General features: G+C 39.2%; 39 protein-coding genes, 20 tRNA genes and 1 riboswitch. Of the genes, 14 read left to right on the forward strand and 45 right to left on the reverse strand.

The window, feature by feature from the left end:
- Positions 1-128 precede the first annotated feature (128 nt).
- Complete coding sequence (locus V7122_RS05800) at positions 129-932, reverse strand: alpha/beta hydrolase (protein WP_335486688.1); 804 nt, start codon at positions 930-932, stop codon at positions 129-131.
- Between the two features lie 162 nt (positions 933-1,094).
- Here V7122_RS05800 and V7122_RS05805 point away from each other — a divergent pair, with 162 nt between their 5' ends.
- On the forward strand, positions 1,095-1,607 hold the full coding sequence (locus V7122_RS05805) for a gamma carbonic anhydrase (RefSeq protein WP_335526023.1): 513 nt from the start codon (positions 1,095-1,097) through the stop codon (positions 1,605-1,607).
- A gap of 54 nt (positions 1,608-1,661) precedes the next feature.
- Here the strand turns inward: V7122_RS05805 and asnB (V7122_RS05810) are convergent, their stop codons facing one another.
- From asnB (V7122_RS05810) to V7122_RS05820, 3 genes are all read right to left on the reverse strand, one after another.
- A complete protein-coding gene (asnB, locus tag V7122_RS05810; protein ID WP_335526024.1) occupies positions 1,662-3,467 on the reverse strand; it encodes an asparagine synthase (glutamine-hydrolyzing) in 1,806 nt (601 codons plus the stop codon).
- Positions 3,468-3,657: 190 nt separating this feature from the next.
- Positions 3,658-4,857 carry a methionine adenosyltransferase gene (gene metK, locus V7122_RS05815; protein WP_335526025.1) on the reverse strand — a complete coding sequence of 400 codons (1,200 nt, stop codon included), beginning with the start codon at positions 4,855-4,857 and terminating at the stop codon, positions 3,658-3,660.
- A 179-nt stretch (positions 4,858-5,036) separates the two neighbouring features.
- Positions 5,037-5,263: riboswitch (SAM riboswitch) on the reverse strand.
- 94 nt (positions 5,264-5,357) lie between these two features.
- On the reverse strand, positions 5,358-5,732 hold the full coding sequence (locus V7122_RS05820) for a thiol-disulfide oxidoreductase DCC family protein (RefSeq protein ID WP_335344398.1): 375 nt from the start codon (positions 5,730-5,732) through the stop codon (positions 5,358-5,360).
- Positions 5,733-5,969: 237 nt separating this feature from the next.
- On the opposite strand from V7122_RS05820, the gene pckA reads away from it, so the two are divergent.
- Positions 5,970-7,556, forward strand: a complete 1,587-nt coding sequence (gene pckA / locus V7122_RS05825) for a phosphoenolpyruvate carboxykinase (ATP) (RefSeq protein WP_335526026.1) — start codon at positions 5,970-5,972, stop codon at positions 7,554-7,556.
- Between the two features lie 44 nt (positions 7,557-7,600).
- Here pckA and V7122_RS05830 read toward each other — a convergent pair whose 3' ends face one another.
- Complete coding sequence (locus V7122_RS05830) at positions 7,601-8,374, reverse strand: alpha/beta hydrolase family protein (protein ID WP_335486704.1); 774 nt, start codon at positions 8,372-8,374, stop codon at positions 7,601-7,603.
- Between the two features lie 325 nt (positions 8,375-8,699).
- Here V7122_RS05830 and V7122_RS05835 point away from each other — a divergent pair, with 325 nt between their 5' ends.
- From V7122_RS05835 to V7122_RS05845, 3 genes are read left to right on the forward strand one after another with little or no spacing between them, the layout of a single operon-like run.
- Positions 8,700-9,698: an ABC transporter substrate-binding protein gene (locus V7122_RS05835; protein ID WP_335526027.1), complete on the forward strand. Its 999-nt coding sequence runs from the start codon at positions 8,700-8,702 to the stop codon at positions 9,696-9,698.
- A 27-nt stretch (positions 9,699-9,725) separates the two neighbouring features.
- On the forward strand, positions 9,726-10,505 hold the full coding sequence (locus V7122_RS05840; protein WP_335526028.1) for an ABC transporter ATP-binding protein: 780 nt from the start codon (positions 9,726-9,728) through the stop codon (positions 10,503-10,505).
- Positions 10,483-11,292 (forward strand): ABC transporter permease, encoded by an 810-nt coding sequence (locus V7122_RS05845; protein WP_335526029.1) that lies wholly within the window; start codon positions 10,483-10,485, stop codon positions 11,290-11,292. Before V7122_RS05840 ends, V7122_RS05845 begins: the two co-directional genes overlap by 23 nt.
- Before the next feature lie 78 nt (positions 11,293-11,370).
- Here V7122_RS05845 and asnB (V7122_RS05850) read toward each other — a convergent pair whose 3' ends face one another.
- The 6 genes from asnB (V7122_RS05850) to ytkD form a co-directional block, all read right to left on the reverse strand.
- A complete protein-coding gene (gene asnB / locus V7122_RS05850) occupies positions 11,371-13,221 on the reverse strand; it encodes an asparagine synthase (glutamine-hydrolyzing) (RefSeq protein WP_335526030.1) in 1,851 nt (616 codons plus the stop codon).
- Positions 13,222-13,271: 50 nt separating this feature from the next.
- On the reverse strand, positions 13,272-14,609 hold the full coding sequence (gene glnA, locus V7122_RS05855; RefSeq protein WP_335526031.1) for a type I glutamate--ammonia ligase: 1,338 nt from the start codon (positions 14,607-14,609) through the stop codon (positions 13,272-13,274).
- Between the two features lie 46 nt (positions 14,610-14,655).
- Positions 14,656-15,516 carry a diaminopimelate epimerase gene (gene dapF / locus V7122_RS05860; RefSeq protein WP_335526032.1) on the reverse strand — a complete coding sequence of 287 codons (861 nt, stop codon included), beginning with the start codon at positions 15,514-15,516 and terminating at the stop codon, positions 14,656-14,658.
- Entirely contained in the window at positions 15,503-16,768 is a 1,266-nt protein-coding gene (locus V7122_RS05865) for an LL-diaminopimelate aminotransferase (protein WP_438824768.1), read from the reverse strand. The genes dapF and V7122_RS05865 overlap by 14 nt, the downstream gene beginning before the upstream one ends.
- A 181-nt stretch (positions 16,769-16,949) precedes the next feature.
- Positions 16,950-17,738: an AraC family transcriptional regulator gene (locus V7122_RS05870; RefSeq protein WP_335526033.1), complete on the reverse strand. Its 789-nt coding sequence runs from the start codon at positions 17,736-17,738 to the stop codon at positions 16,950-16,952.
- Positions 17,739-17,782: 44 nt separating this feature from the next.
- The gene (gene ytkD / locus V7122_RS05875; protein ID WP_335353310.1) at positions 17,783-18,250 is read right to left on the reverse strand and encodes an RNA deprotection pyrophosphohydrolase; all 468 of its coding nucleotides are present in this window, start codon (positions 18,248-18,250) and stop codon (positions 17,783-17,785) included.
- A gap of 159 nt (positions 18,251-18,409) precedes the next feature.
- Between ytkD and V7122_RS05880 the strand changes: the two genes are divergently transcribed.
- Positions 18,410-19,282: a DUF6612 family protein gene (locus tag V7122_RS05880; RefSeq protein WP_335526034.1), complete on the forward strand. Its 873-nt coding sequence runs from the start codon at positions 18,410-18,412 to the stop codon at positions 19,280-19,282.
- A 73-nt stretch (positions 19,283-19,355) separates the two neighbouring features.
- On the opposite strand, the gene V7122_RS05885 is transcribed toward V7122_RS05880, so the two are convergent.
- Complete coding sequence (locus V7122_RS05885) at positions 19,356-19,670, reverse strand: hydrolase (protein ID WP_335526047.1); 315 nt, start codon at positions 19,668-19,670, stop codon at positions 19,356-19,358.
- 254 nt (positions 19,671-19,924) lie between these two features.
- Here V7122_RS05885 and V7122_RS05890 point away from each other — a divergent pair, with 254 nt between their 5' ends.
- The gene (locus V7122_RS05890) at positions 19,925-20,182 is read left to right on the forward strand and encodes a DUF6154 family protein (RefSeq protein WP_335347458.1); all 258 of its coding nucleotides are present in this window, start codon (positions 19,925-19,927) and stop codon (positions 20,180-20,182) included.
- 233 nt (positions 20,183-20,415) lie between these two features.
- Positions 20,416-20,574 (forward strand): YtzI protein, encoded by a 159-nt coding sequence (gene ytzI / locus V7122_RS05895; protein WP_335347450.1) that lies wholly within the window; start codon positions 20,416-20,418, stop codon positions 20,572-20,574.
- An 85-nt stretch (positions 20,575-20,659) separates the two neighbouring features.
- Here ytzI and V7122_RS05900 read toward each other — a convergent pair whose 3' ends face one another.
- Positions 20,660-21,133 (reverse strand): S-ribosylhomocysteine lyase, encoded by a 474-nt coding sequence (locus V7122_RS05900; RefSeq protein ID WP_335353308.1) that lies wholly within the window; start codon positions 21,131-21,133, stop codon positions 20,660-20,662.
- Between the two features lie 163 nt (positions 21,134-21,296).
- On the opposite strand from V7122_RS05900, the gene yidD reads away from it, so the two are divergent.
- Positions 21,297-21,539: a membrane protein insertion efficiency factor YidD gene (yidD, locus tag V7122_RS05905; protein WP_335526035.1), complete on the forward strand. Its 243-nt coding sequence runs from the start codon at positions 21,297-21,299 to the stop codon at positions 21,537-21,539.
- A gap of 42 nt (positions 21,540-21,581) precedes the next feature.
- On the opposite strand, the gene V7122_RS05910 is transcribed toward yidD, so the two are convergent.
- Positions 21,582-22,157, reverse strand: a complete 576-nt coding sequence (locus tag V7122_RS05910; RefSeq protein ID WP_335347447.1) for a beta-class carbonic anhydrase — start codon at positions 22,155-22,157, stop codon at positions 21,582-21,584.
- Positions 22,158-22,357: 200 nt separating this feature from the next.
- On the opposite strand from V7122_RS05910, the gene V7122_RS05915 reads away from it, so the two are divergent.
- Together V7122_RS05915 and V7122_RS05920 are read left to right on the forward strand one after the other, a co-directional pair.
- Positions 22,358-23,338 (forward strand): metal ABC transporter solute-binding protein, Zn/Mn family, encoded by a 981-nt coding sequence (locus V7122_RS05915; protein ID WP_335526036.1) that lies wholly within the window; start codon positions 22,358-22,360, stop codon positions 23,336-23,338.
- Positions 23,339-23,479: 141 nt separating this feature from the next.
- On the forward strand, positions 23,480-23,638 hold the full coding sequence (locus tag V7122_RS05920; protein WP_335353304.1) for a DUF1540 domain-containing protein: 159 nt from the start codon (positions 23,480-23,482) through the stop codon (positions 23,636-23,638).
- 51 nt (positions 23,639-23,689) lie between these two features.
- On the opposite strand, the gene V7122_RS05925 is transcribed toward V7122_RS05920, so the two are convergent.
- The 5 genes from V7122_RS05925 to V7122_RS05945 all read right to left on the reverse strand — a co-directional run bounded on the left by V7122_RS05925 (position 23,690) and on the right by V7122_RS05945 (position 30,134).
- The gene (locus V7122_RS05925; RefSeq protein ID WP_335526048.1) at positions 23,690-25,150 is read right to left on the reverse strand and encodes an o-succinylbenzoate--CoA ligase; all 1,461 of its coding nucleotides are present in this window, start codon (positions 25,148-25,150) and stop codon (positions 23,690-23,692) included.
- Between the two features lie 92 nt (positions 25,151-25,242).
- On the reverse strand, positions 25,243-26,064 hold the full coding sequence (gene menB / locus V7122_RS05930; protein WP_335345247.1) for a 1,4-dihydroxy-2-naphthoyl-CoA synthase: 822 nt from the start codon (positions 26,062-26,064) through the stop codon (positions 25,243-25,245).
- A gap of 79 nt (positions 26,065-26,143) precedes the next feature.
- Complete coding sequence (menH, locus tag V7122_RS05935) at positions 26,144-26,980, reverse strand: 2-succinyl-6-hydroxy-2,4-cyclohexadiene-1-carboxylate synthase (RefSeq protein ID WP_335526037.1); 837 nt, start codon at positions 26,978-26,980, stop codon at positions 26,144-26,146.
- Positions 26,980-28,731, reverse strand: a complete 1,752-nt coding sequence (gene menD / locus V7122_RS05940; protein WP_335526038.1) for a 2-succinyl-5-enolpyruvyl-6-hydroxy-3-cyclohexene-1-carboxylic-acid synthase — start codon at positions 28,729-28,731, stop codon at positions 26,980-26,982. The genes menH and menD overlap by 1 nt, the downstream gene beginning before the upstream one ends.
- Positions 28,728-30,134, reverse strand: coding sequence for an isochorismate synthase (locus tag V7122_RS05945; RefSeq protein ID WP_335526039.1), 1,407 nt, complete (start codon positions 30,132-30,134; stop codon positions 28,728-28,730). Before V7122_RS05945 ends, menD begins: the two co-directional genes overlap by 4 nt.
- A gap of 302 nt (positions 30,135-30,436) precedes the next feature.
- Here V7122_RS05945 and V7122_RS05950 point away from each other — a divergent pair, with 302 nt between their 5' ends.
- Together V7122_RS05950 and V7122_RS05955 are read left to right on the forward strand one after the other, a co-directional pair.
- On the forward strand, positions 30,437-31,366 hold the full coding sequence (locus V7122_RS05950) for a 1,4-dihydroxy-2-naphthoate polyprenyltransferase (RefSeq protein WP_335526040.1): 930 nt from the start codon (positions 30,437-30,439) through the stop codon (positions 31,364-31,366).
- Between the two features lie 186 nt (positions 31,367-31,552).
- Positions 31,553-32,311, forward strand: coding sequence for a TraR/DksA C4-type zinc finger protein (locus V7122_RS05955; RefSeq protein WP_335345252.1), 759 nt, complete (start codon positions 31,553-31,555; stop codon positions 32,309-32,311).
- A gap of 299 nt (positions 32,312-32,610) precedes the next feature.
- Here the strand turns inward: V7122_RS05955 and V7122_RS05960 are convergent, their stop codons facing one another.
- The 5 genes from V7122_RS05960 to glgB form a co-directional block, all read right to left on the reverse strand.
- Entirely contained in the window at positions 32,611-35,004 is a 2,394-nt protein-coding gene (locus V7122_RS05960) for a glycogen/starch/alpha-glucan phosphorylase (protein ID WP_335526041.1), read from the reverse strand.
- Positions 34,994-36,445 (reverse strand): glycogen synthase GlgA, encoded by a 1,452-nt coding sequence (gene glgA, locus V7122_RS05965; protein ID WP_335526042.1) that lies wholly within the window; start codon positions 36,443-36,445, stop codon positions 34,994-34,996. The genes V7122_RS05960 and glgA overlap by 11 nt, the downstream gene beginning before the upstream one ends.
- On the reverse strand, positions 36,442-37,470 hold the full coding sequence (locus tag V7122_RS05970) for a sugar phosphate nucleotidyltransferase (protein WP_335486756.1): 1,029 nt from the start codon (positions 37,468-37,470) through the stop codon (positions 36,442-36,444). The genes glgA and V7122_RS05970 overlap by 4 nt, the downstream gene beginning before the upstream one ends.
- A gap of 89 nt (positions 37,471-37,559) precedes the next feature.
- Positions 37,560-38,705: a glucose-1-phosphate adenylyltransferase gene (locus V7122_RS05975; protein WP_335345256.1), complete on the reverse strand. Its 1,146-nt coding sequence runs from the start codon at positions 38,703-38,705 to the stop codon at positions 37,560-37,562.
- Positions 38,635-40,587, reverse strand: coding sequence for a 1,4-alpha-glucan branching protein GlgB (gene glgB / locus V7122_RS05980; protein WP_335526043.1), 1,953 nt, complete (start codon positions 40,585-40,587; stop codon positions 38,635-38,637). The genes V7122_RS05975 and glgB overlap by 71 nt, the downstream gene beginning before the upstream one ends.
- Positions 40,588-40,961: 374 nt before the next feature.
- On the opposite strand from glgB, the gene V7122_RS05985 reads away from it, so the two are divergent.
- Complete coding sequence (locus tag V7122_RS05985) at positions 40,962-41,159, forward strand: hypothetical protein (RefSeq protein WP_335345258.1); 198 nt, start codon at positions 40,962-40,964, stop codon at positions 41,157-41,159.
- Positions 41,160-41,256: 97 nt separating this feature from the next.
- Here the strand turns inward: V7122_RS05985 and V7122_RS05990 are convergent, their stop codons facing one another.
- The 21 genes from V7122_RS05990 to V7122_RS06090 form a co-directional block, all read right to left on the reverse strand.
- Positions 41,257-41,874: an HAD-IA family hydrolase gene (locus V7122_RS05990; protein WP_335526044.1), complete on the reverse strand. Its 618-nt coding sequence runs from the start codon at positions 41,872-41,874 to the stop codon at positions 41,257-41,259.
- 180 nt (positions 41,875-42,054) lie between these two features.
- Positions 42,055-42,126, reverse strand: a tRNA-Glu gene (locus V7122_RS05995).
- A gap of 6 nt (positions 42,127-42,132) precedes the next feature.
- Positions 42,133-42,223 (reverse strand) — tRNA-Ser (locus V7122_RS06000).
- A gap of 4 nt (positions 42,224-42,227) precedes the next feature.
- Positions 42,228-42,302, reverse strand: a tRNA-Asn gene (locus V7122_RS06005).
- 18 nt (positions 42,303-42,320) lie between these two features.
- Positions 42,321-42,397, reverse strand: a tRNA-Ile gene (locus tag V7122_RS06010).
- 6 nt (positions 42,398-42,403) lie between these two features.
- Positions 42,404-42,477, reverse strand: a tRNA-Gly gene (locus tag V7122_RS06015).
- 17 nt (positions 42,478-42,494) lie between these two features.
- Positions 42,495-42,570: transfer RNA gene (locus V7122_RS06020), tRNA-Phe, on the reverse strand.
- 6 nt (positions 42,571-42,576) lie between these two features.
- Positions 42,577-42,653, reverse strand: a tRNA-Asp gene (locus V7122_RS06025).
- Between the two features lie 2 nt (positions 42,654-42,655).
- Positions 42,656-42,729 (reverse strand) — tRNA-Met (locus V7122_RS06030).
- Positions 42,730-42,776: 47 nt separating this feature from the next.
- Positions 42,777-42,869, reverse strand: a tRNA-Ser gene (locus tag V7122_RS06035).
- A gap of 14 nt (positions 42,870-42,883) precedes the next feature.
- Positions 42,884-42,960, reverse strand: a tRNA-Ile gene (locus V7122_RS06040).
- A 5-nt stretch (positions 42,961-42,965) separates the two neighbouring features.
- Positions 42,966-43,042, reverse strand: a tRNA-Met gene (locus tag V7122_RS06045).
- A 34-nt stretch (positions 43,043-43,076) separates the two neighbouring features.
- Positions 43,077-43,152: transfer RNA gene (locus tag V7122_RS06050), tRNA-Ala, on the reverse strand.
- A 13-nt stretch (positions 43,153-43,165) separates the two neighbouring features.
- Positions 43,166-43,242 (reverse strand) — tRNA-Pro (locus V7122_RS06055).
- A 23-nt stretch (positions 43,243-43,265) separates the two neighbouring features.
- A tRNA-Arg gene (locus tag V7122_RS06060) sits at positions 43,266-43,342 on the reverse strand.
- A 15-nt stretch (positions 43,343-43,357) separates the two neighbouring features.
- Positions 43,358-43,446 (reverse strand) — tRNA-Leu (locus tag V7122_RS06065).
- 5 nt (positions 43,447-43,451) lie between these two features.
- Positions 43,452-43,526 (reverse strand) — tRNA-Gly (locus V7122_RS06070).
- A 13-nt stretch (positions 43,527-43,539) separates the two neighbouring features.
- Positions 43,540-43,621 (reverse strand) — tRNA-Leu (locus V7122_RS06075).
- 9 nt (positions 43,622-43,630) lie between these two features.
- Positions 43,631-43,706 (reverse strand) — tRNA-Lys (locus V7122_RS06080).
- 65 nt (positions 43,707-43,771) lie between these two features.
- A tRNA-Thr gene (locus tag V7122_RS06085) sits at positions 43,772-43,847 on the reverse strand.
- 7 nt (positions 43,848-43,854) lie between these two features.
- Positions 43,855-43,930, reverse strand: a tRNA-Val gene (locus V7122_RS06090).
- Positions 43,931-43,956: the final 26 nt, after the last annotated feature.

Below are 43,956 nucleotides of genomic sequence, written 5' to 3' on the forward strand. Positions count from 1 at the left end.
AACGCGACGTCCTCCCAAAAGCTTCACTTTTGGTCGTGCGATGTTTACGCTTCCGAAGCGTTCCTTGTCCTGTCGCATTGTCGACACTAGTACGTCCTGTACGTCGGGATAGGCGCTGTAGCTAGGCACTAAACGATATAGCCAACGGCCTTTAACTGGCTAGATACGAAATCCTTCGCATACTCAAATACTTCTTCCCTTTCAGGCTCATTAAAGATTTCATGATAGCATTTAGGCCATTCTTTAAATCGTTTTTCTGAGAAGGGGGCACGGTTGAACCAATCGCTGACTGTCTTCTTATTTACAATTAGGTCCTCGCCACCCTGCATAACAAGCAGCGGGACATCTTGAATTTTATCAAGATTTTCAAAACCTAGCTTTGTCGCATGTATAAGTTCACGATACCATCTAATTGACACTCTTGTCACATATAAAGTATCATTAGCATCGGCATCACGCACATCAATATTCCTTGTCGCCATATCTACAGTCAGCCCTGAATTCAATCGCAGACTTGGAACAATTTTATTTAAAAGATAAGAAGATACATTTAGTATTTTGTTAGGCCTTTTCACTAAGCCCAGACAAGGGGATGACAGGATCACTCCTGTTAATTTCAGCCTCTCTTCCTGCAAAAGGCGAATAGAGATTAAGCCGCCCATGCTATGGCCCAGTAGAAAGACCGGTAATTCGAATCGGTACGCTGCCTGAATCCAATCCTTCACTTCATGTAAATATTCATCAAATGAATCAATGTGACCTCGCCGTGATCTAGTAGTCATACCCTGGCCAGGAAGATCTCCCATAATGACATGAAAGCCTGATAAACGCCACATTTCAATAAGCCAGCCGTAGCGGCGATGATGCTCCATCGCACCATGGACCATCACAATGACTCCTTTAGCCTCTCCCTCAGCTTCCCATTTCCACATTATTAATCCTCCTAAACCTTATGTTGAAAACGAACTCATTATATTTAAATTATAGCCCAGAAACATTATTTCATCATTAATGAAGTCTAATTGATCAATGAAGAAGATTGATGACTTCTATGGTAAAATTAAGATATTAAATCATTTCAAGGAGAATCAAACATGATCTACCCATATAAAGATAAGCAACCAAAAATAGCTGACTCGGTTTTCATTGCAGACTTTGCAACCATTACAGGGGATGTAGAAATCGGGGATGAATCCAGTGTGTGGTTCAATACGGTTATAAGAGGGGATGTCGCCCCAACGATTATTGGGAAAAAGGTTAATATTCAAGATAATTCAGTACTGCACCAGAGCCCTAACAACCCTCTAATTCTTGAAGATGAAGTGACAGTAGGACATCAGGTTGTTTTACATAGCTGCATTATTCGCCGGAAAGCGTTAATTGGCATGGGCTCTATTATTCTTGATCAAGCTGAAATTGGTGAAGGAGCCTTTATCGGTGCTGGCAGTCTAGTTCCTCAAGGTAAAAAAATTCCTCCTAATACACTTGCCTTTGGCCGTCCAGCTAAAGTAATCCGTGAAATAACACCTGATGATATTAAAGAAATGGAAAGAATAAGCAGAGAATACGCTGAAAAAGCGCAGTATTATAAATCACTGCAGAAATAATCAAGATATTTTTTAACATGTCCTTTTATAAATAACTTATTCTTTCTAATCGTTTTATATACCCATTGGCAGGACCGTATTCATTGAACTTAGTTCATTTTCATACTTTTTTTCAACAAATATGGCATGCCATATCATAAACATTAATACCGTCCAAAGCTTTCTGCTGTTATCGGATTGATCTTTATAATGGTCATCAAGCAGCTTATATAAATAATCTTTATGAAATAAATGGTCCGTGTCGCTTTCACGAATTATTTTTCTCGCCCAATCATTCATTTCATTCTTTAGCCAAAACCTAATTGGGACGGGAAAGCCCAGTTTCTTTCGATGTAAGACATGAGCTGGAACAATTCCTTCTACTGCTTTCCGCAAAATATATTTCGTTGTTCCATTGGCGATGTTTAGACTGCTCGGTATTTGGGACGCAATCTCAAATACCTCTTTATCTAGAAAAGGGGCCCGCAAATCCATCAAATGGGCTCCAGTCATTTTATGAGCTTTTAATAGAATATCTCCTCTTAGCCAAGTATGAATATCGATATACTGCATCTGGTTAATTGCATCATATGAAGCACTCTCTTTGTAAAGAGGGGCTGTTATATTCGTATAACTTAGATCTTCCCTATATTCTCGGAAGAGCATACTCTTCTCTATTTCGGAAAAAATTTTGGCATTGCCAATATACCTTTCTTCTAAGGGAGTAATCCCCCGCTCAATAAAGCTTTTACCCTTCACCCCATCTGGAAGAAAAGCAGCAAGTTTCCGCAAGATTTCTTTTATCAAATTAGGCAAATATTGAAAGAGCCTTAAGGACTGTGGTTCGCGATAAATATTATAGCCGCCGAATAATTCATCAGCACCCTCTCCAGATAAAACAACCTTTACATGCTTACTTGCCTCTTTAGCTGCAAAATAAAGCGGAATACAGGCCGGATCTGCAAGCGGGTCTTCCAATGAATAGATAATATACGGCAGCTCCTTAATGAAATCTTCAGGATGAATGATCCTGCTTATATTTTCAACTCCAAGCCTTTTAGCCGTTTCCTCCGCAATGTCAATTTCACTAAAGCCAGCCTGCTCAAATCCAACTGAAAATGTTTTTAAATCTGGATGATATTCCTTTGCAATCGCAGCAATAATAGTGGAATCAATACCCCCAGAGAGGAAGGATCCAATCGGCGCATCGCTTTGAGTATGCAATTGTATTGACTGATAGAGGGCTGATTGTATCTCTCGAATAAATTCAGCTTCTTGTTTTAATACCGGTTGAAAGGCTGCTTTCCAATAGCAAATAATCTCCATAGGGGCATCCATTTTCTTTGTAAAATAATGCCCTGGTTCAAGCTTTTGAATCTTATTTGTGATTGTGTAAGGCTCTGGGACGAACTGAAAGGTTAAATATTGCTGTAATGCATCTATATTCAAAACTTCGCTTTGTAAAATGCTCTTCTTATCAGTGGCAAAATACAACCCTTCGATTACGTCATAATAATAAAAAGGTTTGATTCCAAAAGGATCTCTTGCGCCAAACAAGACCTTATCCTGCTTATCCCAAATAACAAGAGCATACATTCCACGCAGCTTTTCCAATATTTTTTCTTTTAATTGGCTATATAAGATTAATAATATTTCTGAATCACAATATTCACCTTCAGAAAGTTCTTCTTTAAGCTCCTGTATATTGAAAATCTCTCCATCCAATACAATTGAATATCGGTCATGTTGATAGAAAAAAGGCTTCTCATCACATCTTGGATAATGGAAAAGCTCATACTCTTCATCATAAAAACTTGCTTCACATTTCGGGGTATCTGTATTGTCATGATTTCTTTTTACAAATCCACTAAAGCGGCTCATTCATTTATCACCCAATCCAATCTTTAATTAATTTAGATGATAATTGCACTATTTATTTGTTTATTGATTAGTGAAATATTATGGGGGTTGTTTGCAAGGAATGGAAATAGGAGTTTAAAATCATCCTTAACATATGACGAATTAAAAAAGCGGAAGTTACATCAAAAATGTAGCTTCCGCTTTTTCATTATTATTTTAAAGCCTCTGCACGTAATGCCTCAGCTTTATCTGTACGTTCCCATGGAAGATCAATATCGGTGCGTCCAAAATGACCATAAGCAGCAGTTTGCTTATAAATAGGACGGCGCAGGTTTAGCATATTAATAATGCCAGCTGGACGAAGATCGAAGTTTTTACGAACTAAGTCAACTAACACGTCTTCATCTACGTTACCTGTTCCGAAAGTATCAATTGAAATAGATACCGGCTGCGCTACTCCGATTGCATAAGCAAGCTGAACTTCAACTTTATCAGCTAGACTCGCAGCAACGATGTTTTTCGCCACATAACGTGCAGCATAAGCAGCAGAACGGTCAACCTTTGTAGGATCCTTTCCGGAGAATGCACCGCCGCCATGACGAGCGTATCCACCGTAAGTATCAACGATAATTTTGCGGCCAGTTAAGCCAGCATCCCCTTGTGGTCCGCCAATTACGAAACGGCCAGTAGGGTTGATAAAGTATTTTGTATTCTCATCAATTAGTTCTTTTGGAACAACTGGATTGATGACATGCTCTTTAATATTGCGCTGAATTTGCTCTAAGCTAATTTCAGGGTGATGTTGAGTAGAAATAACAATTGTATCAATACGAACAGGCTTGTTATTTTCATCATACTCAACTGTGACTTGTGTTTTTCCATCCGGACGAAGGTACGGAAGGATTTCTTCTTTACGTACTTCAGTCAAACGGCGTGCTAATTTATGAGATAATGAAATTGGTAGCGGCATTAGCTCCTTCGTTTCATTACATGCAAATCCAAACATTAAACCTTGGTCACCAGCACCAATAGCTTCAATTTCTTCATCTGTCATTTGCCCTTCACGAGCTTCTAAAGCTTGGTCAACTCCCATCGCAATATCAGGTGATTGCTCATCGATAGAAGTTAAAACCGCACAAGTTTCGGAATCAAAGCCGTATTTCGCACGAGTGTAGCCGATTTCTTTTACTGTTTCGCGAACGATTTTTGGAATATCTACATAAGAAGATGTAGTGATTTCTCCTGCAATTAAAACTAACCCTGTTGTAACAGATGTTTCTGCTGCTACACGGGCATTTGCATCCTGAGCTAAAATGGCATCTAAAATGGCATCAGAAATTTGGTCACAAATTTTATCCGGATGACCTTCAGTTACTGATTCAGATGTAAACAAACGACGTTTTGTTGACATGCTGATGTTCCTCCTTATATAAAAAATGATACGGAACTCATTCCCTAATTAGTATGAAGTAAAATTGGAGTTTTTATGATTAGCGTATAGGCTTTTCAAGAAGCTAACCCTCAAAATGCAAAATAAAAAACCTTTCCATCCCTGTGAAAAGGTTGAAGCAAATCGATTCGCGCCTTTCACTCTTATCGTTCAAGGAATAATCCTTGCGTCAGGTTTAGCACCTTTGCTAATCAAATTCGCCTTGGCGAATTTGCGCCCAGATTTTTATCGAGCTCGCTCGATAAATTACCTTTAAAAAATCTGAGGCATCCGCCGGAGGCTAACTTTATTCGAATGAATAAAGTTAATCGTTTAGCAGGTTGCTGGGCTTCATTGGGCCTGTCCCTCCGCCAGCTCGGGATAAGAGAGTATCCGTTCAAGGATAAATCATAACGTACTATATAAAAAGAAGTCAATAAAATTATTCAATTATTTTGGTGTTTTTTTTATGTCAATGAATATCATAATGAACAACTGCCATTGTCACATTTTTTCCTGAAAAATTTATGTCTATTCTTGGCTACCCATTTATATAGAGGATTACCTACAAATGACATTCCAGGAAAATATAAACATAACCCTAATAGGTTTAATGGGGGAGTAAGCAAGAGTAAATACCTTATAGCATCATAGCCTTTACGGACTTTTCCACCGGAAGAAATAATATGAAGCTCCCGCCGTAAGCTGATTTTATCGAACGGTATCGAATGACGGGTTTTTTCATATTCTTGCAGTGAAACCCAGCTTACTTTATGAAACCTATCAATTTTTTCAAAAAATTGTTTAGATTCCTTGCATAAACTACATGTTTCATCGTATAATGCAATCGTTTTCACCTAACACCAGCCCTATCTTATATTTATATCGTTAGTTTATCATATTTTATCCTATTCAAATTGGTTTGGTAATAAGCGGGCTTCTTCGTTAGGCGGAATTATAATTGTTCAAAAAGAGGAAAATAATTAATGAAAAAAAAACGGCAATTAGTATAGATTAATCATTCAATTGTGTTATACTATTTGTAAATTGAAATGTCTTTCATAAATTTAATGTAAAAGGAAGGTATTCTTCAGATGAATTCTGTTAGCATTCCGAATAAATTAACTGAATTATTAAAGGGAAATAATATTCAAGTACAATTATCTGTTCCACAGCTTGTGGAAAAGGTACTAAATCGTAAAGAAGGCTCGCTCACTTCAACCGGTGCAGTTTGTGCAACTACCGGAAAATATACAGGTCGTTCTCCAAAAGATAAATATATTGTTGAAGAAGCATCTACGAAGGACAAAGTTGACTGGGGTAAAGTAAATCAACCTATCTCAGAAGAGGCTTTTTCAAACCTTTATGATAAAGTATTAAACTACTTACAAGAAAAAGATGAGGTATTTGTTTTTAATGGATTCGCTGGTGCTGACAAAAAACATCGCCTTCCCATACAAGTTATTAATGAATATGCATGGCATAATTTATTTGCTCATCAGCTTTTCATTCGCCCAACAGCTGAGGATCTATTAGATCATCAAGCAGAATTCACAGTTATTTCTGCTCCGAACTTTAAGGCTGACCCTGCAGTAGATGGTACTGCTTCTGAAACTTTTATCATTGTTTCCTTTGAACGCCGTATAGTTCTAATTGGCGGAACAGAGTATGCTGGAGAAATTAAGAAGTCTATTTTCTCTGTCATGAACTATTTGCTTCCAGAAAACGGAATTTTACCAATGCACTGTTCAGCTAACGTTGGCCTTGAAGGTGATGTAGCGTTATTCTTCGGTCTTTCTGGAACAGGCAAAACAACTTTATCAGCAGATCCAAATCGCCGCTTAATCGGTGATGACGAGCATGGCTGGTCTCCAAACGGGGTATTCAATATCGAAGGCGGATGTTATGCAAAAACCATTGGCTTAACTCGTGAAAAAGAACCGCAAATCTTTGATGCGATCCGTTTTGGTTCTGTTCTTGAAAATGTTGTGATTAACAGCGATTCTCGTGTTGCTGATTATGATGATAATTCCTTAACCGAAAATACTCGTGCTGCTTACCCGCTGCAAGCTATTGATAATATTGTTGACCCAAGCATTGCCGGTCACCCAAATACAATTGTATTCTTAACAGCAGATGCATTTGGCGTATTGCCTCCAATCGCTAAACTATCAAAAGAGCAAGCAATGTACCATTTCCTAAGCGGATACACATCTAAGCTTGCTGGTACTGAGCGCGGAATTACGTCACCACAAGCAACATTTTCTACTTGCTTTGGTTCACCATTCCTTCCGCTTCCTGCTACAGAGTATGCAGAAATGCTAGGGAAGAAGATTGATGAGCATAATGCAAAAGTATTCCTTGTGAATACAGGCTGGACTGGCGGCGAATATGGAGTAGGAAACCGCATGAAGCTCAGCTATACACGTGCGATGGTACAATCTGCATTAGAAGGCGAATTAAATAATGTAGAAACGATTAAAGACGAAATCTTTGGTCTTGAAATTCCTTTACATGTACCAGGCGTACCTGATGAAGTGCTACAGCCTAGCAAAACATGGGCTGATGAAGCAGCTTATGAAGCAAAAGCGAAGGAACTAGCTTCTCAATTCCGTGAAAACTTCAAGAAATTCTCCAACGTCCCTGCTGAAATCGAAAAGCAAGGCGGACCAGTTGCTTAATATTATGTAAAAAAAAGGGTGTCCTGAGTGACGCCCTTTTTATTTTATGATCTTTCCTGCTTGTTTTTCATCCAGTTTGTTAAATCTCTTACAACTCTTCTATTTATGGCTGGTGGAAAAAAATGTGTAAACTCTCGAAAGTACCAACTTTCCACTTTCTTACCTAAGGATCTTAATCTTTTCTCAAGCCGGTATGCATGCTCAACAGAGACATTTTCATCTTTTTCACCATGAATGATTAAGACAGGGGCTTCAAGCTTTTCCAATTGAAAAAGTGGTGTTCGGTATTCATATCTGTCCGGATATTTAGTCGGAGTTCCGCCAATGACCCTTTTCATCATTCTCCGCAAGTCCTTTCTCTCCTCATAGGTTAGGAACATATCACTAACCCCGCCCCAAGTGACAAGCGATTTCACCTTAGGAAATTCGAGAGCCGTGAGTAATGCCATTACTCCTCCTCTTGAAAAGCCAAAAATATGTATACCCTTAACACGTGGATGGGATTGCAATAATTTAAAGGCGGAAAATGCGTCCTCTCGATCTTCACCAGCGAAGTCTTCATTCCCATCCCCTCCTTGATTTCCCCTGTAAAAAGGGGCAAAGACGATAAATCCTTCTGATGCAAACTGAACGATTCGTGCAGGGCGTACCTGGCCAACATTTTTTATACCTCCGCGCAAATAAAGAAACCCGTCATAAATGGCTTCATCCTTCGGTTCTGCAAGCAGCCCTTTTATTTTAAGATCGCCAGATAAATAAGTGACAATGGATAATTCAATATTCGGGTTTGGCGATGGAAATCTCTGTTTACTTATCATGTTGCTCTACTCCTTTTTAATAACTGGCGGATATCCTGCTGAAAGTAGCGGATATCTTGGCCAACTCGCGGATATAACACAAAAGTAGCGGATATCCTGGCCCAACTGGCGGATATAACACAAAAGTAGCGGATATCTTGGCCCAACTGGCGGATATAACTCAAAAGTGGCGGATATCCTCCATATTTTAACTAGGTTCACGTCTTTATGTCCCACTTATCAGAAATTTAAAATTTTTATATAGGCATTCACACATTTTTGTCACACTCATACGATAATGTAGGCTTAAAAGCTTATTATTTTCCTATTTCGGGAGGTCCTATCTATGAAAAAGTGGCTAAAAATTAGTTTTTCACTATTGTTCATTTCCATTCTAATTATACCATTAGCAGCATGTGGAAAGGATGAAGTTCAAAATGTACGGATCGGTGAGGTAACCCGTTCCATTTTCTATGCTCCACAATATGTAGCGATTGAAAAAGGATTTTTTGAAGAAGAAGGGCTGAATGTTACGCTTACAACGACAGCTGGCGGGGACAAAACGATGACCGCGCTTCTATCCGACAGCATCGATGTTGCTCTTGTGGGATCAGAAACTTCAATTTACGTTTCTGCCCAAGGTTCTAATGATCCAGTCATAAACTTCGCACAGCTTACACAAACAGACGGTACATTTCTTGTCTCACGAAACAAAATAGAAAATTTCACATGGGATATGTTAAAGGGAACCACCTTCCTAGGTCAGCGTAAAGGCGGTATGCCGCAAATGGCTGGGGAATTTGTTTTGAAAAAGCATGGAATTGATCCCCATAAGGATTTAGATCTTATCCAGAATGTAGATTTTGCTAATATTGCTCCAGCTTTTGCTTCAGGCACTGGTGAGTTTGTCCAGCTTTTCGAACCAACAGCGAGTGTCTTTGAAAAAGAAGGAAAAGGCTATATTGTCGCCTCATTCGGAACAGAGTCCGGGCACATCCCATATACTACCTTCATGACGAAACAAAGCTACATTAACGATAATAAAGAAACTGTTGAGAAATTTACTAGAGCAGTTTATAAGGCACAGCAATGGGTAGATACACACAGCGCCAAGGAAACAGCTGAGGCCATAAAAGGATTCTTTGATAATACGGAGCTCGATATTATTGAAATGGTTGTCGAGCGCTATAAGAGCCAAGGCTCCTATGCAACCGACCCAATCTTAGATAATGAAGAATGGGATAACTTGCAAAACATTATGGAAGAAGCTGGCGAGCTTCCAAAACGAGTAGATTACAATAATCTGGTCAACACAGACATTGCTGAAGGCGTAATGAAAAAATAGTTAAAGAAAATCAAAAGGAGGGCTTGTATGGATTTCTTAAACGTTCACGGAATTCAACATACGTATTTCACGAAAAACTCTGCCACAACAGCCCTCTCCGATGTTTCGCTTACTGTCGGGGAGGGAGAATTCGTTTCCTTTCTAGGTCCAAGCGGATGCGGAAAAACAACCTTGCTTTCGATTATTGCCGGCTTGCTAAAGCCAACGGAAGGATCTGTCACTCTTGAAGGCAAAAAAGTCGAAACAACGGGTCAGAGCATTGGATATATGCTTCAACAGGATTATCTTTTTCCATGGAAGACAATTGAAGAAAATATTCTGCTTGGTTTAAAGATAAGTAATCAGCTTGATTCCAACAAAAAAGAATACGCTTTATCCTTACTTGAACAGATGGGGCTTAAAGGGGTAGAATCACAATTTCCAAAGCAGCTTTCCGGTGGAATGAGACAAAGGGTTGCGCTTGTCAGAACATTAGCAACTGAACCGAAGCTTCTCATGCTTGATGAACCTTTTTCCGCTTTAGATTATCAAACAAAATTAAAGCTTGAAGACCTTGTCTCCAATACACTTAAATTCTTCGGAAAAACAGCCATTCTTGTCACACATGATATCGGAGAAGCCGTCTCCATGAGTGATCGGATTTTTCTTTTCTCTTCAAGCCCGGGAAGACTACACAAGGTCTTTTCAATGCCTAAAGAACTTCGAGATGAAACCCCATTCAAAGCACGCAGCCATGAGACTTATTCAAGTATATTCCAAACTATTTGGAAGGAGCTGGAATCCCTTGAACCAGCAAACAAACGTTGACCTCCTTCATCAACAGTATCTGAAATCATTGAAACGCGAAAAAAAATGGGTCCGTTTTTACCAGCTTATAATCTTTATTGTCTTTTTCTCTGGGTGGGAGCTTGCCAGTCAAAAGCAGTGGGTGGACCCGTTAATATTTAGTTCTCCCTCAAAAGTATGGGGTTTGCTTCTAACCAAAATTCAGGACGGAACATTATTCATCGACTTAAGCTACACATTATCCGAAACAGTATTCGGCTTCATACTTGGTACCCTGATCGGAACCCTGCTTGCTGCAGCTCTCTGGTGGTCCCCTATGCTATCAAAAATACTGGACCCGTATCTAGTCGTCCTAAATTCCATGCCCAAAGTGGCTCTCGGCCCAATATTAATTGTCGCGTTAGGACCAAGCTTCACATCGATTGTCGCCATGGGTGCGATTATTTCCATCATCATCACGACCATCGTTGTATATACCTCGTTTAAAGAAGTGGATCCTAACTATATAAAGGTTCTGCAAACCTTTGGTGCATCTAGGATTCAAGTGTTTAAAGAGTCCATTCTTCCAGCATCCTTCCCAGTGATTATTTCCACTTTAAAGGTCAATGTCGGCTTATCATGGGTAGGAGTCATTGTAGGTGAATTTCTCGTTTCTTCAAAAGGTCTCGGCTATATGATCATCTACGGATTCCAAGTCTTTAACTTCACTCTTGTCATGTTATCCCTGCTAGTGATCGCAATATTTGCAACGGTAATGTATCAGCTCGTTGAACTGCTAGAGAGAAAATTAATAAAAAATGGCTCATAAGAGAGGCTTATAACCGCTTTTCTTATGAGCCTTTTTTCAACTTTGTAATAAATTAGTTTCAAAAGAGAAATAATGCATTCATTGATCTAGAATATTGATTTGATAGTGCTCAAGCCACATATTGATCTGTACGAGATGTGCGATGAGCTGAGGGCCAGTCATTAATTGGCCAAACCATGGGATTTTGAAAGAAGAGCCGTTTGAATCAATGAGCTCTATTCCTTTTTGCTTGGAGATTAATTCGAGAAGAGGGGAGGTTTTTTTTGTAAGAATATTATTTAACATCGACTTAACAAGCTTCAAATAGCCCGGGCTATGGGTCTTTGGATAAGGACTTTTTTTTCGGTAAAGTACTTCATTAGGAAGAACTCCTTCTAAGGCTTTTCGCAATATTCCTTTTTCATAACCATTGAGCATTTTCATTTGCCAAGGAATATTCCAAGCGTATTCAACAAGACGATGATCTGCGAATGGAACACGCACCTCTAAACTCGCTCCCATGCTCATACGGTCTTTTCTTTCGAGCAACGCGGTCATGAACCAGAGCATATTTAAATAGGACATTTCCCGGCGGCGTTTTGCTAGTAAACTTTCTCCTGCCATTTGAGGTACTTCACTGATTGTTTCTTCATATCGCTCTCTTACATAATTCCTAAGACTTAGCTTATTTTGCCAGTGTAGATGCAATAACTGCGCCCGCTCATTTTCAGAGGTCATCCATGGAAATCCTTGATGATTCAGTAATTCCTGCTTATAAAACCATGGATAGCCACCAAAAATTTCATCCGCACATTCGCCTGACAATGCTACTGTATAGTTTTGTTTAATTTGTTCACAGAACCATAATAAAGAAGAATCAATGTCTGCCATTCCAGGCAGGTCTCTCATCAAGACAGCATCTTTTAAACGGCCGGCGAGCTGCTCATTGTTTATTACAGCATTGTGGTGAATTGATCCTATAAAATGATTTACTTTTTCAATCCAAGGTCCGTCCTGACTAGGTAAAAAAGTGCTTGATTTGAAAAACTCATGGCTTAGGGCGTAATCGATTGAATACGTATGAAGGGTGCTTCTTCCTTCTTTTTTAAAAATGTCAGATGCTATCGCACTAATAGCACTTGAATCAATGCCCCCTGATAAAAAAGTACAAACTGGCACATCAGCAACTAATTGTCGTTTAATAGCATCCTTAACGAGCATTCTTACATGTTCAATGGTTTCTTGCAATGAATGCGGATGCTCTCTGCTTTCAACATTCCAATATCTCCACACCTTTAAGCCATTCAAGCTGTATAAAAGCGCATGTGCCGGTCGGAGCTCCTTAACCCCCCTGAATATTCCATGTCCTGGAGTTCTTGATGGGCCTAGACCAAAAATCTCCTGAAGCCCTTCACGATCGACTTCATTTTTAACACTAGGATGTTCAAGAATCGCCTTAAGCTCTGATCCAAAGATAAATGAGCCATCGACTTCTTTATAGAAAAGGGGCTTTACACCAAGTCGGTCTCTCGCAGTAAATAGCTGATTCTTTTGATCATTCCAAACGGCAAAAGCAAAAATTCCATTTAAAAAATCTACACATCTTTCCCCCCACTCTATATAGGAAGTTAACAATACTTCAGTATCAGAATGGGATTGAAAAATATACCCTCGTTTTACTAATTCGGTCCTTAGTTCATCTGTATTATAAAGTTCTCCATTGTACACGATTGTGTAGGAATGCTCTTTTTTAACGATTGTCATTGGTTGAGCGCCGCCAGAAGGGTCCACTACAACTAAACGTTTATGGCCAAGCAATACATGACTCGAAATCCAAACATTTGTAGCATCTGGGCCTCTTTTTGCCAAAGTGTTTGTCATCTTGTCAATAATGCCTTTTTCCTTTGATAAATCTTGATGGAAATGAACCCATCCTGTTATTCCACACAAATTTACCACACCCTCTATTATGAATTTTTATTTCCAAAGCATGGGGCAATTTAGTATTGTAGGATATAGTTTTCCCTCTCCCATGGATGCACCTGTGTACGGAACATATCCCATTCGATTTCTTTAGCCCTTATAAAATGGGTTAACAAATGATTTCCTAATGCATTTGTGATCACTTCATTCGTCTTTAAGATTTCTAGTGCTTGAGCTAAAGTTTCAGGTAAGTCCGCAATGCCATTTTTCAGTCGATCTTCTTTTGACATATTGTAAATATTACTGTCAACTGGAAGAGGTGGGGTTAATTTATTGGTGATTCCATCTAATCCTGCTGCCAGGAGTACAGCAGCAGCCAAATAAGGATTTGCAGAGGGGTCTACACTTCGTACCTCTACGCGAGTACTTACTCCACGAGATGCCGGGATGCGAATAAGCGGACTTCTGTTTCTAGCTGACCAAGCAACATAACAGGGAGCCTCGTAGCCAGGCACTAGTCTTTTATAAGAATTGACCGTTGGGTTTGTAATAGCGGTAAAGCTAGGAGCATGCAATAAAATGCCGGCAATAAACTGTCTTGCTGTATCACTAAGCCCAAGAACACCATCTGTTTCATAAAAGGTGTTTTCTCCATTTTTGAACAAGGAAAGGTTTGAATGCATCCCGGAGCCGTTAACGCCAAATAATGGCTTTGGCATAAAGGTCGCGTGAAGTCCGTGCTTGCGGGCAATTGTTTTTACTACAATCTTAAAAGTTTGAATATCATCACAAGCCTTTAATGCCCTTTGATATTTAAAATCAATTTCATGCTGCCCAGGTGCCACCTCATGGTGAGAGGCTTCAATTTCAAAGCCCATTTCCTCTAATTCCAATACGATATCCCGCCTGCAGTTTTCTCCCAAATCTGTTGGTGCCAGATCAAAATAACCGCCCTGATCATTTAACTCTAATGTCGGCCTGCCTTTTTCATCTAGCTTGAATAGGAAAAACTCCGGCTCTGGCCCAATATTAAAATCTGAAAAACCAAGCCTCTCCATTTCCTTCAAAACCCGTTTTAAATTATTTCTTGGATCCCCTTCAAACGGCGTTCCGTCTGGATGATAAATATCGCATATCAATCTAGCAACCTTTCCTTTGTCATCTGTCCATGGAAAAATAACAAAAGTGTCTATATCGGGATATAAATACATATCTGATTCTTCAATTCTCACAAAGCCTTCTATTGATGACCCATCAAACATCATTTTATTCTCTAGTGCTTTTAATAGTTGGCTAACCGGAATTTCAACGTTTTTAACTGAACCCAGAATATCTGTAAATTGTAATCGGATATATCGAACATTTTCCTCTTTTATTCTTTTTAAAATTTTTTCTTTTGTGTAGGATACCGTCATTGTAAATCCCCCTAAATGATTAAAGTACTTCCATCGCATTTGCTTGCTAAAATAAGGTAGGAATTTTAATGTCCCCGCTGCAGATGTATTCTGCCGGTCCTTTCTTCCAAACTTGATTTTGATGATCCCATTTTACTGTTAGGTCACCTCCTGGGAGATGAACAGTAATAGGAATATTTTTGTCTAGCCTATTATTTATTGTTGCTGCTACGACTGCAGCACAAGCACCTGTGCCACAGGCCATCGTCAGTCCAGAACCCCTTTCCCAGACTCGGTATTGAATCTCACAATTATTTACCACATGAACGATTCCTACGTTCACTCTATCAGGAAAAAAATATGAATTTTCAATAATAGGACCTATTTGTTCTAATGGAAACTCATGAACATCATCAACAAAAAAGATGGCATGCGGATTGCCCATTGAAACACAGGTTAAATGATAAATTTCATTGCCAATGACAAATTGTTCATTAATTGCCTTATCTAATGGATGGCCAATGAGAGGAATTTCACTTCTCAAAAACTTCGGCTCCCCCATATTTACTGTTACATATTGGACTGTTTGACCTTGATCTATTTCAACCTCCGCCTGAACAACACCACCTAATGTTTCAATCGTAAAGCACTTAGCTTTAGCATGATTGTGATCGAACAAATATTTAGCTGTACACCGCAATCCATTTCCACAATTCTTTGCTTCTGAACCGTCTGAATTAAAGATTCTCATCTGAAAATCAGCTATAGATGATGGGCCAATTAAAATAATGCCATCTGATCCGATGCCAAAATTGACATCCGATATCTTCATTGATAATTGTGAAATGTCTTGGTTATTAAATTGAGATTTTAATAGATCGAAAAGGACATAGTTATTTCCTAGGCCATGCATTTTAGTAAATAACATTTTCACTCTCCTCTTTATAATAAAAATTTACTCGACTCAGCCTCGATTTGATTTCATTCATTACTCTTTGCTCATCTTTCTGATCCTTAGCTTGGAATGTTACCGAAAATCGAATATAATGGCCTGCATCATCCCATGGAACAGTTGATATTAAGTGTTCTTTAAGTAAGTAGTGACTGAACTCCTCTGCTGTTTGAAATTGCGGGCCGCCAACAACCCCTTTTGGTATCTTAGTGTATAAGAAAAATGAACCCTTTGGCTTCTCTGCCCAGATCCCGCATTCATTTAAGACGCTGGCTAATAATTCATGCCGCCTAGAATACTTTTCTGCAGTCCGCTCTGTTATTTCAGGATTTGAAAGTGCATAGGCAGCCGCCTTCTGAATGGCAATGAATTGACCTGAATCCGAGTTATCCTTCACAGCAGCAAAGGCTTTAATGATTTTTGAATTTCCGGCAATAAAACCGATGCGCCAGCCCGTCATACTAAATGATTTTGATAGAGAATGCAGTTCAACCCCAACCTCCTTAGCTCCTTCAATAGATAGAAAGCTTAGCGGTTTTTCTCCGTCAAATACGAGAGCTGCATAGGCTGCATCATGTACTACGATCAGCTTGTTTTTCTTAGCAAATTGAACAACCTCTTCAAAAAACTCTTTTGTTGCCATAGCTCCCGTTGGATTATTTGGGTAATTCAAATAAAGAATTTTTGCTTTATCTACAATACTTTTTTCTAAAGTACTTAGGTCCGGAAGAAATAAATTTTCTGAAGTTAAAGGCAGATACGCAATGTCACCGTCATAGTATTTTGTATGGGCTGATAGAATGGGATAACTAGGTGCAGGCATAATGGTTATATCGCCTTGGTTAATAAAAGCAGCGGGCAGCATGGCTAATGCAGATTTTGTACCAATTACATGATTAATCTCCTGCTCCGGATCAAGCCCGTTCACACCAAATACACTTTTCATATAAGCAGCAGCAGCTTCCTTAAACTCTGAAATTCCATTATCTGCATAATAACGATTTTCTTTCTTGGCAGCCTCCTCAGCCAAAATTTTCACAACTGCAGAATCTGCCATTTCATCAGGCTCTCCTACTCCTAAATCAATCAGCTCCATATAAGGATTTGCATGACTTGCTTCTCTCTTCAATCGCTTAATTTTTTCAAATTTATACATTTCTTCTTTTTTCCCGAAAGTTAAACCTCCAAGACGGTCTGCAATCATTTGCTGAATATAATCCTTACTCAAGTAGATTCCTCCTTCTTCAGCTTTCAAAAACAACTTGACTTCATTGAATTTTCTTTATTTTACCATTATAAAAGAAAGAAATATTTAGATTAAATGGTTAAATGTTTGCACTTTTTAACAAATTTATTAAACAAAAAAAACGTCAAGTTAGAGGACCTGACGTTTTTGAGTGATAGTATTCTTATCTAAGTTGTGAAGGTTTTTTACCTGTATATTTCTTAAATTGTCTGCTAAAAAAATGAAGGTCATTATATCCAAGTGCTTCTGCAACCTCTGTTACTGTCATTCCTGTATAGTGAAGTAAATGCTCTGCCCGTTCAATGCGTGCACGAATAATGTATGAACGCACCGTTTGGCCAATAATTTCTTTAAACTTTTGGGAGAAATATCGCGGTGAAAGATTGGCACGAGTTGACAAGCTTATTACTGAGTGTAAATCCCCTGGATGCTGACGGACATAATTTGCTATTTCTCGAATGGTTTCGAGAATACTGTGGCTTGCTGTTTCATGATAATCTAAATGCTCTATTTCTTCCCTTAGCAATTGAATCATTAATTGCTTTAAAATAAGCTTTGCCTCAATTTCAGCGCCAAATGATTGTACTAATAATAAGCGAACATAGCGAGTTAAAAGTGACTCAAAACAGATAGTATGTTCAACTATACGATAAGTATTCGGAAGCATTTCAGGAAACTCAAGCATGTCAAAGTGAATATAGCTTAATACAAGTGGAAATTGGGGGTTATGCTCTGCAGCTGGCCTGTCTCCCGGCTTAAAAAGAAAACAGCTGCCTTTTTGAACCTGATACTTTTTATCATTAAGAATGACCGTTCCTTCCCCATTCCATATATAAAATAAATCGTAATTAGGAAGGGGAATATCTCTTCTTTTCCAGCGCCAATTGGGCTCGCAATGAATTGTAGCAAATACTGGCTTCAATACAAATTGTTCTGGATTCATATTCAGCATATTACTCCCCTTTCCATTTTCTTTTCTTTAATTAATCGCTCTCCTTACCGCATTTGCATCAGTTTCAATATACTTTGTTCAATCACTTTATCCTTCATGATGAAGCTAAATTGAGGGCCCCATCTTAATGTCAAAAGATCTCCCTCAATCAGTACTGGTCCTTTAGTTTCAAAGTAATGTTCTTTGCCATCCAGTTTATCTATGGATGCGTAAAAAATTGCTTTTACGAACGTACTCTTCGCATCAGAAACTTCATATTCTCCAATAAATTGCAGCTCTTTAATCGTTGCACCTGTTTCCTCAAGCACTTCTCTGCGCGCCGCTTCCTCAAGAGACTCACCTAGTTCCACTTTTCCCCCTGGAAATTCCATGCCCCTTTTTGAATGGTTGGTTAATAGCCATTTATCATTCATTTTACATATAACAAGAACATGCTCTGGCTTTTGATTAAATGAATGATTTTTAAAGGAAAGCTTCACTGTTCCGCCGTTAAAATCTTTAAATGTTTCCATTTTAAACCTCCACATTTTAATTAAATTATATCGCGAAATGGTTTCTGTTACTAATTTCATATTTCCTATGGATTATTATGTGAAAAAAGTATGAATCTTCATTTTATTGAAACCGCTGGCTAATTTTCCCGTATATAATAGGTGAATAACGAAAAGGGAGTGTCTATTTTGAAAAAAACATTATCCATTTTGACGGGCTTTCTATTGACTTTCATGCTTGCTGCATGCAATCAGTCTGCTGAGCCTGTTAATGAATCTGCAAAGAATAGCGAAACACCTGCAGCTGCTGAAAAGCCATCCCAATTGACATTAGAAGAAGTTCTTGAAAAATCAACAGAGGCCTCTAATAATCTAGCAAGCTTCTCAGTAAAAATGAACTTGGATCAAGATATAACTTCCGATCAAGAAGAAATGAACTTGCAAACTCAGTCTGTCATTGAGATGAACGTTGTACAGGACCCAATGGCCTTCTATCAAAAAATGACGATGTCCTTAGGGGATACAGGTGAGGAATTTGAAACAGAGAGCTACTTTACTGAGGAAGGCATGTACTTTTATGAGCCTTCTGGGAAGCAATGGATGAAGTTTCCACAAGAAATGACTGATGCATTCTTGCAAATGTCAGGTAAGCAAACGAATCCTGGAGAAGAGCTTAAGAAATTACAGCAGTTTGTGGAGGATTTCACTTTTGAGCAAGATTCAAAGAATTATATCTTAAATCTGAAAGCTTCTGGTGATAAATTTAATGACTTCATTAAAGAAACAGCTGCAGAGTCACTTCCTCCTGAAATGGCACAAGAGGATCTTATGAACAGCATGAAAATTAATGCCGTGGAATATAAATTTTTAATTGATAGAGAGTCATTTTTACCAGTTGCTCTAGATATGAATATGGAAATGGAGCTAACTGTAGAAGACCAAACCATTATCATGAATCAAAAAATGAACGGACAATATTCAAATCACAATAACATTGATGCCATTACTGTACCTCAGGAAGTAATTGATTCAGCCGTTGAAATGGCGTTGTAATATGATTGTTATGCTAAGTGTCAGACCCAAGCACTCCAAGTGAAGGGTCTGACCTTCTTATGATCTATTAACTTTATTGATCTTCGTCTAAAATCCCCATGCTTGCAATATGGCTTTTTGCTTCCTCATCTCCAAGCTGATAAATCATTCCATATACTTTTCTTAGTGTATCATCATACGCATCATTTTCTTTATCATTATGATATTCCATGAATGGAATATGGGCTCTGTAGAAGTTTTTCCATTCCATCGAATAATTGTTATCAAAAAATTCCCTTAATGAAATAATCTCTTCATCTGTTGCTTCTATTTTAAAATCCCAAGCCGAATCAGTTGCACTTTTTGTAATTTCGCCAGTATTTACCTTTATATAATACGTTTTCTTCATTTCATTCAAAGTAGTCAGCCCCTTATGATAAAATAGCCGCAGGCGGGTGCCTTACGCTAATATTCATTCTTATCTTTTCCATATTCAGTTTAAAAATAATGCCGAAATGCATTATTCTTCTTAAAGTCACATATTATTCTCAAAAAGAAGGAACCTTAATGACAAATGGTGAATATTTTTTATCATCAAGGGGATTCAATAAGTATAAAATATAAGAAATAACAGTAAAAACAATTTAGGTTGGGGGTGTCATGTTGAAAATCGTAGATGAACTGTATGAGCTTTATCGGCATAAGCTTACTGGTGATGAGGAAGATATTGATATGCTGACCTTCGCTTTTCTAGAGGAAATGAGCAGGGAAGATTTATTAAATATTATTCATGAATTAAATAATCAAGAGCTTTATGATCTGATGGGGCTTTATTTAATCGAAAGCTTAAAAGGAAAATTTGCAAGTGAAGACTATAGGCCACAGCGAAGCACCAATATTCAACATCGCAATATACACTGACTTATTTTTAATACATAATTCCACCAGGTAAATGAGAGCGTTTTCATTTATAAAAAGTAAAATGCAGTTGAGCGATTTGTTTATGCTCCCTGCTTTTATTTTTTTGCACAGGCTTTTCCCCATAGCAAATCCTTATTTTCTTGCTATTCGGCTTCTCAGCAAATTTTTCGAATTCCCTTCCTCCTTCTCGTTGAATTTCATGTTAAACTAATTAAGACGAGGGGGGATTTTTCATGATTACTGTTTTAGCCATATCAGTGATTATTGTTGCCATTGTTATTGTTTTGGCAGTTGTCACAACTTCTAAAGCTTATATGTTTAAGCACACTGTTGATTCTATAGATTCCATTCCCGCTGACCAAGAGGAATTGGAAAATAAGTCAGATAATTAATTTTCCTAAAAAATCTATTCTAATATAAAAAAGCTAAGAGTACACATAATCAACAGTGTACACTTAGCTTTTTGTTTATCAATACTTATGCAAAAACCTGCTTCAAGTCTTCCTTCGATTGTTCAAGCCAAAAACGCATTAATCGTTTAGCTCCTTCTAAATCATGCAGCTTTGCTTGGCCGCATTGCTTCTCATTGGCTGCAGGAATTTCAGTAATCTCAACCGCATCCTTCATCGTATCTTCCAGCAAATCGATGATTTCCTCCACTGTCGGCTCGCCGCTTACAACTAAATAATACCCTGTCTGGCAGCCCATAGGGGAAATATCAATAATATCAAAGTGATCATATTTCTCTGAATGTTTGCGAATATTAAAGGCAAGAAGATGTTCCAATGTATGGATAGCATCTGGCTTCATCGCCTGTTTATTCGGCTGGCAAAATCGTATGTCGTATTTATTAACGACACCATCTGAACCGACCTTATGTACTCCACAATGTCTTACAAATGGTGCTTTTACAGCGTTATGATCCAATTCAAAGCTTTCTACTGAAGGCATCACAAATCACTCCTAAGCTATTTCTTCCATTGTAACTTATATTCCGAGTATATTCATCAATTTTATATTATATGCTTATTGCTTAAGTGCTGAAACCTTACTTTCGACAATTGCAATAGAATATGCTATCTTTTTATCAAAATGAAAGAATGGATTGTTGTTCATGTTGAAAAAAATATTACTTGGACTGATTCGATTTTACCAAATAGTTATCTCTCCATTAAAACCGCCCACTTGCCGATTTTACCCAACATGCTCTCATTACGGCCTTGAAGCGGTAAAACGATTTGGTGCATTAAAGGGGGGCTGGCTTACAATAAAAAGAATAATGAAATGTCATCCTTTTCACCCGGGTGGCTTTGATCCCGTTCCGCAAAAGCAAGAGAAGTCACTTATTGAAAAATAAAACAACTTGTCACTTTTCATGACAAGTTGTATAGGAGTTATTTTATAAAAATTTTATATCTTCGTAGCCGTTCACAACGACATCCAATTTACCTGTACGCGGTTCAATAACTAACCCATGTACAGGCACATCATTTGGCATTAACGGGTGTTTCTTTACCATCTTGACACTGTGAGCAACACTTTCCTCGACATTATCGAAGCCTTTTAGCCACTCCTTAACATCCACACCAGAATAAGTAATCGTGTCAAGAGCCGCTTCTGACTTACCACGCTTTCTCATGCTTTCAAGGATATGATCGGGTTTCATTCCGCTCATACCGCAATCATGATGCCCAATAATTAAAACTTCCTCAGCTTGAAGCTCATAGACTGCTACGAGCAAGCTTCTCATAATACTCCCAAACGGATGGGTAACGAGCGCTCCCGCATTTTTAACAATTTTTACATCGCCATTTCGCAAGTTCATCGCTCTTGGCAATAGTTCTACGAGGCGAGTATCCATACATGTTAATAATACCATGCGTTTATTGGGAAACTTAGTTGTCGTAAATTCTTCATACTGTTTTTCTTCTACAAATTGCTGATTAAAGGTTAAAATTTCATCAATTAATTTCATTTGATTTACACCTCAAAATTTTAATTCCATTTTAAGCATAACAAATAACTAATAACATAACCAAATATTTTTGATTGATTTTTATTTCTTTCTCTTGTAAAATTACATTTGTAATCGTAATGATTACGAATTGCGCAATATTAAAAATTTTTTTATAATACAAATCGTAACGAGTACGCTTTACTTTAAGGGGAGAAAACATGAAAAAGATATTTATTTTGTTCTTAATGCTTAGTTTGTTTTTAACAGGCTGTGCTGCTGGGGAAGAAGAAAAAGAAAAGAACAACGATACATTAACTGTTTATACGACTGTCTATCCTTTGCAATACTTTGCTGAACGGATTGGCGGAAAGTATGTTGAAACTAAAACAGTGTATCCTCCTGGGGCTGATGAACACTCATTTGAACCTACACAAAAGGATATGATGAAATTAGCTGATGCAGACTTATTTATTTTTATCGGTCTTGGCTTAGAGGGCTTTGTCGAAAAGGCAAAGGAAATTTTAAAAGGCGAAGATGTTCAAATGATCGCAGCCGGAGAAAATGTGCACTTGGATACAAATATCGAAAAAGATAGCGCTCATGAGGAAGAAGACCACCATGATGATGAAGGAAGCCATGAAGAAGAACACCAAGAAGATGATGGTCATAACCATGGAGACATTGATCCACATATATGGATTGATCCTATTTATGCAAAGGATCTAGCTGAAGCAACAAAAAATGCACTAATTGAAAAGATGCCAAAACATAAAGATGACTTTAACGCGAATTATGATGAACTTATTAAAGAGCTCGATCAATTAAATAATGACTTTAAGACAATCGTTGATCAATCGAAGCATAAAGAAATAATTGTTTCCCATTCGGCATTTGGCTACTGGGAAAAGCGCTATGGAGTCGAGCAAATCAGTGTTTCAGGGTTAAATTCGTCTAGTGAACCTACACAAAAACAGCTGGAGAAAATTATTACTGAAGCTAAAGAACATGATTTAAAATATGTATTCTTTGAACAAAATGTAAGCTCTAAATTAACGGAAATCATTCAGAAAGAGCTCGGTGCAGAGCCTCTATATTTACACAATCTTTCTGTGCTAACAGAACATGATATTAACAATGATTCAACCTATTTTTCAATTATGAGTGAAAACTTAAAGGCACTTGAAAAAGCACTAAATTAGCCCTTCTCCCTCCATTTGGAGGGTTTTTCTTTTATTGTAATTCCTTCATATGGCAGGAATGAAGGAGAAGCCAGTTCCACAACCTAAATTAGGGTTACAAAAAAGGACCCTATTTTTTGAACTTAGAAGGAGTGGATCCTAATGGCAAAAGACGTTTTATGCGAAGTCAATAACTGTTCATATTGGGAAAAAGGAAATAAATGTGCAGCCGAGCAGATTTATGTAGTAAGCCATAAGGGGAAGACAGCTGATAATAGTAAAGAAACCGATTGTAAAACATTTGAACCATCATTTGGATAACACTTTGCATTAAGAGGCGCAATCATTGGGAAGCGCCTCTTTCCTTTAATTTTACATTAATTTTCGCAGTTCTCTTCTTAAAATTTTTTTTGAGGCATTCCTAGGAATTTCATCAAGGAATAGGATTTTTTTCGGTATTTTATATTTCGCAAGCTTCTGCTGGCAAAATTCGCGAATTTCTTCAGCAGCTACTTCATTTACTTTTACAACAAAAGCAATTGGAACCTCTCCCCATTGCTCATCCTTCATACCAATAACCCCTGCATCCGAAATACTTGGGTGAGAAACAAGCACACCTTCTATTTCAGCAGGATATATATTTTCACCGCCGGAAATAATTAAATCCGAGCGGCGATCCAGCACATATAGAAATCCTTCTTGATCCAATGTGCCAATATCACCTGTGGACAACCAGCCATTGACAATCTTTTTCTCTGTTTCAACTTCTTTGTTTAAATATCCGCTCGTGACATTAGGTCCTTTCACTAGAATTTCCCCTGCCTCATTTGGTCCCGCTTCTTCTCCATTTGATCGAACAATTTTTAACTGTGACGGGAATAATACCTTCCCGGCTGAGCCTAGTTTGCTCATGCTGTACTCTGGAGAGAGAGTTACGATCTGGGAGGAAGTTTCTGTCATGCCATATGTTTGGTAAACGGGGATTTGCTTATGTTTGCATTTTTCGAGTAAAGCTTTAGAGGCCGGGCCTCCTCCTAATAACATACAACGAAATTTTGAAGGCAAATGTTCATCTATTAGCTCTTCTTCAATCCGAGAAAGCATCGTGCTGACACTGGACATTATCGTTACTTGTTCACTTCGGATAGTTTGAATTGCCTCTTTTTCATCAAAGGCTTCCATAATCACCATCTTCATTCCGTATATGATGCTGCGCATTAGAATCGAATAGCCGCTAATATGAAATAACGGCACTGCGCACAGCCAGCAATCCTGCTCAGAGAGCCCAAGATTTAATGCTGAGCCAATTGCACTCCACCAATGATTGCCGTATGTTTGAAGCACACCTTTTGGATGTCCTGTCGTTCCTGAAGTATACATAACTGTACATATATCGTTTAAATTTATTTCTTCAATCATACTCGGATTAGAAGCAGGGGAATTGAAAAGTGTCTCTTTTTCAATAATCGTTACACCTGAAAGAACCGGTTTTATTTGATTAACTGTATTCGAAAATTTCTCTTCAGTTAACAATAAATCCGAATGCGAATCTTGCATTTGCCATGCTATTTCTGAAGGGGTCAAACGATTATTTAATATAACTGCCTTCACACCAAGCAAATGAAGGGCTAAATAAATGAAAACAGTGTCTACATGGCTGCTGAGCAATACTCCGGCAAACTGTCCCTTTTGGGCTCCATACCCCGTTAATTGGCCAGCTATTGTATGAGCTTTTTCATAAGCTTCGGAAAAAGTATATGTTTTTCCTGCAAAATGATAAGCAGGTCTGTCTGGTGTTAAAAAAGCTCTCTTTATTAAAAAGTTCTGCATCATATCCATTATTACACCTCATATAAAAGCATTAGACAAAACAGCCTGATGGCAGACCCATCAGGCTGTTTCTTATATATCTTGTCCAATCTAAATCAAGGAAAACGAGGGAATTGGCCAAAATCAGGCTTGCGCTTTTCCTTAAAGGCATCGCGGCCTTCTTTTGCTTCATCTGTTGTATAATAAAGCAATGTTGCGTCACCAGCAAATTGCTGAATACCAGCAAGACCGTCTGTATCCGCATTAAACGCAGCTTTAAGGAAACGAAGTGCAGTTGGGCTCTTATCAAGCATTTCTTCGCACCACTTAATTGTTTCCTCTTCCACTTGATCAAGCGGAACGACTGTATTAACAAGCCCCATGTCTAAAGCTTCTTGAGCATTATACTGGCGGCATAGATACCAAATTTCGCGTGCCTTTTTATGACCGACAATTCTTGCTAAATAGCCTGAGCCATACCCAGCATCAAAGCTTCCAACTTTCGGACCAGTTTGTCCAAAGACGGCATTATCTGCAGCAATGGTTAAATCACAAACGATATGGAGAACATGTCCCCCACCGATCGCATACCCTTTAACCATAGCAACAACTGGTTTTGGAATGACACGAATTAAACGCTGTAAATCAAGAACGTTCAAGCGCGGGATTTGATCGTCCCCAACATAGCCTCCATGACCGCGTACAGACTGATCTCCACCTGAACAGAAAGCTTTATCTCCTGCACCAGTTAGGACGATAACCCCAACATTTGCATCATCACGTGCATAAGCGAAAGCATCAATTAGCTCGGATACTGTTCTTGGCGTGAAAGCATTATGTTTTTCTGGACGGTTAATCGTGATCTTTGCTATTCCGTTGTATGTTTCATAAATAATTTCTTCATACTTGCGTCCGGCAATCCATTCTACTGCTGACATGACGGAATCCTCCTTTTATGTAATTAACAAATATCTTAATTCAGCGCTAATAGCTAGCACTGATTTCTCTTCAAACGTATCAAAAAGGATTGCTATTTGGATCCTTTTCATACGATAAGAATTCATTTACTATTGTACCAAATAATTCTGGTTTCTCCACATGAATTGCATGTCCACTTTTATCAATGGAAATCCAAGTTCCATTTTTTAATTCCTTATGCATTTCTTTTGCTATTTGACAAAATTTACTGTCCATATCACCTGTTATTAAAAGTACAGGAAAAGAAATCTCATGAAGCCTCTCCCACCACGAAGTTTGAGCGCCTGAGCCCATTCCTCTAAGACTATTAGACAAACCTACTGCCGAGTTACTTAATCGCTCTGTTCTAATATGTTGCCGAATATCCTCTGAGAGTCCTTTCTGGCTTTGAAAAAGGGGGATATTCTCCCAGTAATCCACAAAATCCTCAATCCCCTGTTCTTGAATTCGACTGGCAAGCTTCTCGTCCTGAAGGCGCCTTGCTTCCCTTTCATCTTCTGATTTTAGTCCAGGTGTTGAGCTCTCTAGAATGAGCTTTCTAACCGTTTGAGGATATTGTAGAGCAAACGTCAGAGCTAATCTTCCACCCATGGAATAGCCTAATAAATTAGTTTGTCCAATTCCTAGCCTCTGCAAAATAGTATGTAAATCCTCCGCCACTGCCTCAATATCATATTTTGATACATCAGTAGGAGAATCCGATTTGCCATGACCAATAATATCAACAGCAATGACATGATAATTTTGCCAATAAGGCTTGAATCTAATCCATGAAGCACCACTTCCAGTAAAGCCGTGAAGCAATAGTAAAGGGGTCCCCTCTAAGGAGCCCCACCTATCAATATGATATTGAATGCCGTTGATAACAAAATCCATCAGCATTCGACCTCCAGGAATCGACTTATTTCCCGGGAAACCTCATCCCATAGCTCTCGATGCTCACTAATATTTTTCTCCCGGTTTGTTGTAATTTCCATTACCTTTAATCCAGATCTATCTTTATTTTGATTCATAACAGAAGAAAAATGCTCCCAATCTGAAATTAAATCATATTGCCCTCCGTACATTTCTACAGCATATTGAAACTTCAAATCTAGTGGGGTTCCAAATAGCTTTTCAAAGTTTTTCGGGTGACTGGCTTGCGGCAGAAAAGAGAATATTCCTCCGCCATTATTATTGATTAAAAGAATATTAATATCAATTCCATATTGTTTAGCGGCAATTAATCCATTCATATCGTGGAAAAAAGTTAAATCACCTAGGACTAAATATAGCGGTTGCAGGCATGTCCCTGCTCCAAGAGCAGTAGAAATTACTCCATCTATACCGTTTGCCCCACGGTTAGCCATTATCCTTATCGACTTATCATTAAGATGGAAGAAAGTATCTAAATCCCTTATAGGCATGCTATTGCCGACAAATAATACGGCTCCTTCAGGAAGCATATTGGCAAGCTGATAAAATAACTTCCCTTCGCTTAATTCAGTTACTTCTTCTATTTTTGCTAGGCAGCTGCGGGTAAGCTGATTGACCTTCTCCCACTTCTCAAGGAAACTCTCTTCCTTCACATCCTTAATAAATGGTAGAATAGCTTGGCAAAACCTCGTTTCCTGGCAATAAATCATTTCAGAGGATACCATCCCCGGATCCCGCCATCCTGCACCGCCATCAATAACGAATTGGGGTACATCATGATTCTCTTTTAAGAATATGGTTAATGGCTTAGAAACAGGCAAAGCCCCAAAACGAATAATGACATCAGGCTTTAGTTCACGCTTTGCTTTATCGCTTTTCAAAATCGTATCATATGTATCAATAATTTGTGCTCCACTATGCGTTCCGCTTCTTAGCTGGGAAAGCGGGTCTGCTAGTATGGGGAACTGAAGCTTTTCAGCAAGATTAATAACGGCAGCCTTAAACCCCTCTGTCTCAATTGGACCGCAAACGATGATCCCTCTTTTATATGACTGGATGCTTTCACCCAACTCTTTAAATTGTTCATTCGATAATGTCCATTCACTTGGCTGAATCCCGACATATCCCCCAGCTCTTTCCGTTACCTCGAACAAGTCTTCCCTGTCCAATCGTGGAATTAGCGGCTCCCTAAATGGGAAATTCAAATGGACAGGCCCTGCTGGAGACTGCAGAGCAGTAGAAGCTGCTCTTGCACATACTGTACGTGCATATCTAATCATCTCTACAGTATTTTCAGGAGGTGCCATTTCTACAAACCATTTTACATGTTTTCCGTACAAATGAATTTGATCGATCGCCTGTGGCGCGCCAACATCTCTTAATTCATGCGGTCTATCAGCCGTTAGAACAATTAAAGGCACCCTCGATACATTCGCTTCCACAATAGCAGGAAAATAGTTAGCTGCGGCTGTGCCTGAAGTACATAAAATCGCCACGGGCCTTTTCGAAGCTTTAGCAATCCCTAAAGCAAAAAAGGCAGCCGAACGTTCGTCTACATGTATATGTACACGAAGTTCAGGATGCTCAAGGATGACCATTGCCATTGGGGTAGATCTAGAACCAGGACTTACGACAACATCCTCTACCCCATTATTTACTAGCTCAGTCACGAATGCAGCAATATAAGAGGTTAGTGCTTCTTGATGATTCATTTATTTATACCTCCTAATGCTCTTAGCATTGGTCTAAATTTAATCTTCGTTTCGATATACTCACTCTCTGGATTCGAATCCTTCACAACACCACAGCCAGCAAAGATTGAAGCTTCATCCTTTTGGATAAGGCCGGAACGAATAGAAACAGCAAATTCGCCATTCCCTTTATAGTCAAGCCAACCTAGCGGTGCACCGTAAAAACCCCTGTCCAAATCTTCTACTTCTCTGATTTTCTCTACTGCTGCTTGCTTTGGCAGTCCTCCTAAAGCAGGAGTTGGATGCAGGCGATCAACTAAATTGAGTAATGAGGTATCTTCCTTCGCCTTTCCAATGACAGGCGTATAAAGATGCTGAATGTCTCTCGTTTTTAGAAGCTGCGTTTTTTCAGGCAATAATACTTCCTCACAAGATTCTTCCATCGCCTCTTTAATCATTTGCACAACATATTGATGCTCAATTAAGTTCTTACGGTCATTTAATAATTCTTCACCAAGCTGATTATCTTCCTTCTCCGACTTGCCTCTTGCAATTGATCCAGCAAGACATGTCGTAAAAAGGCTTTTTCCGCTCTTTTTGATAAGCCGTTCTGGAGAAGCCCCAATAAAACAATCACCATTTGATTCAAATGCAAAAATAAAGCTCTCTCTTTGAAGATTCAATAGCTGTGAAAGTACTTGTTCCACTTGAACATGTTTGTCAAAAAATAATCTTGTTTCCCTCGCCAAAACGACCTTTTCTATTGAACCTTGCTTTAATTCATTCACAATGGAACGGACCTGTTCCTTCCATTTTTCAGGATTAATTTCTAACTCATTATTTAATTGATGGCCTTCATTATTTCGAATGTCTAATAGGGAAGTGAAAAGTGCCTGCCTCTCTAAGTGAATAACATCAATAAGAGACTCATCATCATTTTGTGTACAAAGCACATTCGTTGTTAAATAGGCCTTTCCTTTTATTTCACTGTACATAAAAGTCGGAATATGAAACAATGAATCCGAAAATTTCTCCCAGAGTTTTGATTTCTCTTTAATAGGATCAAAGGAAAAACCGCCAAACATAAGAGGACCTATTCCATCTATTTCAAACCGGTTATAAATAATGGCATCTTGAATAAAGCGCTTCCACTCTTTTTCAACATGAAAAAAACGGCCAGCTGCCTGATCCGATTGAATTTGATTGCATCTTCCCATCCCAATAATGAACGTTTCATCTGATGGATCTTTCCAAAAAAAACGTTCACCTAAAAAAGCTTCACGGCCTGCCGTGAAAAAAGTAAGAGGATCTATAGGATTAATCTGCTGAACTTCACTTACTAAAACTGGTTTAGATAAGGCCTTTGCCCTATCAATCGCTTCAAGGATCCCGTCTTTTAGTTCCGTTTCTGTTATGGTAACCAAAAAAATCCCTCCAACAATACCTATTAACCGTTATTCCTTCATATAAACTTATTTTAACATACACTTATTCTCATTCATATGTCAATTATAGTCATGTTCAGGACTGGTTTTTCTAATTTAATGAAAAGAAGAAAAATTCATCTTTATCGGCTTTCAATTTGTACCATTGACACTTACTTTCTTCCCGCTTAGACTTAGGATGGAAAGCCTTTATTACGGTCATTTTTGACAGAAGACATCCTATCCTTTATAATAAATAGGTTTGATATTATAGATTATATTGATGACAAGGGGAGAGTTTTATGCAAACACAAATGCATACAAGTATTCCGCCTACCAACTCTAGGGATTGGAGGGTTTGGTGGCAGCTGACAAGACCTCATACTCTTACCGCTGCTTTTGTACCAGTACTACTTGGAACGGCCTTAGCTCTTCAGGATACAAGCATTCATTTTGGATTATTTTTTGCTATGTTGATTGCAAGCTTGCTGATACAAGCTGCAACGAATATGTTTAATGAATATTACGATTTTAAAAGAGGGCTCGATAATGAAGAATCTGTTGGGATTGGTGGAGCTATTGTACGTGATGGCATACATCCAAAGACAGTTCTTAAGCTGGCCCTTGGTTTATATGGTGTTTCGATCTTAATTGGAGTATACATTTGTATGAACAGCAGCTGGTGGTTAGCTTTGATCGGAATCATTTGTATGTTTGTAGGCTATCTTTACACCGGAGGACCATTTCCAATTGCGTACACGCCATTTGGTGAAATTGCTGCTGGATTTTTCATGGGCATGCTGATTATTCTCATTTCGTTCTTTATTCAAACTGGAACAGTAACGGAAACAAGTATTTTAGTGTCGATCCCTATATTGATTCTTGTCGGTGCTATTATGTTATCTAATAATATACGTGATTTGGACGGCGATAAAGAGTTTGGCAGAAAAACGCTGGCGATTTTATTAGGAAGAAAAGGCGCCATTCAATTGCTTGCTAGTATGTTTATTATTTCTTATGCATGGGTTTTCATTCTTATTGCCATGAATATTATTTCACCTTGGTTAGCGATTGTTGTTCTAAGCGCTCCGAAAGCGATTAAAGCAACGAAAGGTTTTATTGGAAAAACAATTCCAATTCAAATGATGCCTGCAATGAAGGCAACTGCTCAAACGAATACGATTTTTGGATTTTTATTATCAATCGGTTTATTTATTGGTTATTTTTTATAAGAAATACTTTAACCCTTGTACATAACAAGGGTTTTTTTCATGTTTAAAAAGGGAAGGTTCACTATAGGGCTTCAGCATTTCAGTAATTATTTTTTAAGGTAAAGCTCATACTAAACACATATGATTGTCAACTGCTTGCTGTTTTAAAATAGCTCGAATCGAATTTGATGAGGATGTGATATTGTTTTGTTATCGTCTGAACAACTCAACCAATTAATGCGTCAATTAGAAGAGGAGAAAACATCTTTAGAATCACAGCTTCATGGAAATAAGGAAGGCAGTCTAGAAGGCGTAAATGCAAGAGAAACAGTTGGCGAGTTATCTGCTTATGATAATCACCCTGCAGACATGGGGACTGAATTATATGACAGAACAAAGGATTTTGCCCTTGAGGAGCATCATGATTCCCAGTTAAATAAAGTAAATGCCGCGTTGGAGGCAATCCATACAGGTTCTTATGGGAAATGTACAGTATGTGGCGAGGACATCCCATTCGAAAGGCTAGAGGTTGTCCCTTATACATTATACTGTAAGGATCATAGCCCTGAACAAATTGTACCAGGTGACCGCCCAGTGGAAGAGGATGTACTGGAGCCAGCACATGGAAATACATTTCAGCATCACCAGTTTAGAGAGGTTGTTGATAATGAAGACAGCTTCCAAGAGGTTGCCCGTTACGGTACATCTGAAACCCCATCCGACCTTAGAGGCGATTATGAAGATTATAATTCCCTTTATAACGAAGGGCATGATGATGAAGGCTTTACGGAGGATTATGAAACCTTTATTGCTAATAACATTGAAGGGACAGATAGAATCATTTATCCTTCGAAAAAGCATGAAGAATACGAAGCCATGCTTGATGAAGTCGGCACCGATACACAGTTTGGCGATTTACACTATCGATATACAGATGGTTATGTAGAAGAGGAAGAAGAAGAATAATTTATGAAAGGGGCAGTCTTAATTATTGTAGATAAAAATCCAAATTGGCAGAAACATTTGGAGGATTTATTACAATAGCAGTAAGCTGCCCCTTTAAAGATGGTTTTGACGGGGCTTTCTCCAAAATGCTTACATTAGGCCTTACTATGTTAGGGTTTTGATGAGATTTCCTTCAAAATGCTTACATTGGGCCCTTCTATGTTAGTTTTTTTCAAAATCCTCTACCAATTTAGTTCATGGAACGCTCACACAGCTTAGTGAGAAGGGTGCAAATTGCACCCTTTCATACTTTCAACATCCTAAATAGACTGAATCCTCCATATCTCTTCAGCATACTCACGAATTGTGCGGTCGCTGGAAAAATAACCAGAAGCAGCAATATTTCTCAAGCTCATTTTCAGCCATTTACTTTGATCTTCATATGCTATTCCTGCCTGCCTCTGAATATTCACATAAGAATCAAAATCCCTCAGTACAAAATATTGATCATTTTCCGTAAGTAATGAATCAAAAATCGGTTCAAATTCATCATCAGCTTCCGGGAAAAAACCATTAATTAATTGATCGGCTACTTGACGAATTCTTTTGTCATGATGATAGTAATCCATTGAATTGTAACCGCCATGCTGATAATATTGAAGAACTTTGTCAGCAGTAAGGCCAAAAATAAAGATATTTTCCGGACCTGCCTTTTCCATTATTTCAACATTTGCCCCGTCCAGAGTCCCTACCGTTAGAGCGCCATTCATCATAAATTTCATGTTTCCAGTACCAGAAGCCTCCTTACTGGCAGTAGAAATTTGCTCGCTTACATCTGCCGCTGGAAAAACCTCTTCAGCTATAGAGACACGATAATTTTCGAGGAAAATGACCTTTAACTTTTCATTAGTCCTGGCATCCCGGTTGACTTTATCCGCGACTGTATTGATGAGCTTAATAATTTTCTTTGCATAATAGTATCCGGGAGAGGCTTTGGCTCCAAAGATAAAAGTACGCGGGTGCATATTGAAGCTTGAATCCTCTTTTAGCTGATTATATAAATACATGACATGCAAAATATTGAGTAACTGCCTTTTATAAGCATGGAGGCGTTTTACCTGAATATCAAATATAGAGGAGGGATCTACCACAATGCCGGTCTGATTGTTAATTCTTCTAGCGAGCCTTTCCTTATTTTGCTGTTTAATGCGGGATAAGTTTTGAAGAAAAGCTTTGTCTTCTTCAAATTTGTTTAATTGACTAAGTTGGGCTGGTTCTCGAACCCATTCACTTCCAATTCCATCCGTAATAAGCCCAGAGAGAAGGGGATTGGCTTTTAACAGCCATCTTCTATGAGTAATGCCATTTGTTTTATTATTAAATTTTTCAGGGAATACGTGATAAAAAGAGCTCATTTCCCTTTTCTTCAAAATTTCAGTATGAAGGGCAGCTACCCCATTTACGCTATAGCTTCCGACAAGGGCGAGGTGAGCCATCCTCACTTCTTCATGGGCGATTATTGCCATACTTTCGATATGTTCCCATTCACCAGGATACAAATCCCAAAGCTGTTGGCAAAACCGCTCGTTGATTTCTTCTACTATCATATAAATCCGCGGCAGCAGAGGCTGAAATAAACGGACTGCCCATTTTTCCAGCGCTTCTGACAAGGTTGTATGATTCGTATATGAAATCGTGTTCACGGTAATATACCAAGCCTCATCCCATCCCATGCACTCTTCATCGATTAATATTCGCATTAACTCTGGGATAGCTAGGACAGGGTGTGTATCGTTAATATGAATACTTACATATTCGTGAAAATCATGTAAAGTCTCATGCTGCTTTTTATAGGAGCGAATAATCGACCTAATGCTTGCTGAAACAAGAAAATATTGCTGTTTTAACCGAAGTATTTTTCCCTCATCATGTGTATCGTCCGGATATAGAAATTCAGAAACGGACTCTGTTTCCCGTTTATATTTCATAATATCCTTATGAATAGGGTAGGGCGAGGGTTCCGCATTCCAGAGTCTGAGGGTATTTACCGTTTCCGTCTTGTAACCGACAATTGGCAAATCATAAGGGACAGCCGAAATCAGTTCCGCTTTCTCGTGCCGAAATACGAGCCGACCATTTTCTTCCCTAGCTTCAACACTCCCCCAAAAAGGAACCTCAATTGCTAAATCCGCTCTCCTAACCTCCCACACATGCCCATGCCGCAACCATTGCTCTGGCAGCTCAATTTGATAGCCATCAACAATCTTCTGCTCAAATAAACCGTGCTTATAGCGGATCCCGCAGCCATGCCCCGGCAAATTTGACGAGGCTAGAGAGTCCATGAAACAGGCAGCTAGTCTCCCAAGCCCTCCGTTCCCTAATCCTGCATCAGCCTCTATCTCATCCAATTCATATAAATCTATCCCTAAATCCTTTAATCCAGCCTTCACAACATCCTCTAGCCCTAAGTTAAGCAAATTATGATGGAGCAGCCGGCCAAGCAAGAACTCGATGGAAATATAGTAAACTTGCTTGCCTCTATTACTTCGATAACGTTCATTCGTGTTGATCCAGCTAGTGCTGACATATTCCCTAATCATATTTCCTATTGTAAAGTAATGGTCCCTTTTCGTGCTTTCTCCAAAGCTTTTTCCACATATCATTTCCAGCCTTTTTAAGAAAGACTCTTTGAACTCTTCCTTATTAGAAAACATGACTTTCACTCCTAGAGATGATTTCGGAATATAGACCATTGTATTTTTCAGCAGACTGCGCCCAACTAAAATCCGCTGTCATGGCATTTCTGACAATGTTTCTCCAGTACAATTCATCCCGATAAAAGCGGAGTGCCTTTTGCACGGTAAACAGCATGTCATGGGCATTAAAATGGCCAAATGTAAAGCCGGTTCCTTCACCAGTAAGTTCATTAAAAGACTGAACTGTATCATTTAATCCACCTGTTTCTCTAACAACAGGAATAGCGCCATATTTCATTGCGATCATTTGCCCAAGGCCACACGGCTCAAATTTTGATGGCATTAGAAAGAGATCAGCTCCAGCGTACAGCTGGTGTGCCAGTTCCTCATCAAAGCCAATATAAGCTCTGCATTTTTCTGGATAAGCCCATTCCATCTCTCGGAAAAATTGCTCAAACTGAATATCACCTGTTCCCAGTATAATCATTTGGATATCCTCCGACATGAGCTCCTGGAAAACACAGCGAACAAGATCAATTCCCTTTTGCTCTGTTAATCTCGTAATCATCGCAACTAAAGGGGTATTCATAAGACTTGGAAGCCCAAATTTCTCCTGAATATATCTTTTATTAACCTGTTTCCTTTCAATTGCCTCAGGATTATATCTCTCCAATAGGCAGGGATCATTCTTCGGATCATAGAGGGCTGCATCTATCCCATTTATGATCCCTTCAAAATCATCCATCCTCTTCTTTAACAATCCATGTAGCCTTTCCCCGTAGTGCTCCATTTGAATCTCATGCATATATGTGGGGCTCACTGTTGTAATCTTATCTGCTGCAACAATGGCACCCTTCATAAAGCTAATTTGCCCGTAGAATTCCAGATGATCGATATGAAAATATTGATTGCTCAGTCCAAATAAATCCTGCAGAGCCTCACGTGGCATAATTCCTTGAAACTTTAAGTTATGAATAGTAAACACCGTGCGGATGTCTTTATAGCTCTCTATCGCCTGATACTGAGCTTTTAATAGAAACGGAATCATCCCCGTATGCCAATCATGACAATGTATAATGTCCGGGAAGAAATCGATCAACTCGAGACAATCCAAAACTGCCCTATTAAAATAAGCAAACCGCTCCCCATCGTCAAAATATCCATATAAATTTTCCCGAAAAAAATAATATTCATTGTCTATAAAATAATAGGTGATCCCCTCGAATTTAAGTTCTTCGATCCCGCAATACTGATTTCTCCACCCTACCTGCACGGAAAATTCTGCAGTCTTTTTCATTTTAACTTTATATTCTTCATTTATAGATTGGTATTTTGGGAGGATAACTCGGATATCTGTGCCTAGCTTTTTGATTTCCTTAGGAAGAGAACCAGCAACGTCAGCCAGTCCTCCCGATTTTACAAATGGAACACATTCGGATACAACAAACAATACTTTCACGAATTCATCAGAGCTCCTTGCACGGTTCCTTTTTGAATGACATACGGAGATTGACTTGAACCAGCTAAAACAGTTCCAGATGCGACCTTCACATCTTTATCTAAAATAACCGAATCCAAATGGCAATTTTCCCCTATCTGGCTTTTTTGCATAATAATGCAATTTTTAATAACTGAGCCTTTTCCAATCTTAACACCGCGAGAGATAATACTATTTTTGATATCCCCCATAATTTGGCACCCATTAGCAATCATGGAATGCTGTACTGATGCCCCTTCGAAATATCTTGCAGGCGGTTCATCCTTTACCTTTGTATAAATCGGGTTCTCCTGAGGAAACAGCTCTCTCCAAATATGCGGCTGTAGAAGGTCCATGCTTACTTGAAAATACGTTTGAATAGAATCAATCTTTTCTGCAAAGCCATCATATTCATAGCTGCATATTAAGTAAGAGTGGTTTAAATCATTGACGACATCGTTCATGCAAGTATATCCTGTATGTTCACGTGACTTAATGAGTTCTATTAGAAAAGACGTCTTTACTAAGTACATTTCCAGGGACCGCCCCTGTTGGCGGATTTCCGTTATATCACACCCCGCATGAATATGCAGGTCTAGAACAGGGCGAAAATCCATATTAAAGACCGTAAAGCAATTTGCGATAAGTGCGTATTCCTGATTACTTCGGTAAAAATAATCTAAGTTTGCAGCAAAATGATTAAAGGAGCCAATTCCATTTTGGGATCCTTCAATCATTGGTGATGGGAAAAAGAAAAGGCCATCTCTTTTTCTATTAAGGTCCCAATTCTTCCCTGAACCTAAATGATCCATTAATGAGCGATATTGAAATTTAGGGAAAATCGCTACACTTTCTATATCAGAATTCACCATATTGGAAAGAATAAAGTCGATAAGGCGGTACCTGCCGGCAAAGGGGACCGCTCCAAGCGATCGATGAATCATCAGCTCCCCCAATTCTTCGTGATAGGTTGTTGCATCAATTACACCAAGCAAACGATTCTTCACAATCTTTCCCTCCCACAGTCAATAGCTGCACACTCTACAAATTTTGTCATCAAAACCACTTTCCCCCAGCCGTACTAAAAAACTGTTTTTTAAGAAACATATTTTCGAAGCATTTCTTCTGAAACTAATACAATCTCATCGTTTTCCATTGAACCGCTAATCATCATTCCATCAGGTATATGGATATTGGAAGGAATAATGGCTTTTTCAATCATAACGTTTTTACCAATTTTGGCATTAGGCATGACCACAGCTTCACGTATGAATGATCCTTTCCCGACTGTTACCCCTTGGAAAAGAACTGACTTATCAATATTTCCCTCAATGGTACAGCCTTCGTTAATAAGAGATCCTGTAATTTTTGCCTCAGTTGAAATATATTGTGGCGGATGATTCGGGTTAACGGAGTAAATCCGCCAATTATAATCAAATAAATTTAATTCACATGTCTCATCTAATAAGTCCATATTAGCCTCCCAAAGGCTTTTAACGGTTCCGACATCCTTCCAATAGCCTTTAAACGGGTAAGCATATAACTGCTTTTCTTCTGCTAAAAGTAACGGAATAATATCCTTGCCAAAGTCATGGCTGGAATTAGGGTCTTTTGCATCCCTTTCTAAATATTCCTTTAGAAGGGACCAATTGAATATGTATATACCCATGGAAGCCAAATTATTTTTTGGCACATCCGGTTTTTCCTCAAATTGGGTAATCACCATTTCATCACTCGTATTCATAATTCCGAATCGGCTTGCTTCTTCCCAAGGAACTTCAATAACTGAAATCGTGGCATCGGCACCTTTTTCAATATGGTAATTAAGCATGAGTTCATAATTCATTTTATAAATATGGTCACCTGAAAGGACCAATACGTATTCTGGGTTATGTTGCTTTAAATAATTGATATTCTGATAAATGGCGCTCGCTGTTCCCGTATACCACTTGACCTCAGATGATTCACTGTAAGGCGGGAGAACGGTAACTCCGCCATTTCTTCGATCTAAGTCCCAGGCACTTCCGATTCCTATATAAGAATTCAAAACAAGTGGCTGATATTGCGTCAGCACCCCAACTGTATCAATGCCTGAATTTGTACAATTGCTCAAAGTGAAATCAATAATCCGATACTTCCCTCCAAAGGGCACTGCAGGCTTAGCTAGGTTTTCAGTCAACGAATGGAGTCTGCTCCCTTTCCCTCCGGCCAATAACATGGCTACGCACTTCTTCCTTACCATTTCCTTTTCTCTCCTTTCGATGCTTAACAGGTCGTAATATCGATACGCCAAAGGGGGCTATCGTCATTTTTACCGAATATGGCTTCCCATGATACGGTTCATCTTCCGTCTTTAAAACCTTCTTATTTATAAAGCCAGCTCCACCAAATTCCGCTTTATCACCATTAAATATTTCCCTGTATGACCCCTTTTGAGGAACACCTACCCAATAATCTTCATAAACACGCTCTGTAAAATTACAGATGACAATCAAATGCTCGCCTTCCCTTGTTCCTTTGCGGATAAAAGAAAAGATCGATTGCTGATGGTTATTTACATCAATCCACTCAAAGCCCTCTTGAAGAAAATCCATCTCGAAAAACGGCCTTGAACGCTTATATAGCTTCAGCAATTCCTTTACATACCCATTTAATTTCATATGCATATCGTACTCAAGCAAATGCCAATCAAGCTGCTCATTAGTCTTCCATTCTGAAAATTGCCCTAGTTCTGTCCCCATAAATAATAGTTTTTTTCCAGGGTGAGCAATCATATAGCCTAACAACAGTCGCAGCTGGGCAAACTTGCTCCAGTAATCACCCGGCATCTTATCTAGAAGTGACCTTTTCCCATGAACTACCTCATCATGAGAAAAGGGTAGAACAAAGTTTTCTTTAAAGGCATACAACAAGGAAAAGGTCATTTTTCCATGAACATTCGACCGAGAATCAGGTGTTGTTTCCATATAGCTAAGGACATCATTCATCCAGCCCATATTCCATTTGTATTGGAAGCCTAGTCCGCCGTAATGTACGGGTGAGGTCACTTGCGGCCATTCACTCGAGTCCTCAGCCATCATTAAGAATGAAGGATCACGCTCATAAATGGTCTTGTTTAGTTTTTGTAAAAAGTGGATGCCCAATGGATTTTCCGTTTCCTCATGTCGATTCGGCCAATAAATAATATTCGATACGGCATCAAGGCGGAAACCATCAATGTGATAGGTTTCCATCCAGAAAAGCGCATTTGAAATTAGAAAGCTATGTACTTCACTTTTTCCAAAATTAAAGTTTGCCGTACCCCAAACAGCATTTTCACTGTCCCAAGGATTTTCATATTCATACAAATTTGTTCCGTCAAACTTATATAGCCCATGAGCATCCTTGCAAAAATGTCCAGGCACCCAATCAAGAATAACCCCGATGCCGTTTTGATGGCATTGATCAATAAAATACATAAAATCATGTGGCCTACCATAGCGGCTTGTGACGGAATAATAGCCTGTTCCCTGATAGCCCCACGATTCGTCGAGCGGGTGCTCGACAAGGGGTAACAATTCAATATGGGTAAATCCAAGCTCCACAATATACGGAATTAATTCAGCGGCTAGTTCTTTATACGATAAGAAGCGGCCATCCTTTGTCTTTCGCCACGATCCTAAATGGACTTCATAAATGGCCATTGGCTCTGATAGGCTATTTCTTTTTTCTCTTTTCTGCATCCAATGATCGTCATTCCACTGATAGCCATCAAGAGAGTAAACAATGGAAGCTGTATCCGGCCTTTTTTCCGAATAAAAGCTAAACGGGTCCGATTTCAAAAAACACTTGCCTTCTTTTGTAATCATTTCATATTTGTATAAACACCCCTGTAGATCCATATCAATATGAGTCATCCAAATTCCTTCATTATTTACTCTATGTAAGTGGTACCCCTCTCCATTCCAATCATTAAAATCACCAACTAATCTGACAATTTCCACATTCGGTGCCCAGACACAAAACCGAGTCTTTACCTTTTCATCTTCTTTCATAATATGTGCACCAAAGAGTCGATAACTTTCAAAAAGGGTACCCTCATGAAATAAATGCATTTGATAGTCTGTTGGAAAAACTGTGTTCATGTCGCTCTTCTCCTTCTAACTGCAATAGCTTCCATGATTATATTCGAGTGATTTGGAAAAAGACCTTGTAAAGTTTTTCTAAACTTTTTGACAACAAACTTAACAATTTGCCAATTAACAGCAAGATATAAAGGTAATCTTGAAATTTCGACATAATTTATTGCCTGGATTGACAAAATAAAACATGCAGCACTGTGAATTCAGAGCTTTACTTACTTTTGGACAAGACTCTTGAATAGCTTTTTGTTGGGGGTGAGTATTGAGACGAACTAATGATGACCGGGCCTTGCATATAACAGCTGGTTCTGGCACCAGCCTGGGTTGATGGTTCCGGCTTCTTACACAAAACTATTTATTTAAAGGAGACATATAAATTGAGTAATAAAGAAGAAGAGTTTTTAATTAAAGAGGCTTCTAAAGATGAAGTGAAGGTCCCCCTATTTGGACCACCAGATGGAAAGATTATTGCAGTTGGAGAAATGTTTAGAGGTCCGTCCACTGGCATAACATCGGAATTTGACCTTGATAACCCTGGAAGGAAATTGCGTGAAAAAGATGAAAGGTTTGACTAGCATAAAAGACCAGATTAAAAAAAGCGCTTGGAATTGCATTTTTCCAAGCGTTTAAGAATGACTAAAGATATCTTTTGGTGAATTAAATTGGGATATTCTAAATGATGTGCAGAATTTCATCTGGCGTTTGAATCATATAATCAGGATTTTCAGATTGAACCACTTCTATGCCATCATAGCCCCAACCAACCCATATAACTTTTACATTACACTTCTTGCAGGCAACGATATCCCGATGCTCATCTCCTACATAAATAACCTCGGAAGACTGCACATTGTGAGATTTTAAGAACTTTTTTATCATTTTATCCTTACCAAAAATGCGACTGGAACAAAGAATATCAGTTACCTTAACGTCATTACGATTTAAGAACTGCCTAATATTTTCCTCTGAATTAGAAGAAATAATGGCCGTATGGTAACCTCTACTCTCTAATTCATTTAATAATTCCTTTATCCCTTCAAATAGGGTCACGTCTAATATTGATTGGCGATAGGCTGTGTAGAATTCCGGCATCACAATGGGCAATTTATACATTGGAAAATTTAACAACTTACTTCGTTCTTTAATGGTTAGTTTTTTTAAATCCTCTAACCTATCATGCTCTAGTTTTTTAAATCGGTGCTTTTCAGCTAGATGATTCCAGGCAGAAACAAATGCATATTGAGAATTGGCAATCGTTCCATCAAAATCAAAAATAATATACTTAATCATTTTTTGTTTCTCCTTATGGCTTTTCTATGTTATTCCTCTCACTTAAATTGTGTATTTGCCCTATATACAAAAAATACCATAGAATCTTAGTCCATGGTATCTTTTTACATCCAGATCTATAATTAACTATAAATAAGTAAAAAAAAAGCTGCCAACACAATTGGTTGACAACCTTTTTTATGACCCGTACGGGATTCGAACCCGTGTTACCGCCGTGAAAGGGCGGTGTCTTAACCGCTTGACCAACGGGCCTTATAATGGCGGAGAAGGAGGGATTTGAACCCTCGCGCCGCTTACGCGACCTACACCCTTAGCAGGGGCGCCTCTTCAGCCTCTTGAGTACTTCCCCATAATGGCTCCGCAGGTAGGATTCGAACCTACGACCGTTCGGTTAACAGCCGAATGCTCTACCACTGAGCTACTGCGGAACAAAGATAAAATAAAAATGGTGGGCCTAAATGGACTCGAACCATCGACCTCACGCTTATCAGGCGTGCGCTCTAACCAGCTGAGCTATAGGCCCATATTTTGGAGCGGGTGAAGGGAATCGAACCCTCATCAACAGCTTGGAAGGCTGTGGTTTTACCACTAAACTACACCCGCATTTAGTAATAATTAAATGGTGGCTCAGGACGGAATCGAACCGCCGACACAAGGATTTTCAGTCCTTTGCTCTACCGACTGAGCTACTGAGCCACAATATGGCGGTCCGGACGGGACTCGAACCCGCGACCTCCTGCGTGACAGGCAGGCATTCTAACCAACTGAACTACCGGACCAATTGCGGGGACAGGATTTGAACCTGCGACCTTCGGGTTATGAGCCCGACGAGCTACCGGACTGCTCCACCCCGCGGTAATAATATTTATATGATTTTTACTATGCTCATATTTAGCATAATATGGAGGAGGAAAGGGGATTCGAACCCCTGCGCGGTTTGACCCGCCTGTCGGTTTTCAAGACCGATCCCTTCAGCCGGACTTGGGTATTCCTCCAAATAATAAACATATGGTGGACCTTGTAGGACTCGAACCTACGACCGGACGGTTATGAGCCGTCTGCTCTAACCAGCTGAGCTAAAGGTCCTAATTTGGTAGCGGCGGAGGGGGTCGAACCCACGACCTTACGGGTATGAACCGTACGCTCTAGCCAGCTGAGCTACACCGCCAAATTAAGGATTATATTTAATTATATATTAAATATGGTGGAGCCTAGCGGGATCGAACCGCTGACCTCCTGCGTGCAAGGCAGGCGCTCTCCCAGCTGAGCTAAGGCCCCATATTATTCAAGATGGTCGGGAAGACAGGATTCGAACCTGCGACCCCTTGGTCCCAAACCAAGTGCTCTACCAAGCTGAGCTACTTCCCGAAAAAACTTATTATTTGATATAATGGCGCGCCCGAAAGGAGTCGAACCCATAACCTTCTGATCCGTAGTCAGACGCTCTATCCAATTGAGCTACGGGCGCATTATTATATATCAATGGTGCCGAGGACCGGAATCGAACCGGTACGGTAGTCACCTACCGCAGGATTTTAAGTCCTGTGCGTCTGCCAGTTCCGCCACCCCGGCATGTTTGGAGCGGAAGACTGGATTCGAACCCGCGACCCCCACCTTGGCAAGGTGGTGTTCTACCACTGAACTACTTCCGCTTATCTTTATGAATGCGGGTGAAGGGAGTCGAACCCCCACGCCTCGCGGCGCCAGATCCTAAGTCTGGTGCGTCTGCCAATTCCGCCACACCCGCATATATAAATGGTGAGCCATGAAGGACTCGAACCTTCGACCCTCTGATTAAAAGTCAGATGCTCTACCGACTGAGCTAATGGCTCGGAATAAAATGTTGTTTCCTAAATCTTGAATCCTTTACCGACTGAGCTAATCGCTCTAAACTACGTGGTGCCGGCCAGAGGACTCGAACCCCCAACCTACTGATTACAAGTCAGTTGCTCTACCAATTGAGCTAGGCCGGCATATTGATGGTGGAGGATGACGGGATCGAACCGCCGACCCTCTGCTTGTAAGGCAGATGCTCTCCCAGCTGAGCTAATCCTCCATTTATTAAAGCCTAGCGACGTCCTA

The organism is Bacillus sp. JJ1532 (genome assembly GCF_036965085.1).
In the GTDB taxonomy this organism is placed as follows: domain Bacteria; phylum Bacillota; class Bacilli; order Bacillales; family Cytobacillaceae; genus Cytobacillus.

Coding starts and splice junctions, on each gene's coding strand:
- V7122_RS05800 (WP_335486688.1), bottom strand. CDS start 932: ATGTGGAAATGGGAAGCTGAGGGAGAGGCTAAAGGAGTCATTGTGATG.
- V7122_RS05805 (WP_335526023.1), top strand. CDS start 1,095: ATGATCTACCCATATAAAGATAAGCAACCAAAAATAGCTGACTCGGTT.
- asnB (WP_335526024.1), bottom strand. CDS start 3,467: ATGAGCCGCTTTAGTGGATTTGTAAAAAGAAATCATGACAATACAGAT.
- metK (WP_335526025.1), bottom strand. CDS start 4,857: ATGTCAACAAAACGTCGTTTGTTTACATCTGAATCAGTAACTGAAGGT.
- pckA (WP_335526026.1), top strand. CDS start 5,970: ATGAATTCTGTTAGCATTCCGAATAAATTAACTGAATTATTAAAGGGA.
- V7122_RS05830 (WP_335486704.1), bottom strand. CDS start 8,374: ATGATAAGTAAACAGAGATTTCCATCGCCAAACCCGAATATTGAATTA.
- V7122_RS05835 (WP_335526027.1), top strand. CDS start 8,700: ATGAAAAAGTGGCTAAAAATTAGTTTTTCACTATTGTTCATTTCCATT.
- V7122_RS05840 (WP_335526028.1), top strand. CDS start 9,726: ATGGATTTCTTAAACGTTCACGGAATTCAACATACGTATTTCACGAAA.
- glnA (WP_335526031.1), bottom strand. CDS start 14,609: ATGACGGTATCCTACACAAAAGAAAAAATTTTAAAAAGAATAAAAGAG.
- dapF (WP_335526032.1), bottom strand. CDS start 15,516: ATGTTATTTACTAAAATGCATGGCCTAGGAAATAACTATGTCCTTTTC.
- V7122_RS05870 (WP_335526033.1), bottom strand. CDS start 17,738: ATGCTGAATATGAATCCAGAACAATTTGTATTGAAGCCAGTATTTGCT.
- ytkD (WP_335353310.1), bottom strand. CDS start 18,250: ATGGAAACATTTAAAGATTTTAACGGCGGAACAGTGAAGCTTTCCTTT.
- V7122_RS05885 (WP_335526047.1), bottom strand. CDS start 19,670: ATGAAGAAAACGTATTATATAAAGGTAAATACTGGCGAAATTACAAAA.
- ytzI (WP_335347450.1), top strand. CDS start 20,416: ATGATTACTGTTTTAGCCATATCAGTGATTATTGTTGCCATTGTTATT.
- V7122_RS05900 (WP_335353308.1), bottom strand. CDS start 21,133: ATGCCTTCAGTAGAAAGCTTTGAATTGGATCATAACGCTGTAAAAGCA.
- yidD (WP_335526035.1), top strand. CDS start 21,297: ATGTTGAAAAAAATATTACTTGGACTGATTCGATTTTACCAAATAGTT.
- V7122_RS05910 (WP_335347447.1), bottom strand. CDS start 22,157: ATGAAATTAATTGATGAAATTTTAACCTTTAATCAGCAATTTGTAGAA.
- V7122_RS05915 (WP_335526036.1), top strand. CDS start 22,358: ATGAAAAAGATATTTATTTTGTTCTTAATGCTTAGTTTGTTTTTAACA.
- V7122_RS05920 (WP_335353304.1), top strand. CDS start 23,480: ATGGCAAAAGACGTTTTATGCGAAGTCAATAACTGTTCATATTGGGAA.
- V7122_RS05925 (WP_335526048.1), bottom strand. CDS start 25,150: ATGATGCAGAACTTTTTAATAAAGAGAGCTTTTTTAACACCAGACAGA.
- menB (WP_335345247.1), bottom strand. CDS start 26,064: ATGTCAGCAGTAGAATGGATTGCCGGACGCAAGTATGAAGAAATTATT.
- menH (WP_335526037.1), bottom strand. CDS start 26,980: ATGGATTTTGTTATCAACGGCATTCAATATCATATTGATAGGTGGGGC.
- menD (WP_335526038.1), bottom strand. CDS start 28,731: ATGAATCATCAAGAAGCACTAACCTCTTATATTGCTGCATTCGTGACT.
- V7122_RS05950 (WP_335526040.1), top strand. CDS start 30,437: ATGCAAACACAAATGCATACAAGTATTCCGCCTACCAACTCTAGGGAT.
- V7122_RS05960 (WP_335526041.1), bottom strand. CDS start 35,004: ATGTTTTCTAATAAGGAAGAGTTCAAAGAGTCTTTCTTAAAAAGGCTG.
- V7122_RS05975 (WP_335345256.1), bottom strand. CDS start 38,705: ATGGTAAGGAAGAAGTGCGTAGCCATGTTATTGGCCGGAGGGAAAGGG.
- glgB (WP_335526043.1), bottom strand. CDS start 40,587: ATGAACACAGTTTTTCCAACAGACTATCAAATGCATTTATTTCATGAG.
- V7122_RS05990 (WP_335526044.1), bottom strand. CDS start 41,874: ATGATTAAGTATATTATTTTTGATTTTGATGGAACGATTGCCAATTCT.